Annotated in this window: 44 protein-coding genes; 25 read left to right on the top strand and 19 right to left on the bottom strand. The window is 64.5% G+C overall.

The features are described from left to right. Nucleotides 1-308: 308 nt before the first annotated feature. The 5 genes from FS320_RS09860 to FS320_RS09840 all read left to right on the top strand — a co-directional run bounded on the left by FS320_RS09860 (nucleotide 309) and on the right by FS320_RS09840 (nucleotide 5873). A complete protein-coding gene (locus tag FS320_RS09860; RefSeq protein ID WP_152711271.1) occupies nucleotides 309-614 on the top strand; it encodes a hypothetical protein in 306 nt (101 codons plus the stop codon). A 126-nt stretch (nucleotides 615-740) separates the two neighbouring features. Further along, nucleotides 741-1052, top strand: a complete 312-nt coding sequence (locus FS320_RS09855) for a polyhydroxyalkanoic acid system family protein (RefSeq protein ID WP_152711270.1) — start codon at nucleotides 741-743, stop codon at nucleotides 1050-1052. A 193-nt stretch (nucleotides 1053-1245) separates the two neighbouring features. Further along, the gene (locus FS320_RS09850; protein WP_152711268.1) at nucleotides 1246-2466 is read left to right on the top strand and encodes a glycosyltransferase; all 1221 of its coding nucleotides are present in this window, start codon (nucleotides 1246-1248) and stop codon (nucleotides 2464-2466) included. 6 nt (nucleotides 2467-2472) lie between these two features. Then, entirely contained in the window at nucleotides 2473-3627 is a 1155-nt protein-coding gene (gene glf / locus FS320_RS09845; protein WP_152711266.1) for a UDP-galactopyranose mutase, read from the top strand. Between the two features lie 71 nt (nucleotides 3628-3698). Beyond that, a complete protein-coding gene (locus FS320_RS09840) occupies nucleotides 3699-5873 on the top strand; it encodes a family 1 glycosylhydrolase (protein WP_244627059.1) in 2175 nt (724 codons plus the stop codon). Nucleotides 5874-5992: 119 nt separating this feature from the next. On the opposite strand, the gene FS320_RS09835 is transcribed toward FS320_RS09840, so the two are convergent. Further along, nucleotides 5993-8743, bottom strand: coding sequence for a glycoside hydrolase family 2 protein (locus FS320_RS09835; protein WP_152711264.1), 2751 nt, complete (start codon nucleotides 8741-8743; stop codon nucleotides 5993-5995). A 329-nt stretch (nucleotides 8744-9072) separates the two neighbouring features. Between FS320_RS09835 and FS320_RS09830 the strand changes: the two genes are divergently transcribed. From FS320_RS09830 to FS320_RS09805, 6 genes are all read left to right on the top strand, one after another. Next, the gene (locus FS320_RS09830; RefSeq protein ID WP_152711262.1) at nucleotides 9073-9363 is read left to right on the top strand and encodes a hypothetical protein; all 291 of its coding nucleotides are present in this window, start codon (nucleotides 9073-9075) and stop codon (nucleotides 9361-9363) included. 250 nt (nucleotides 9364-9613) lie between these two features. Then, nucleotides 9614-12178, top strand: a complete 2565-nt coding sequence (locus tag FS320_RS09825) for a DUF3772 domain-containing protein (RefSeq protein ID WP_244627058.1) — start codon at nucleotides 9614-9616, stop codon at nucleotides 12176-12178. Then, nucleotides 12175-12672: a CAP domain-containing protein gene (locus tag FS320_RS09820; protein WP_152711260.1), complete on the top strand. Its 498-nt coding sequence runs from the start codon at nucleotides 12175-12177 to the stop codon at nucleotides 12670-12672. Before FS320_RS09825 ends, FS320_RS09820 begins: the two co-directional genes overlap by 4 nt. A gap of 105 nt (nucleotides 12673-12777) precedes the next feature. Beyond that, the gene (locus FS320_RS09815) at nucleotides 12778-14760 is read left to right on the top strand and encodes an ABC transporter ATP-binding protein/permease (RefSeq protein WP_152711258.1); all 1983 of its coding nucleotides are present in this window, start codon (nucleotides 12778-12780) and stop codon (nucleotides 14758-14760) included. Nucleotides 14761-14870: 110 nt separating this feature from the next. Then, nucleotides 14871-16664: a glucan ABC transporter ATP-binding protein/ permease gene (locus FS320_RS09810; RefSeq protein ID WP_152711256.1), complete on the top strand. Its 1794-nt coding sequence runs from the start codon at nucleotides 14871-14873 to the stop codon at nucleotides 16662-16664. Next, on the top strand, nucleotides 16661-17530 hold the full coding sequence (locus FS320_RS09805; protein ID WP_152711254.1) for an alpha/beta fold hydrolase: 870 nt from the start codon (nucleotides 16661-16663) through the stop codon (nucleotides 17528-17530). The genes FS320_RS09810 and FS320_RS09805 overlap by 4 nt, the downstream gene beginning before the upstream one ends. Nucleotides 17531-17718: 188 nt before the next feature. On the opposite strand, the gene FS320_RS09800 is transcribed toward FS320_RS09805, so the two are convergent. The 3 genes from FS320_RS09800 to FS320_RS09790 are packed head-to-tail and all read right to left on the bottom strand — an operon-like array spanning nucleotide 17719 to nucleotide 20791. Beyond that, nucleotides 17719-19017, bottom strand: a complete 1299-nt coding sequence (locus FS320_RS09800) for an HlyC/CorC family transporter (RefSeq protein ID WP_152711253.1) — start codon at nucleotides 19015-19017, stop codon at nucleotides 17719-17721. Beyond that, a complete protein-coding gene (aroB, locus tag FS320_RS09795; protein WP_244627057.1) occupies nucleotides 19014-20162 on the bottom strand; it encodes a 3-dehydroquinate synthase in 1149 nt (382 codons plus the stop codon). Before aroB ends, FS320_RS09800 begins: the two co-directional genes overlap by 4 nt. Next, nucleotides 20159-20791, bottom strand: coding sequence for a shikimate kinase (locus FS320_RS09790; RefSeq protein WP_152711251.1), 633 nt, complete (start codon nucleotides 20789-20791; stop codon nucleotides 20159-20161). Before FS320_RS09790 ends, aroB begins: the two co-directional genes overlap by 4 nt. 137 nt (nucleotides 20792-20928) lie before the next feature. On the opposite strand from FS320_RS09790, the gene FS320_RS09785 reads away from it, so the two are divergent. Next, nucleotides 20929-21078, top strand: coding sequence for a histidine kinase (locus FS320_RS09785; RefSeq protein WP_162002912.1), 150 nt, complete (start codon nucleotides 20929-20931; stop codon nucleotides 21076-21078). Continuing rightward, complete coding sequence (gene xerD / locus FS320_RS09780; protein WP_152711248.1) at nucleotides 21075-22007, top strand: site-specific tyrosine recombinase XerD; 933 nt, start codon at nucleotides 21075-21077, stop codon at nucleotides 22005-22007. Before FS320_RS09785 ends, xerD begins: the two co-directional genes overlap by 4 nt. 244 nt (nucleotides 22008-22251) lie before the next feature. Here the strand turns inward: xerD and metW are convergent, their stop codons facing one another. Both metW and metX read right to left on the bottom strand, forming a co-directional pair. Continuing rightward, on the bottom strand, nucleotides 22252-22893 hold the full coding sequence (metW, locus tag FS320_RS09775) for a methionine biosynthesis protein MetW (protein ID WP_152711246.1): 642 nt from the start codon (nucleotides 22891-22893) through the stop codon (nucleotides 22252-22254). Continuing rightward, nucleotides 22890-24059 carry a homoserine O-acetyltransferase MetX gene (gene metX, locus FS320_RS09770; RefSeq protein WP_152711244.1) on the bottom strand — a complete coding sequence of 390 codons (1170 nt, stop codon included), beginning with the start codon at nucleotides 24057-24059 and terminating at the stop codon, nucleotides 22890-22892. The genes metW and metX overlap by 4 nt, the downstream gene beginning before the upstream one ends. A gap of 1077 nt (nucleotides 24060-25136) precedes the next feature. Here metX and FS320_RS09765 point away from each other — a divergent pair. From FS320_RS09765 to FS320_RS09755, 3 genes are read left to right on the top strand one after another with little or no spacing between them, the layout of a single operon-like run. After that, entirely contained in the window at nucleotides 25137-25976 is an 840-nt protein-coding gene (locus FS320_RS09765; protein WP_152711242.1) for a chorismate mutase, read from the top strand. A 52-nt stretch (nucleotides 25977-26028) separates the two neighbouring features. Further along, the gene (gene hisC / locus FS320_RS09760) at nucleotides 26029-27129 is read left to right on the top strand and encodes a histidinol-phosphate transaminase (protein WP_152711240.1); all 1101 of its coding nucleotides are present in this window, start codon (nucleotides 26029-26031) and stop codon (nucleotides 27127-27129) included. Beyond that, nucleotides 27122-28072, top strand: coding sequence for a prephenate/arogenate dehydrogenase family protein (locus tag FS320_RS09755; RefSeq protein WP_152711238.1), 951 nt, complete (start codon nucleotides 27122-27124; stop codon nucleotides 28070-28072). The genes hisC and FS320_RS09755 overlap by 8 nt, the downstream gene beginning before the upstream one ends. Before the next feature lie 401 nt (nucleotides 28073-28473). Here the strand turns inward: FS320_RS09755 and FS320_RS09750 are convergent, their stop codons facing one another. Beyond that, the gene (locus FS320_RS09750) at nucleotides 28474-29526 is read right to left on the bottom strand and encodes a DUF2125 domain-containing protein (protein WP_152711236.1); all 1053 of its coding nucleotides are present in this window, start codon (nucleotides 29524-29526) and stop codon (nucleotides 28474-28476) included. Between the two features lie 185 nt (nucleotides 29527-29711). Between FS320_RS09750 and FS320_RS09745 the strand changes: the two genes are divergently transcribed. Continuing rightward, nucleotides 29712-30248: a gamma-glutamylcyclotransferase gene (locus FS320_RS09745; protein WP_152711235.1), complete on the top strand. Its 537-nt coding sequence runs from the start codon at nucleotides 29712-29714 to the stop codon at nucleotides 30246-30248. On the opposite strand, the gene FS320_RS09740 is transcribed toward FS320_RS09745, so the two are convergent. The 5 genes from FS320_RS09740 to FS320_RS09720 form a co-directional block, all read right to left on the bottom strand. Continuing rightward, nucleotides 30236-30634, bottom strand: coding sequence for a hypothetical protein (locus tag FS320_RS09740; protein WP_192926267.1), 399 nt, complete (start codon nucleotides 30632-30634; stop codon nucleotides 30236-30238). The genes FS320_RS09745 and FS320_RS09740 overlap by 13 nt on opposite strands. 235 nt (nucleotides 30635-30869) lie before the next feature. Further along, nucleotides 30870-31640, bottom strand: a complete 771-nt coding sequence (locus tag FS320_RS09735; protein WP_152711231.1) for a lysophospholipid acyltransferase family protein — start codon at nucleotides 31638-31640, stop codon at nucleotides 30870-30872. A 97-nt stretch (nucleotides 31641-31737) separates the two neighbouring features. After that, nucleotides 31738-32442 (bottom strand): YdcF family protein, encoded by a 705-nt coding sequence (locus tag FS320_RS09730; protein WP_244627056.1) that lies wholly within the window; start codon nucleotides 32440-32442, stop codon nucleotides 31738-31740. 144 nt (nucleotides 32443-32586) lie between these two features. Further along, the gene (locus FS320_RS09725) at nucleotides 32587-33561 is read right to left on the bottom strand and encodes a cell division protein FtsX (protein WP_152711227.1); all 975 of its coding nucleotides are present in this window, start codon (nucleotides 33559-33561) and stop codon (nucleotides 32587-32589) included. 5 nt (nucleotides 33562-33566) lie between these two features. Continuing rightward, nucleotides 33567-34190, bottom strand: coding sequence for a cell division ATP-binding protein FtsE (locus FS320_RS09720; RefSeq protein WP_152711275.1), 624 nt, complete (start codon nucleotides 34188-34190; stop codon nucleotides 33567-33569). Nucleotides 34191-34642: 452 nt separating this feature from the next. Between FS320_RS09720 and hpt the strand changes: the two genes are divergently transcribed. Then, complete coding sequence (gene hpt / locus FS320_RS09715) at nucleotides 34643-35212, top strand: hypoxanthine phosphoribosyltransferase (protein ID WP_152711226.1); 570 nt, start codon at nucleotides 34643-34645, stop codon at nucleotides 35210-35212. Nucleotides 35213-35419: 207 nt separating this feature from the next. Here the strand turns inward: hpt and FS320_RS09710 are convergent, their stop codons facing one another. Further along, a complete protein-coding gene (locus FS320_RS09710) occupies nucleotides 35420-35929 on the bottom strand; it encodes a TspO/MBR family protein (protein ID WP_152711224.1) in 510 nt (169 codons plus the stop codon). 73 nt (nucleotides 35930-36002) lie between these two features. Between FS320_RS09710 and FS320_RS09705 the strand changes: the two genes are divergently transcribed. The 4 genes from FS320_RS09705 to FS320_RS45115 all read left to right on the top strand — a co-directional run bounded on the left by FS320_RS09705 (nucleotide 36003) and on the right by FS320_RS45115 (nucleotide 41489). Beyond that, on the top strand, nucleotides 36003-37154 hold the full coding sequence (locus FS320_RS09705; RefSeq protein ID WP_152711222.1) for a trans-sulfuration enzyme family protein: 1152 nt from the start codon (nucleotides 36003-36005) through the stop codon (nucleotides 37152-37154). Nucleotides 37155-37468: 314 nt separating this feature from the next. Beyond that, nucleotides 37469-39412: a bifunctional 2',3'-cyclic-nucleotide 2'-phosphodiesterase/3'-nucleotidase gene (locus FS320_RS09700; RefSeq protein WP_152711221.1), complete on the top strand. Its 1944-nt coding sequence runs from the start codon at nucleotides 37469-37471 to the stop codon at nucleotides 39410-39412. Nucleotides 39413-39728: 316 nt separating this feature from the next. Next, nucleotides 39729-40445, top strand: a complete 717-nt coding sequence (locus tag FS320_RS09695; RefSeq protein ID WP_152711219.1) for a hypothetical protein — start codon at nucleotides 39729-39731, stop codon at nucleotides 40443-40445. An 897-nt stretch (nucleotides 40446-41342) separates the two neighbouring features. Beyond that, the gene (locus FS320_RS45115; RefSeq protein ID WP_153885296.1) at nucleotides 41343-41489 is read left to right on the top strand and encodes a hypothetical protein; all 147 of its coding nucleotides are present in this window, start codon (nucleotides 41343-41345) and stop codon (nucleotides 41487-41489) included. 64 nt (nucleotides 41490-41553) lie between these two features. Here the strand turns inward: FS320_RS45115 and FS320_RS09690 are convergent, their stop codons facing one another. Then, nucleotides 41554-42444 carry a YihY/virulence factor BrkB family protein gene (locus tag FS320_RS09690; RefSeq protein ID WP_152711217.1) on the bottom strand — a complete coding sequence of 297 codons (891 nt, stop codon included), beginning with the start codon at nucleotides 42442-42444 and terminating at the stop codon, nucleotides 41554-41556. 176 nt (nucleotides 42445-42620) lie between these two features. On the opposite strand from FS320_RS09690, the gene FS320_RS09685 reads away from it, so the two are divergent. Next, nucleotides 42621-43487 (top strand): DMT family transporter, encoded by an 867-nt coding sequence (locus FS320_RS09685; RefSeq protein WP_152711273.1) that lies wholly within the window; start codon nucleotides 42621-42623, stop codon nucleotides 43485-43487. Between the two features lie 50 nt (nucleotides 43488-43537). Here FS320_RS09685 and FS320_RS09680 read toward each other — a convergent pair whose 3' ends face one another. The 4 genes from FS320_RS09680 to FS320_RS09665 all read right to left on the bottom strand — a co-directional run bounded on the left by FS320_RS09680 (nucleotide 43538) and on the right by FS320_RS09665 (nucleotide 46773). Then, the gene (locus tag FS320_RS09680) at nucleotides 43538-43720 is read right to left on the bottom strand and encodes a hypothetical protein (protein WP_152711215.1); all 183 of its coding nucleotides are present in this window, start codon (nucleotides 43718-43720) and stop codon (nucleotides 43538-43540) included. A gap of 131 nt (nucleotides 43721-43851) precedes the next feature. Next, entirely contained in the window at nucleotides 43852-44943 is a 1092-nt protein-coding gene (locus tag FS320_RS09675) for a TRAP transporter substrate-binding protein (RefSeq protein ID WP_152711213.1), read from the bottom strand. 248 nt (nucleotides 44944-45191) lie between these two features. Continuing rightward, the gene (locus FS320_RS09670) at nucleotides 45192-45806 is read right to left on the bottom strand and encodes a hypothetical protein (RefSeq protein ID WP_152711211.1); all 615 of its coding nucleotides are present in this window, start codon (nucleotides 45804-45806) and stop codon (nucleotides 45192-45194) included. A 244-nt stretch (nucleotides 45807-46050) separates the two neighbouring features. After that, complete coding sequence (locus FS320_RS09665; RefSeq protein ID WP_152711209.1) at nucleotides 46051-46773, bottom strand: DUF4142 domain-containing protein; 723 nt, start codon at nucleotides 46771-46773, stop codon at nucleotides 46051-46053. Between the two features lie 147 nt (nucleotides 46774-46920). Between FS320_RS09665 and FS320_RS09660 the strand changes: the two genes are divergently transcribed. Together FS320_RS09660 and hpf are read left to right on the top strand one after the other, a co-directional pair. Then, nucleotides 46921-48027, top strand: coding sequence for a S1C family serine protease (locus tag FS320_RS09660; RefSeq protein ID WP_152711207.1), 1107 nt, complete (start codon nucleotides 46921-46923; stop codon nucleotides 48025-48027). A 99-nt stretch (nucleotides 48028-48126) separates the two neighbouring features. Beyond that, complete coding sequence (hpf, locus tag FS320_RS09655) at nucleotides 48127-48567, top strand: ribosome hibernation-promoting factor, HPF/YfiA family (RefSeq protein ID WP_152711205.1); 441 nt, start codon at nucleotides 48127-48129, stop codon at nucleotides 48565-48567. 395 nt (nucleotides 48568-48962) lie between these two features. Here the strand turns inward: hpf and FS320_RS09650 are convergent. Next, nucleotides 48963-50242: AAA family ATPase (locus FS320_RS09650; protein WP_152711203.1), on the bottom strand; the 1280-nt coding region annotated here is incomplete at its 5' end.

Here is a 50242-nt window from a genome sequence, read left to right as displayed (position 1 = left end):
TGTGGGTTGCTTGCCCTTCATCGTGGGGGACTTTCACCTCCTACTCCTTGCCGGTCTCCCGGCGCACTGACGTATCCATCCCGATGCGAATAATCTGGTCCACGGACGGTCTCCTGTGTTTGAGATCAGCAACGACCTCATTCTGGCACAGCGATGCCGTAAGGGGGCCGTCCACCCCCAACACTTGTAGAGGGAGCATCGGCCCCAAAAGTGCATCCCGCTTTTGGGGCCGATGCTCTAGAGGCCTCGCCTTTTTCCTCCCCTGAACTATTTTCCTGCCTCAGCTTATGGCGCCTCAGGGGATGTCGATGCATCTGGTTCAGATTCTGCTCCCGCTCGCCGACAATGCCGGCCGCCGTTTCGACGGTGCAGCCTATGGACGGGTTCGCACGGAATTATCCGAGCGCTTCGGCGGCATTACGAGCTTCACCCGCGCACCGGCACATGGCGTCTGGAAAGAGGGCGGCCATACGTCCCACGACGACATCGTCGTGTTCGAAGTCATGGCCCGAGAACTCGATCATCCCTGGTGGGAGCGCTACCGCGCGGAACTGGAGCGCCGATTCGTGCAGGAAACCATCGTGATTCGCGCCATCAGGGTGGAAATGCTGTAGCGCATCGTGCGGAACCAGAGGTCTCCGTCGGCGAAAAGTGGACTCGGTGTTGCGCTCCCACCGATGGTCTGACGAGGGAACCTGAGCAGCGCCGCTTCGCTTGTCGTTGAAAAGCGGAGCATTCCAATGGCCAAGCCACTGATCATTTCCATCCCCCACGACCTCGGCCAGGCCGAAGCCATGCGCCGGTTGCACGGCGGCATGACAGGTCTGAAATCCCAGTTCGGGGACAAGGTCGCGTCCATCAACGAAACCTGGAACGGGAACCGCATGGATTTTCGCGTCGGAGCCATGGGACAGAACGTCAATGGCCACCTTGAAGTGATGCAAGATCAAGTGCGCGTCGAAGTGCAGTTGCCGTGGATCCTTGCAGTGATTGCAGAGAAGGCGAAGACCTTCATCCAAAAGCAAGGAACACTGATGCTTGAGAAGAAATGATGCTGGCTATAGCCATGAATAGGCGTTCATGAAGATGAACACAGATGGAACCAAACGGCTCCGTCTGCGTTCTGTAATCGATTGCGACCACGACCCTTCGTTGGTGCGCTTCACTTAAGACATCGCTTTATTCACCCCGGGCCGTGTTCTTCCGTCCGACCGCGACAACACACCTGTATTTGAGGATGGCGCTATGCATGAGCGTTTGATGCCGCAGTCCTATGCCCTTCGTTCGCCTATCAAAGCCAGTTCAGAAAAACCGCTCCTCGTCTGTTTCTCCCACCTTCGCTGGGATTTCGTCTGGCAGCGGCCTCAGCATCTCCTCAGTAGGGCCGTCAAGCATTACGACGTACTGATCATCGAAGAGCCCATGTTCAAGGCCGGCGCGAAGCCTCATATGGATGTGAGCGATCGGCCGCAGGGTGTCACCATTGCCGTGCCGGTTCTTCCCGAGGGCCTGTCGCATGAGGATATTCTCGCAGAGCAGCACGATCTGATCGAGGAGCTGATCGGCCGGGAGGCCAAGGGCCCGCGCGTGTTCTGGTACTACACGCCGATGGCCATGGCCTTTACCAGCGATCTCGAATGCGATCTGTGTGTCTACGACAACATGGACGAACTCTCGCTGTTCCGCGGCGCATCGCAGGAGCTGCTCGACCTGGAAAGTGCTCTTTTCTCCCGCTGCGATCTGGTTTTCACGGGCGGCATGAGTCTCTATGAGGCCAAGCGCCATCGCCATCGCAGCGTCCACGGCTTCCCGTCCTCCATCGACTTCCATCACTTCTCCCAGGCGCGCTCGATCGACAAGGATCCCGACGATCAGGCGCAGATCCCGCATATTCGCCTCGGTTTCTTCGGTGTCGTCGACGAACGCATGGATGTCGATCTCCTGGCCAACGTCGCCGATCTGCGCCCCGACTGGCAGTTCGTGATGATCGGCCCTGTGGTGAAGATCGACCCTTCGGCTCTGCCGCAGCGGCCCAACATTCATTGGCTCGGCGGAAAATCCTACAATGAACTGCCGCATTACCTGTCCGGCTGGGATGTCGGCTTCATGAATTTCGCGCTGAACGAGGCGACGAAGTTCATCAGCCCGACTAAGACGCCTGAATTCCTGGCCGCGGGCGTGCCGGTCGTCTCGACGCCGATCACCGACGTGGTGCGGCCTTACGGCGAGAAAGGTCTCGTCGAGATCGCGAAGGACGCGAAGGACGTGGTTGCCAAGGTCGAGGTTATCCTGGCCCGGCCGAAGGACGCGTGGCTCGCCAAGGTCGACCGTCATCTCATGGCCGGATCGTGGGACAAGACCTGGGCTTCCATGCACAAGCTCATGCTGGATGCCGCCGGCGACAGCAGCACGGCCGACCGTCCCGCCTCGTCCCTTCCCGTTTATGCCACCACGCCTGCGGAGTGATCTGGAATGTATGATTGGTTGATTGTCGGCGCCGGCTTTGCGGGCAGCGTTCTGGCGGAACGTCTTGCCACCGAGCGCAACGAGCGCGTCCTTCTCATCGATCGCCGTCCTCATATTGGCGGCAATGCCTATGACCGATACGACGACGACGGCCTGCTCATTCACCAATATGGCCCCCATATCTTCCACACCAATTCGAAGCAGATCTTCGATTATCTGTCCCGCTTCACGGAATGGCGCTTCTATGAGCATCGGGTGCTGGCGGACGTGGATGACATGCTCGTGCCGATTCCGATCAATCTCGATACGGTCAACAAGCTCTATGGGCTGAACCTTACGTCCGAGCAACTGCAGGACTGGTTCGCCGAGCGGGCGGAAAAGATCGGCGAGATCAGGACGTCGGAAGACGTGGTGGTCTCCGTCGTCGGGCGCGAACTCTACGAAAAGTTCTTCCGCGGCTATACGCGCAAGCAATGGGGGCTTGATCCCTCCGAACTCGACAAGTCGGTGACCTCACGCGTGCCGACGCGCACGAACCGGGACGACCGCTACTTTACGGACGAATTCCAGTTCATGCCGAAGAACGGCTACACGCGGATGTTCGAGAAGATGGTCGGCCATCCCAACATCCATGTGATGACGCAGACCGAATATGACGACGTGAAGAACGTCGTTCCCCATCGCCGCGTCATCTATTGCGGGCCGATCGACGAATACTTCAACTTCCAGTTCGGCAAGTTGCCCTATCGCTCGCTGCGCTTCGAGCATGTCACCCTCGACAAGGCCTGGCACCAGCCCGTGGGCGTCGTGAACTATCCGCAGACCCGTGACTATACCCGCGTCACGGAATACAAGCACCTGACGGGTCAGGAGCATACCAAGACGGCGCTGACATACGAGTATCCATCCGCCGAAGGCGACCCCTACTACCCGATCCCGAAGGCGGAGAACCAGGAACTGTTCAAGAAATACGAGCGGCTTGCCCAGGCGACGCCCGACGTGTGGTTCGTAGGCCGTCTGGCCACCTATCGCTATTACAACATGGACCAGATCGTCGGTCAGGCGCTTGCCACCTTCCGGCGCATCAACGAATCCCTGCCCGTTGGAGCCGATACATCGGCCGTCAAAGTCGTATCGCCCTCGGCGGCTTTGGTTTCCTAACCGACAAAGAGCATTGAACATTCCACGCTAAGAATAGTTGTGGAAGAGCTGTTATAATAGCTCGGAGTTGCATGATGAAACGACCACTGGAGCTTTGGGGCGGTCTGGAATGTACCGTCGCGAGAGTTGGCGACGATTACCGCGATCAAAGCTCAGAAACCGGTCATCATGATCGAATCGAGGATCTCGACCGCATTGCCGAACTCGGCATCCGGACGTTGCGTCATCCGGTGCTCTGGGAGAGAATCTCTCCCGAAAGCCCGGACCGCACGGACTTCTCCTGGCACGATCCGCGTCTGAAGCACCTCCAGACGCTTGGCATTCGTGCCATTGCAGGCCTGTGCCATCATGGCAGCGGCCCGCGTTACACCCATATGCTCGATCCGGCCTGGCCCGAGTTATTGGCGCGCCATGCCGCCAACGTTGCGGAGCGTTATCCGCATCTCGATCTCTATACCCCCGTCAACGAGCCGCTCACCACGGCCCGGTTCTCGGGCCTCTACGGCCATTGGTATCCTCATGGCACAAGCTACGAGGCCTTTCTCAAGATCCTCGTGAACGAGTGCAAGGCGACCGTCCTGTCCATGCGCGCCATCCGCAAGGTTCGGCCCGATGCGCAACTGGTGCAGACGGACGACATGGGCAAGACCTTCTCGACGCCCGCGCTCGCCTATCAAGCCGAGCACGAGAACCAGCGGCGCTTCTTGAGCTTCGATCTCCTGTGCGGCATGGTCGATCGGGATCATCCCTGGTGGGATACATTCCTCCACAATGGTGTCGCGCAGGCCGATCTCGAGCTCTTTCTCGAGGCGGATGCCGCACCGGACATCATCGGCATCAATCACTATCTGACGAGCGAGCGCTACCTCGACGAGCGCATGGCGCGCTATCCCGAGCACCATTGGGGCGGCAACGGCCGGCATCGATATGCGGATGCGGAAGCCGTTCGCATGCCCCTGCCATCCGCCGACCTCGGACCTGCGGCCCGGCTTCGGGAGGTGTGGGAACGCTACAGGCGGCCGGTAGCCGTGACCGAGGTGCATCATGGCAGCACCCGTGACGATCAGCTGCGCTGGCTCATGGAGGTGTGGAACGACGTCAACACGCTGCGTGACGAAGGAGCCGACATCCGGGCCGTCACCGTCTGGTCTCTGTATGGCGCTGTCGATTGGAACAGCCTGCTGACCCGCCGCAACGGCTTCTACGAGCCGGGGCCCTTCGACGTGCGGGCTCCGGAGCCGCGGCGCACGGCGCTCGCCCATGCCGCGGAGGCACTCGCCAAGACCGGCACCTTCGATCATCCGGTGCTCGATCGCGCAGGCTGGTGGAAGCGTGACATTCGTTTCTACAAGCCGCCGGCGAAGCAGTCGAAGTCCTGCTGGCTTTCCGACGAGCCGCGAAAGCTTCTGATCACGGGTGCCAGGGGAACCCTTGGCCGCGCCTATTCCCGTCTGTGCGACTTCCGCGGGCTCAACCACGTGCTGCTTTCACGCCAGGACATGGACATCGTCAACCCCAAGAGCGTCGCCAAGGCCCTTGACTACTATCGCCCGTGGGCCGTGATCAACACGGCCGGGTATGTGCGCGTGGCGGAAGCCGAGCATGACAGACAGGCTTGCTTCAGGGAGAACACCACGGGAGCGGAGGTGTTGGCCAAGGCCTGTGCCGATCTCGGTATTCCTCTCGTCACCTTCTCGTCCGACCTCGTCTTCGATGGAACGCTGGACCGGCCTTACGTGGAGAGCGACAAGGTCAATCCCACGACAGTCTATGGCGAAAGCAAAGCCGAGGCAGAGCGCAGGGTTCTGGAGGCGCACGACAAGGCTCTCGTCTTGCGCACGAGCGCTTTCTTCGGCCCCTGGGACCGCTACAACTTCATCTGGTCGATCCTCAACACTTTAAGCAGCGGCGAACGCGTGGAAGCCAGTGTCGATGTTGTGTCTCCCACATATGTGCCCGACCTCGTGAATACCTCGCTCGATCTCCTGATCGACGGCGGCACAGGCATCTGGCACATGGCCAATATCGGCGAGACCTCCTGGCGCGAACTGGCTGCCATGGCGGCCGAGCGTGCAGGCTTCAATCCGGAACTCGTGACGGATGCGGACGATATGCCCGGCCTCAATACGGCCCTGTCCACGGAACGTGGCATTCTGATGCCGCGACTCGAAAGCGCCCTCGACCGGTTCTTCATCGATAGTGAAGTGGAGTGGTCGGACGAAGTGATGAAGACGGCTGCCGAGTAAAACCTTCCTGGTCGGGCATTCCAGGCATGGCTGACCTTATGCCCGACATGCTTCTTGAGAGTGAATGAAAAGGCGGCCAGAACGATCTGGCCGCCTTTTGATGTTCGCGACGGGAAGCCTTACGCGGCTGCCTCCGCGGCTCGAACGGCTTCCTCCAAGCGAGCTGCCCGAGACTCGATGGCCAGCTCCACCAGAGCGTCCATCAGGATCGTGGCGGTCGGATCGGCCAGAGGCTCGTCGCGGAACAGGCGCAGGGTCGAAGCGACGAGACGCCCGCGGCCGTAGGACCGTTCGACGCCGAGCGCCACCGGCTTGTGGATCCAGCCGACCACGAGACCAGCAAACACGCGCGCCTGGAAGTCGAGCAGGTTGCAGTTCGCGATCACATAATCCGGCAGCACCCGGTCCATGGTCTCGTCGAGCAGCGGACCTGAGGGGAAGCGGGCGAAATGACCCGAGCGCCGCAGCCAGCCGAACGACGACGCCCAGTCGCCGGACCAAAGCGTGCCGGCACGGGCCTGCACCTTCACCGCCTGCCAGTGCGGGAAGAACGGATAGAGGGTCATATCCTCTTCCGGCAGGAGCAGAAGCTTGGCACCCGCGCGCACATGATCCGCAATGGCCTTGTTGTGCGTGCGGGAGACGATCAGGGTCGATTCCTCGAAGGCCCGGGCGAGATTGTAGCCAAGAGCCCGGAAGCGCTCCCGGATATCCTCATCCGGCGACCACACCAGTTCGCGCGCATGAACCGGCCGCGTGCGCTTGGGATGAATCGCGATGTCGTGATGGTTGTGCGCGATGACCCGGCCGTCTGCGGTGCGCAGGTCGAAGCCGATGCGCCGCAGCGAGGGCTCGTCCATCTCGGGCAGGCGAACCTCGATGCGACCAATATCGAGCACGTTCGGGGCCTCAAGACGGGGCAGGGACAGTGTCTGGGTCTCGCCGGAGACGGAGATCTCCAGCGTGCAGTCTTCCAGAACCGGCCCGGCGCCATGGGCAATCGCCAGGTCGAGGGCGACCGTCTCGCCGGACCAGTAGGCGGCACGCTCCCATTTCGGCACGATCACCGTGTCCGAATTGATGATGTGGAAGAGCTCGTGAAACACGCGCGGGTTGCGGCGCATGTCGAGAAGGCCGTTGGATTCCCAGTGGCAGTCATGCAGCTCGGTGATCACGTAGCCGGCGAGATTCGGCTTCCGGCGCATGGACTCGATCTCGTATTTCAAGGCGCGGAACTGCTGCCACTGAGCCGCAATGACGAAGCGGCGCAGATCGCCGAAAACCCGGTCCAGGCTCCAGTCCGAGAAGCGGTTCTCGACGCCGTGGGCGTACATCACGCCCTCGCCCCAGTCGTGCCCGGTCTCGAACCACCAGGGCTCCTCGCCCTTGGCGTCGCGCAGGTCCTTCGGATAAGGCAGGCCCCAATTGCCGAACTCGGAGCACATCAGCGGCTCGCGCCCCGTGATCACCGCGTCGCCATGGGGCGAGTAGAGCCAGGAGGCGCGGCTCGACAATTCGTCGACGAACTGGTCCCACTGGTCCCGGTGATCGGGATAGGCGGCGTAGAAGTGATAATCCGCGATGTCGGATTCCACGTGGAAGCTCGGTGCGAGCGGCGAATTGTCGACCACGAGGCGCGTCGGATCGTAGGCCTTGAGCCAGGCGAAGGTGCGCTTGAGCCAATCGCGGTGATCGGCATCGTTGACGAGATCGACGCCCCAGTTCTCGTTGATGATCGTCCAGATGATGATCGAAGGATGATTGCCGTCGCGGTCGACGATGCCCTTCAGCAGCTTTTCCTTGCGCCCGCGCGAGCGGTCGGTGGCCATGCCGCCATTGGGAAGCTCGGTCCAGATGAGGATCCCCATCCGGTCCGCCACCTCGTAATAGCGCGGATCGGCCGCCTTGATGTGGCAGCGCAGGCAATTGAGGCCCAGCTCCTTGGCCTTGCGGAACTGATCTTCGAGAAACTCCACCGACGGAACGGTGCAGATCGTATCTGGATAGTAGTCCTGGTCGAGAGCGGAGCGCAGGTAGAGCGGCTCACCGTTGAGATAGAACTTGCCGTTGCGCGTCTCGATGGAGCGGAAGCCGAAATGGTCCGCGATCTCGTCCTTCACCTCGCCATTGCGGATGAGTTCGAGACGGATGCGGTACAAGTTGGGGTGGTCCGGCGACCAGGCGCGTACATCGTCGAGCGTGAACTCGAACGGCATGGAGGTGACGCCCACCTGCGTCTCGTGCATCTCGTCGAGCACGATATCGCCCGAAGGGTCCGTGACCTCGATACGGATCTGTGTCGCGTCCGTGAGCGGGCGCGCGAAGAACACTCCCGAGGTCACCCGTCCCGTCGTCAGATTGGGAACGAGGCGGACACGGGTCATGTGATCGGAGATGCGGCGCTCGAGATAGACTGGCTGCCAGATGCCGGACAGAGGGCCATACCAGCTCTGCTTGCCGAACGGGATTTCGGCGAAGGGCGAATCCGGAAACTCGGCCGGGTTGTCGGTCGGGCTGTCGACCCGGACCTTGATCTCGTTCGCGCCCGGCTTGAGATGGGAGGTCACATCGAACGAGAAAGGCAGGAATCCACCCTCGTTATGGCCCACTGCCTCGCCGTTGATGAAGACCTTGGTGTTGTGGAAGACCGCGCCGAGGCGGATCCAGATGCCGTCATGCAGCCAAGCTTCGTCGATCTCAACAGTCCTGCGATAGATGCCGATGCCGGCCCGCATGCGGAGATCCGAGAACTGGGCCTGCCATGGACTTGGCACCGTGATCTGGCGAACCTCCGCCGGGCCCGACAGACGGTCGTCGGCCACGTGCAAAAATTCCCAAGTCCCGTCCAGATTGATGCGATTGTCCTGCATGACCTCTCCTTGAATCAGAGATTACCCAAGGGTTTCGAAAGCGGCGAAAACATGGCTGAAGGCGAGCGGAGCGGGAAGGCATCCCGCCTGCGACATCGCGTGTCACTGAAGCGCGTTCGAACCATTGGCCCCTCGTCTCTGACCGTAATTAGTGACCCGTTTCGAACAACGGAGAAACGCTTCTTTTGATCCCGGGGTGGGACGGGCCGGAGCCTCCGTCCGGCCGGGAGGCAGACTGTCCAGGAACCGGCTCTTCCATCTCGCGTTGCCCTGATGAGACCGAGCCTTGCTGCTCGCCCGACAAACCGCATTCTTCAAAGAGGCTACAGATGGCTCAACAGATTCCCGACGATCGGGCCCGACAGGGAGCATCCGGACGCCCCGTTCTGGGCGTTCTGATCGGGTCGCTTCTGCTCCTCGCCGTTGCCGTTTCCGGTTACATGATCTGGGCTGGCTCGACATCTCCCGACGATCCGGGCACCGATGCGGCCCGCGCCAACGTGACGGGTTCCACGACCGGCTCGTCCGATGCCAACCCCACCAACCGGATCACTCCCGCCAATCCGGCCTATCCTGCGCCCGGCGCCCAGCCTTCGGCCAACGAACCGCCGAAACAATAACGGGTTTTCCCTTAGGGAAGCCGGGAGAGGCGTTCGCCTCTCCCGGCTTTTTTGTTGCGCTTCGTCCGTCGGGCGGCGACTTTTCGCCGTAATGATTCGCAAATAACCGGCCCGCTGGCGCATCGTGCTGCAAAAGCGAAGCGGGTCTTTCGCTGACGCGGACCTCCGGTTCGCAGGGAACGATGCGCTCTTCGAAAAGAGGAGCATCGGGTCGATCCGGTGCTCCAGGGAATGCGATAGGGTAGACTGAATGACGAGTATTGGCATGAAGCGGCTCCTGCGGGCCGCTGCGATCGCGTTGAGCATTGCAGCGAGCGGTACGTCCTATGCGCAGCAGGCACAGACCTCGCCCAATACCCAGCCTCAGGCTCAAGCCCCGGCCTCGGCTCAGCCCCAGGCGGCCCCCCAGGCCGCGCCGGCTCCTGCAGCGGCGGCACCGGCCACCTCGATTTCGGCCGAGACCAAGGCGGTCCGCGCCAAGCTCGACGGCTTCAAAGCCGATCTCGACCAGAAGGAAGCCGCGATCCAGGGCCGGACCATGTCCGACGCGGATCTGCAGAACATTCGTGTGCAGATCGAACCGATCATCGCCGAGATCCGCACCGTCGTCGACGAGCTGACCCCGAAGCTCGAGGCGAGCAAGCAGCGCCTGACCCAGCTCGGGCCTAAGCCGGACAAGGGCCAGCCCGAGGAGAGTGCCGATGTCGCTCGGGATCGCGCCGAGCGCGAGGCGGCCGTGGCGGAACTCGACGAGACCCAGCGGCTCGGACGCGCCCTGCTCGTCCAGGCCGAGCAGCTGAATACCCAGATCGGCGACCTGCGTCGGGCGGGCTTCACCCGTGCCCTGTTCGAGCAGAGCGACGGCGTCTTCAGCCCCAACCTGTGGATGAACGTGGTGCAGGCCGTTCCGCGGGAGCTGCGGGCGCTGGGAATCGTCCTGGGCGATGCCCTGGAACAGCTCCGGCGCAGCACGTCGCTTGGCGTCCTGCTCCTCCTCGGCCTGTCAATCGGTGCGGCGATCGCCCTTTACGTCGGGCGGCGTTCCATTGCCCCGCGTCTCGTCAGGCGCGATCCGGCTGTCACGGATCCCTCGCGCCGCAGCCGCCTTCTGGCAGCGTTGGGCGTCCTCATTCTGGGGGCGGCCCCGGCCATTGCCGGCAGCTGGATCGTGTGGGTCGCCTTCGATTCCGCCGATATCGTCCCGCCTCGACTGGAGCAGATCGTCAGGGCACTCCTGAGCGGTCTGGCCTTCATTGCCTTCGTGCGTGCCCTGATCGACGCGATCCTGGCGCCGGATCATACCTCCTGGCGGCTGATTCCGGTTCGGGACGCCTCCGCCGTGCGGATCATGAGCTTCTCCGTGACCCTGGCGACCGTCATGGTCGCCGGCAAGGTGATCGAGGCATTCAACACGGCCATTGCCGCCGCCTTGCCCGTCACCGTCATGACCCGGGCGATCTTCGCCTTGGCGGAGGCCTTCGTGTTTGCCGAACTCCTGCGGCGCTTCGCGGCCCGCGAAACGCAGGATGAAGCCTGCCTCGGGCCCTATGTCGCGCAGGACGTGGACATCGGCGGGCCCCTGCGCAGTCTCGGCTGGTTCCTCGTTGCCCTCGTCGTCGGCAGCGCGATCGGCGGTTACGTGGCGCTGGCCTCCTTCGTGATCGACCAAGCGGTCTGGATCTCCATCGTCGTCGCGCTGCTGGTCCTGTGCATCGCGCTTGCCGACGAGTTCATCGGCGGCTCCCTGCGCGGCCAGACCCGGCTTGCCACGGCGCTGCAGGCCAATACGGGCTTGCGCCGCCGCTCCCTTGAGCAGATCGGCGTTCTGGGCAGCGGCGTCGCGCGGCTGGCTCTCATCATCGTCGGTATCCTGCTGGTGCTGGCCCCCTGGGGCATCGAATCCACCGATGTGACGGGCTCCCTGCGGGCCGTGTTCTTCGGGTTCAACGTCGGCGACGTTACGATCTCCCTGTCGTCGATCCTCCTTGCGGCCCTGCTGTTCGCCGCGGGCTTCGCCGTCACGCGCCTCATCCAGCGCTGGCTCAACAACACCTTCCTGCCGGCGACCGATCTCGATGCGGGCCTGCGCAACTCGATCAGCACGGCGGCGGGCTATGTCGGCATCATCACCGCGGGCGTGATCGCCTTCACCTATCTCGGCCTCAGCCTGGAGCGGGTGACCATCGTGGCCGGTGCACTTTCGGTCGGTATCGGTTTCGGCCTGCAATCCATCGTCAACAATTTCATCTCCGGCCTGATCCTGCTCTGGGAGCGCCCGATCCGCGTCGGCGATCTCGTGGTCGTCGGCGACGGCGAGGGCTATGTGCGCCGGATCAATGTGCGCTCGACGGAAATCCAGGCCTTCGACCGTTCGACGCTCATCGTGCCGAACTCGAACCTGATCTCCGGCATCGTGCGCAACCGCGTGCGCAACGATCGCGTGGGGCGCGTGCTCGTCTCGGTCCCGGTCCCGCGGGCGTCTGACCCGGATCAGGTCGCCGAGATCATGCGCAAGGCGGCGCTCGCCCACCGCGAGGTGATGAGCGAGCCTGCGCCCCGGGTGCTGTTCAAGAAGGTGACGGAAAACACCATCGATTTCGATCTCATCTCCTTCGTGGACGATATCGATGCGGCCGGCCGGGTTTCGAGCGACATCTATTTCGAGATCTTCCGCGGCCTGCGGAAGGCCGGCATCGGCGTTCCCGCGCCGGCACCGGCTCCCGAACCGGACGAAGAGCCGCAGGACAAGGCTCCGAAGGCGGAGGAGAAAGAGGACGAAACCTTAACCCTTCTCAAGGATAAGACGCCTGCATGAAGCGTCTCATCCCCTTGATCCTTCCCGCCCTCGCTCTTGCCGCCTGCCAGAGCGAGAAGCCCGTCCAGCGCAGCCAGACCCCGAGCTTTTACGTCTCCATGGCGAGGGCCGGTGCCGAGGTGGATTCCGCCATGGCGCGCGACATGATCGGCGCCTATCGCGGCAACAACGGCTTGCGGCCCCTGACCCTCGATCCGGATCTGCAGGCTGCGGCCCAGGCGGAAGCCGAGGCCATGGCCAGGGCCGACAAGCCGAGTTCGGCCGAGGCCTTCAAGGCCCGGCTGGCCTCGACGGGCTTTGCCGCACCGGCGGCAAATCTCTCGGCCGGCTACCATACCCTGGCCGAGGCCTTCTCCGGCTGGCGGGAGAGTCCGCAGCACAACCGCGTTCTCCTGGATGCCAGGGCGACCCGGATCGGCATCGCCACGGCCTACGCGCCGAATTCCAAATACAAGGTCTATTGGGTACTTGCCGTCGCAGCCGACAAGCGCTGATCGGTAGAGCATCGGACCCATAAGCGGCGATCTGCACCGGAACCATTCCGGAACTTAACCTATGTGAACAGGCTTTAGCTTGAGGAACTCTCAAGCTGAACGAGTATGCGTCACGAACCGATGCCGGACTTTGATCCCAAACTGGGCAGACAACTGCCTCCGCCCCCTGCGACTGGAAGCGAACAGGAAGTCGGTCCCGGTCAAGGCAATACGCTGGCCAAGGAGGCGGCCACCGCCGCAGCCCATCATCCGGAACCGCCGCACCCCCATGAGATACCCCCGAGCATCCTGCGGGAGCTGTTCCAGCTCTTTCGTGACATGCTCCGCAACGGCAAGGGCTGGCCCATGCTGCGGCTGGGCGCTGCCATTCTCGTCATCCTCGTCGGCAACATGTTCGGCCAGGTGCGGCTCAACCAATGGAACGGCGCCTTCTTCGACGCGGTCGAGAGGCGGGATGCCTCCGCGTTCTTCCACCAGCTCCTGATCTTTCTCGTCATCGTGGTCGTGCTCCTGGCCCTCGTGGTGGCGCAGACCTGGCTGCAGGAGCGTCTCAAGATCCGGTTGCGGCAGCGCCTGACGCAGGTGCTCCTCGACATCTGGCTCAAGCCGAACCGCGCCTACCAGATGGGCTTCATGGGCGAGAACAGCGCTCAGCCGGACCAGCGCATGCAGGAGGATTGCCGCCTCTTTTCCGAGCTCTCGACGGAGCTCGGAGTCGGCATGCTGCAGGCCTTCCTCCTCCTCGTGAGCTTCATCGGCGTCCTGTGGGCGCTGTCAGGGCCCGTGAGCTTCAATCTCGGCGGTCGCGAGATCACGATCACCGGCTACATGGTCTGGGTCGCGGTCGGCTATGCCGGGATCGGCTCCGGGCTCACCTGGCTCGTCGGACGGCCGATGATCCGCCTCAATACGCTCCGCTATGCCCGCGAGGCCGAGCTGCGCTTCGCCCTCGTGCGCGTGAACGAGAGCGCCGAGAGCGTCGCCCTCTACAACGGAGAGCCGGACGAGCGCCGCAACCTCGATGAATTCGTCGATGCGGTTCTCAAGGCCTCGCGGCGTCTGTCCGGCGGTCTCGCCCGGCTGACCTGGATCACCTCGGGCTATGGCTGGCTTGCCATCGTGGTGCCGATTCTCGCGGCCGCACCGGATTATTTCAGCGGCCGCCTGTCGTTCGGCGAAATGATGATGGTGGTCGGCGCCTTCAACCAGGTGCAGGCGGCCCTGCGGTATTTCGTAGACAACTTCCCGAAGATCGCCGATTGGCGCTCCGCCGTCCTGCGCGTCGCCACGTTCCGGCAGGCCGCCATCGATCTCGACGAGGTCACGGCCGAGAGCCGCAAGATCGAAACCGGTCCTCATCCCAAGGGGTGGCTCAGCTTCGAGGGCGTCTCGATCGCGCTCAACGACGGCAGCATCCTCATCGAGGATGCGACGGCGGAGATCCGGCCCGGCGAGCGGGTGCTGATCATGGGCGAGTCCGGCGCCGGCAAGAGCACGCTGTTTCGGGCCATTTCGGGCCTCTGGCCCTGGGGATCGGGCCGGATCCGCATCCCCAAGCCGGAGGAGATGATGTTCCTGCCGCAGCGGCCCTATCTTCCTTTGGGAACCCTGCGGGCCGCCATCAGCTATCCGGCCTCGCCCGAGACCTTCGACGATGCCCGGGTACGCCAGGCGCTCGAGCGCGTTGGCTTGGGCGAATTCATCGAGATGCTCGACAGGCACGAGCGCTGGGACAGGAGCCTGTCCCTCGGCCAGCAGCAGCGGGTGGCCTTTGCCCGTGTTCTCCTGCACAAGCCCAAATGGGTGTTCATGGACGAGGCGACCTCCGCGCTCGACGAGGAGAATCAGGCCTCCATGCTGGCGCTGTTCGAGAACGAGCTGAAAGGTGCGAGCGTCCTGTCGATCGGACACCGGCCCGGCCTCGAGGAGTTCCACACCCGCACGCTTCACATCCGCAAGACCAGGGAAGGAGCCATTCTCCTGGCCCGGTCCCGGTCGCGGCGGAACGGGCACTCTCAATCGAAGCTCGGGCCGAAATGGATCGGGCGCTTTCGCCGGAGCCTGAAGCCGGCCCGGAGCAGGGCATGAAAAGATACGGTCCGGAAAGTCCCGGCTTTTCAAGCGGCATGAAGTGCGCAAATCTCGACCGGAGGCGCAGTGTCCTTCGCGGAGTTCGTCACGTTCGCAGGTAGATCCCCATGCGGCTGATCAGGCTATATATCCGTGTTCTGGGCCAGCTCGGGTCCGATATGAGGATCGGGGCCTTGCTGGCCCTGGCCAATATCGCCCTTGCCATATCGGCTTTCGCGGAGCCCATCCTGTTCGGGCGCATCATCGACGTGCTCACCCGCGCCCAGATGCCAAACTCATCGCCTGTAACGTTCGGCGTTCTCATGCCGCTCATTCTCGCCTGGGTGGCTTTCGGACTGTTCTCCATCGGAGCGGGCGCGCTCGTGGCACTGCATGCAGACCGCCTTGCGCATCGCCGTCGGCTGGCCGTGGTGGCGAATTACTTCGAGCATGTACTCGAGCTGCCGCTCGCCTTCCACACCTCGACTCATTCGGGCCGTGTGTTGAAGGTCATGCTGGAAGGCTCGGGCGCCATGTCCTGGCTCTGGCTCGGCTTCTTCCGCGAGCATCTCTCGGCGATCATCGCGCTCGTCGTCCTCCTGCCGCTGACCGTGTTCCTGAACTGGCGCCTCGGCCTGCTCCTCGTGGCGCTCGTGGCGGTGTTCGCGCTTCTCACCGCCATCGTGCTGCGCAAGACGGAAACCCTGCAGGGGACAGTTGAGCGCTATCATTCGAGCCTCGCCGAGCACGCCTCCGACGCGCTCGGCAACGTGCCGGTCATCCAGTCCTTCACCCGCGTCGAGGCCGAGAGCCGCTCGCTGCGGACCATCATCCAGCAACTGCTCCAGGCGCAGAACCCGGTGCTGTCCTGGTGGGCTTTGGCATCCGTCGCCTCCCGGGCCTCGGCCACGATCACGGTCACGGCGGTCTTTCTCCTCGGCACCTGGCTGCATCTGAACGGGTTGGCCACCATCGGCGAGATCGTCATGTTCATGAGCATGGCCACCATGCTGATCGGTCGGCTGGAGCAGGCGGTGAGCTTCATCAACCAGCTCTTCATGCAGGCGCCGAAACTGCAGGAATTCTTCGAGATCCTGGACACGGCGCCCGTCGTTCACGACCGCGCCAATGCCAGGAACGTGGAACGCTACCAGGGCGACGTCGTCTTCGACAATGTGAGCTTCTCCTATGACGGGAAGCGCTCCGCCGTGCAGGATCTGACCTTTAGCGTTCAAGCGGGCGAAAACGTGGCGCTGGTGGGCGCCACCGGTTCCGGCAAGTCGACCACCCTGGGGCTTCTACACCGGGCCTTCGATCCGCAATCGGGCAGCATCCGCATCGATGGTCTCGACATCCGCGACGTCACGCTCTCGTCCCTGCGGCGCAACATCGGCGTGGTGTTCCAGGAGCCGATGCTGTTTGCCCGCACCATACGCGAGAACCTGCAGGTCGGGCGGCCCGATGCCACCGACGCGGAGATGATCGAGGCATTGGAGCGGGCGCAGGCCATCGAGTTCATCTCGCGCCAGACGGAGGGGCTCGACACGGTCATCGGCGAGCGCGGGCGCTCCCTCTCCGGCGGCGAGCGCCAGCGCCTGTCGATCGCCCGCGCGTTGTTGAAGAATCCGCCGATCCTGATCCTCGACGAGGCGACGAGCGCGCTCGATGCTGCAACGGAGCAGAAGCTGCAAAGGGCTTTGGACGAGGTGATGAAGGGACGTACGACCTTCGTCATCGCCCATCGCCTTGCCACCATCCGCAACGCCAACCGCATTCTCGTCTTCGATCAGGGACGCGTGATCGAGACCGGGACCTTCGAGGAGCTCGTGGCGAAGGGCGGCCGCTTCGCGGAGCTCGCGAAGGCGCAGTTCATGGCTGTCGAAGAGCCTCCGAAGCGCGTGAAGGTGTCGGCCCACGCATGATCCAGACCTTCGATCCTCAAACGGCGGGCGTCCGCCATCGGGTCAACGGCGTGACGCTTCATGCCGTCGAGGCGGGGCCGGCGGACGGGCCGCTCGTGATCCTGCTCCACGGCTTTCCCGAATTCTGGTGGGGATGGCGCTATCAGATCGGTCCGTTGACGGATGCCGGCTTTCGGGTGCTCGTGCCGGATCAGCGCGGCTACCATCTCAGCGACAAGCCCGAAGGCCGACGCGCCTACGACCTCGACACGCTGGCGAAGGACGTCGTCGGACTGGCCGATGCGCTCGGGCGCGGGACGTTTTCCGTCATCGGCCACGATTGGGGCGGGCTCGTCGCCTGGTGGACGGCCTCCCGCTATCCGGATCGCGTCGCAAAGCTTGTTGTTCTCAATGCGCCTCATCCGAGCGTTGCCGGATCGTATATGCGCTCACATCCGAGCCAGATGCTGAGAAGCCTATATGTCGGGTTTTTCCAGATCCCGCGTCTGCCCGAGGCCATGCTCTCGGCCAATGGTTATCGCAGCCTCAAGGATGCCCTTGTGCGCACGAGCCGCCGCGGCACGTTTTCGGACGGGGATGTCGCTCGATACGAGAAAGCTTGGTCGCAGCCCGGCGCGCTCACCGCCATGCTGAACTGGTATCGGGCTCTGCCCTTGAAACCCGGCATGCCGGATTCCACCGTCCGTTCGCCGACGCTCGTCATCTGGGGAACACGCGACCGATTTCTGGAGAAGGGATTGGCGGAGGCGAGTCTTTCCCTTTGTGAGACCGGGGACGTTCGCTGGATCGAGAACGCCACCCACTGGGTCCAGCACGAGGAGCCTGACGCTGTCAACGCGGCGCTGGTGGGGTTTCTGAAAACCTGATTCAGCGATCTCTGCCCTCATCCCGAGAGTCCGACCGGCGATCCGGGGACGTCATTTTTGTGTCATGGCCGGGCTTGTCGCGGCCATCTCGATTGGAAAGGTGCGGCGTCTCTCGCATCGGGATCACCGGCACAAGGCCGGTGATGACGTCGGAAATGAATGTCGGTCACACCTTAAAGCAGCGAGGATCACTCAGCCTTGGCGCGCACGTGTGTGAGCGGCGTAATCCTCACCGCCATGATCCGGTTGCGCGACTTGCGCAGCACCTGGAAGCGGAAGCCGTGGAAGGTGAAGATCTGGCCCGTGTCGGGAATGGTCTGCGCCTCATGGATGACGAGACCCGCGATGGTGGTCGCCTCTTCGTCCGGCAGGTTCCAGTCCATGGCGCGGTTGAGGTCGCGGATCGGCACGGAGCCGTCGACGTTCACCGAGCCGTTGGGCTGGGGCCGCACGCCCTGAACCGAGAGATCGTGCTCGTCCTTGATGTCGCCGACGATCTCTTCGAGGATGTCCTCGAGCGTCACCAGACCCATCACCTCGCCGTATTCGTCCACCACGAGAGCGAAGTGGGTCTTCTTGGCGAGAAAGGCCTTTAGCTGATCGCGCAGGGAGGTGGTGTCCGGCACGAACCAGGTCTCGAGCGCAATTGCCTCGACCTTGAGCTTGCTCGCGTCGCCGCCGACTGCATCGAGCGCCCGCAGCAGATCCTTGGCGTGGAGCACGCCGACGATGTTCTCCTGGCTGTCGCGCCAGAGCGGCATGCGGGTATAGGGCGAGGAGAGCACCTCACGGACGATCTCCTCCGAGGTGAGATCCGCGTTGATGGTGCGCATCTTGGTGCGGTGAACCATGACCTCCGAAACGGTCAGGTCTTCGAGATCGAGGAGGCCGCCCAGCATGTCGCGCTCTACCTTGGCGACGCCACCTTCCTTGTGCAGCAAAGCGACCTGACCGCGGATCTCCTCGCTGGCCGAGAGGATGGGCGTGTTCTCCCCGATCCGAATGCCGAAGGGCAGCAGCATGAGCCGCACGATCCGCTCGATGGCGATGGCGAGCGGTCCCAGCAGCGCTACGGCCCAGGACATGGGCCGCGAGAGGAAGAGCGACACGGTCTCGGGAGACGAGATCGCAAGGGTCTTCGGCAGAACCTCGGCGAAGACGATCACCAGGATCGACATGATGACGGTGGCGTAGATCGCGCCCTCGTCGCCGAAGATCGCGACGAGCACACTGGTGGCAAAGGCCGAGACGCCGATATTGACGATGTTGTTGCCGATCAGCACCGTGCCGATGAAGCGCTCGCGAATTTCGAGCAGGCGGTTGACCAGCTTGGCGCGCCGGTCGCCGCTCCTCTCCAGGACCAGCATGCGGGACCGCAATGCGCCCGTGAAGGCCGTCTCGCCGGCCGAGAAGAAGGCCGAGAGCAGAAGGCAGAAGATGACGACCAGGGCGGCAAACCAGAGATCGCCGGAGGATTCTTCGATCATGACCGTGACGGGTTGAGTTCGCTTTCCAGGAAGGTGCGGACCTTGTCGGCCTCGATGCCGGGAGCGATGAAGCTCTGCCCGATGCGTCGGGCCAGGATGAAGGTCAGGGCGCCGCCTTTCACCTTCTTGTCCTGGGCCATGGCGTCGAGCAGCTCGTCGGCCGTGCCGCAGCCACCGGGAACATGGGAGAGGCGCGTGGGAAGTCCAGCGGCCGATAGATGGGCTTCGACGCGCTGCGCATCGGCCGCCGGGCACAACCCGAGCGAGGCGGAGAAGCGGAAGGCGAGGGCCAGGCCGATCGCGACGCCTTCGCCATGGACGAGGCGCGCGGAATCGTAACGCGTGATCCGCTCGAGCGCATGGCCGAAGGTGTGGCCGAGATTGAGCAGCGCACGATCACCGTTCTCGTGCTCGTCGCGCACCACCACGTCGGCCTTGGCGCGGCAGCTCTGCGCCACGGCCTCGTCCCGCTCGGGCCCACCGGTGAAGACGCCCTGCCAATTGGCTTCGCACCAGGCGAAGAAGCGCTCGTCGTCGATGAGGCCGTACTTCGCCACCTCCGCGTAGCCTGCGCGCATTTCGCGGATCGGCAGAGTGTCGAGGAGGGCGGTGTCGGCAAGGACCAGGCTCGGCTGATGGAAGGCGCCGACGAGATTCTTGCCGTGGCGCGAATTGATGCCGGTCTTGCCGCCGACGGAGGAATCGACCTGGGAGAGCAGGCTGGTCGGCACCTGGACGAAACGCACGCCCCGGCGCACCACCGCGGCCGCAAAACCCGCGAGATCTCCGATCACGCCGCCGCCGAGCGCCACCACGAGATCCCCGCGCTCGATCCGGGCAGCCAGCACCGCATCGCAGACCTGTTCCAGGCTCGCATAGGATTTGGTGGCCTCACCGGGCGGAAGCGTAGTCACCGAGGTGCGCAGGCCCTGGTCGTTCAAGGATCTTGCAAGGGCCTCGGCGTAGAGCGGCCCCACGTGCTCGTCCGTCACGATGGCGGCGGCGCGCGCACCGAGCGCTGCAATCCGCGAGCCGGCCGTCGCGATCAGGCCGCGCCCGACCAGGATGTCATAGGCCCTGTCGCCGAGCGGGACCGGAACCGTGATGAAGGATGGGCTCTCCATCCCGGCGGCTGCGCTCGTCATGGCTCGGCGCTCCCTTGCTTTTCGCGTGCGAACCACTCGGCGAGAGCCTTGATGGCGTCGGCGACCACCCGGTCATGCGGTGCCTCGTGGGAATCGATGGTGATGTCCGCCGTGGCATAGACCGGATGGCGCAGCTCCATCAGGCGGCGCATGGTTCCTTCCGGGTCGGGATTCTGCAGAAGGGGGCGGGTCGATCGCTTGCGGACACGACGCATGAGAATGTCGAGATCCGCCTTGAGCCAGAGCGAGATGCCATGCTCGGCGATGCGCCGACGGGTCTCCTCGTTCATGAAGGCGCCGCCGCCGGTGGCGAGCACGATCGGTCCCTCCTGCAGGAGGCGGGCGATCACGCGGCGCTCGCCGTCGCGGAAATGATCTTCGCCGTGAATGGCGAAGATCTCGGGGATCGTCATGCCGGCCGCGGCCTCGATCTCGTGATCGGCGTCACGGAAAGGCAGCTTGAGCGTCTGTGCGAGCCTGCGGCCCACGGTGCTCTTTCCGGCGCCCATGAGCCCGACGAGCACAAGCGATCGCGTGCCGAGCTGGCGGCTGATGGGATGGCCGCGCTGGCTTGCCTGGTCTTGCCCGCCGACTTCATCGAGCGAATTGAAGCGGCTGATATTGTTCATGGGTCAGTCCTAGCACGGGCGCGGCGCCCTGTCACAAGGGCGTTATCCCCCTATTCCTCTCAAACTTAACCGAAGAGAAGGACTTGCCTTCGCCGTTCGGGCATGGTTCTAGCGTTTCAACGCTTCAAGAGGCTCACGTGCCCACCCTGTTCCGGTTTCTCCTCATCGTCGCCATTCTCGCGGGCCTTGGCTTTGCCGCCATGTTCGCCCTGGCGACCTTCGTCAAGCCCGATCCGCGCGAGATCACGGTTCCGGTTCCCACCAGCCGCACGCCTTCGTCTTCATGAGCGGCGCGCGCCATGCCAACCTCTTTCTCGACATGCTGGCCGCGGAGCGCGGCGCCTCCAAGAACACGCTCGATGCCTACCGGCGCGATCTCGACGATTATCTCGCTTACCTAAAGGAAGCAGGCTGTCAGCCCGACAATGCGACTTCCGCCACCGTCCGGGGCTTCATGGCGAGCCTGGAGGAGCGGGGCCTGAAGGCCTCCTCTGCCGCCCGCAGGCTCTCGGCCGTGCGCCAGTTCCACAAGTTCCTTTACGTGGAAGGCTATGCCCCCGCCAACCCGACGGCTGCCGTCTCGGCGCCGAAGCGGGGAAGGGCGCTGCCGAAGGTCTTGTCCGTCGCGGAAGTCGACCGTCTCCTGCAGGTGGCTTACGAGGGCGTCCAGCACCCGGAAGCCGCGCCCGCCGAGCGCCTGCGGGCCGCCCGCATGGCCTGCCTGCTGGAACTGCTCTACGCCACGGGCCTGCGCGTCTCGGAACTGATCGCCCTGCCGCGCAGCGCCGCCAAGACCCGCGACCGGTTCCTCGTGGTGCGCGGCAAGGGGGCGAAGGAGCGGCTCGTTCCGCTCACCGATGCGGCGCAGGACGCGGCCCGCGCCTATCTCGCTCTGCTGGAGGAGCGGACAAAGGCCGTTGGCCCTTGGCTGTTTCCAGCCGACAGCGAGAGCGGCCATCTCACCCGCCAGGCCTTTGCCCGCGACCTGAAGGTGGTGGCCGGGGCAGCCGGCCTGAGAGCCGATAAGATCAGCCCCCACGTGCTCCGCCACGCCTTCGCCAGCCATCTGCTCCAGAATGGAGCCGACCTACGCGTGGTGCAGGAACTGCTGGGTCATTCCGACATTTCGACGACGCAGATCTATACCCACGTGCTCGACGAGCGCCTGAAGAGCATGGTGCGCGATCTGCACCCGCTGGCGGAGACGGAGGGGTAATCGCGCGTTCACGTCATCGCCGGCCTTGTGCCGGTGATCTCGATTGCATGAAGCGCCGAGCCTTACCGTATCGGGATGGCCGGGACTGATCCCCGGATCAAGTCCGGGGACGGTCATGACGTGGAGAGTGTCATCCCCGGCGAGCCGAAGGCGCGGGAAGGGGATCCACTCCCCTTCTGAGCCGATGGGTTCCCTTCCCCTGCGATGGCTTCGCCATCTCCGGCCGGGAATGACAGAAAGTGAATTACCGCCGCTTGAGCAAAAATACGGCCTGGTCGCCGAGCAGGTTCCACACCCACCAGGGCAGGGTCACGCGCATGGGCTGACCGCCGGCATTGAGCGCGACTGCCTTTTCCATCTGCGCGCCGACCTCGCGGCACAGTTCCACGAAATCGCGGATGGTGCAGAAGTGGATGTTGGGCGTGTCGTACCAGGAATAGGGCATGTTCTCGGTCACCGGCATCCGGCCGCGAATCCCGAGGTCGAAGCGCACGCGCCAATGGCCGAAATTGGGGAAAGACACGATGGCCCGGCGGCCGATGCGCAGGAGATGCTCCAGCACCACCCTGGGCTGGCGCGTCGCCTGGATCGTCTGCGAGAGGATCACATAATCGAAGGCATCGTCCGGGTAATCGGCAAGGTCCGTGTCCGCATCGCCCTGAATCACCGGCAGGCCCTTGGCGAGGCAGGCATTCACGCCCTCGCGCGAGATCTCGATGCCGCGCCCGTCGACGCCCTTGCAGTCGCGCAGGATCGCCAGCAGCGAGCCGTCGCCGCAGCCGATGTCGAGCACGCGGGAGCCCGGCTCGACCATGTCGGCCACGAGAAGGAAGTCGAGGCGGTGACCGGTCTCGAGATCGGTTGCGGGAAGGGTGGCGAACGTCATGCGATGCCCCGCACCCGTGCCGCCGCGTCGATGAAGCCGGCTGCTGCCGCGAACATCTCGGGCTCTTCGAGCAGGAAGGCGTCGTGACCCTTGTCGCTCTCCACCTCGACGAAGCCGACGGAGGCCGCGGCCGCATTCAGGGCGTGGACGATGGCCCGCGAGTCGGAGGTGGGGAACAGCCAGTCGGAGGTGAACGAAATCACGCAGAAGCGCGTGGTCGATCCCTTGAAGGCCTTGGCGAGCGAGCCGCCATGCTCCGCCGCGATGTCGAAGTAATCCATCGCCCGCGTGACATAGAGGTAGGAATTGGCGTCGAACCGCTCGACGAAGGCGATGCCCTGGTAGCGCAGGTAGCTCTCGATCTGGAAATCGGCGTCGAACGAGAAGGTCGGCGCGCTGCGGTCCTGGAAGTTGCGCCCGAATTTCCGGTGCAGGGCCATCTCGGAGAGATAGGTGATGTGCGCGCCCATCCGCGCGACGGCGAGGCCCTTGGAGGGACGCGTGCCCTCGGTCAAGTAGCGCCCGCTGCGCCACTCCGGATCGGCCATCACCGCCTGGCGGCCAACCTCGTGGAAGGCGATGTTCTGGGCGGAATGGCGGGCGGCTGTCGCGATGGGAAGGGCGGAAAAGACCCGGTTGGAGTAGCTCACGGCCCATTGCAGCACCTGCATGCCGCCCATGGAGCCGCCGACGACGCAGAACAGGCTCTCGATGCCGAGCCGGTCGATGAGGGCGGCCTGCGCCCGCACCATGTCGCGAACGGTCACGACCGGAAAGTCGAGCGCGTAGGGCTCGCCCGTGGCCGGATTGATCGAGGCGGGGCCCGTGGTGCCCATGCAGCCGCCGATCACGTTGGCGCAGATCACGAAGAAGCGATTCGTGTCCACCGGCCTGCCGGGGCCGACCATGGGAAGCCACCAGCCGGGCTTGCCCGTGACCGGGTTCTCGTTCGCCACGTGCTGATCGCCGGTGAGCGCGTGGCAGATCAGGACTGCATTGGACTTGTCGGCATTGAGCGTGCCGTAGGTCTGATAGGCGATCTGCCAGGGCGCGAGCGCGATGCCTGCATCCATCATCAGGGGCTCGTCCGCGCCAAAGCGCATGACCAGGCTCGACGGGTCGTCGACCTGGCTTCGCGGTTCGGAGGACAGGGGCGCAAATGACATGGTTTAATGGAAATGTTCGTTCTTTCGAACAACCGGTACTGCGGAGCGCCTGCCGCGTCAACGAGCATAACGCCCGGCAACGGGCTTAGGGTGTCATCCCCGGCGGCCGAAGGCCGGGAAGGGGATCCATGGCGCTGAGGTGAGAGTGGATTCCCTTCCCCTGCGCTTTCGCTCCGGCCGGGAATGACACTCCCGCAGCCCTCACGCTCCTCCAGCGCCGGCACCCGCCGCGTCATCCTCGGGCTCGTCCCGGGATCCACGTCTTCGTCAGCCACGCTTCCTCAGGATGAGGGCAGAGGCAGACGTGCCGGGCAGGGCGTGGGTATGTTCGTGTTTTGTTCTTGACAATTGTCCTAACCTTGGCTATGGATGGGAGGTCCGGTCTCACGAGGGACGCGCCCGAGGCGTCGGTGACGGAGACCGGATACGGTTCTGACAGGGCGGGGGAGTCGCACCCTCCGGCGGTCAGGGTCCTGAGCGGAGGCGGCGCGACGATCGACCTGTTCGGGCAGGCGGTGGCCGCCCCCTCCCAAGCCTCGCCGGCACCGGTGTAATCTCCGGGGCCGCGCAATCAAGCGCCGTAAAGCGCCTCTGAGGGTGTCGTCCCTGAGGCGGGGAGTGCGGGGCTCAGGATGAAAAAAGCCGTGCGCGGGAGGCGGGTTGAGCTTCCCGTCCGGGCGGATCTCCCGTCCCGAACCCCTTCGCGCTCCGCTGGAGCGGCGAAGCACACCTCAGTCCCGCGCTTCCCTCGATCTCCGAGACAAGCCAGGACCGGCCGGAAGCCGCCAGCCCCACCAGGGGAGGGAGCGTTCCCTCATGGGCAGGCCTGCTCCACGAGCCGTCGTGCAATCGGTGATGACAAGCAGGGCCAAAACCGCCAAAGAAGAGGGCGCCCGACCTAAGAGGCTGGCTCATCAATCTCTCCCTCATCCTGAGGAGCCTATACGGCAGGCGTCTCGAAGGAGGATCCAGTGCTCGCTGGAGACGTCCCGCTCCTTCGAGACGAACCTTGCGGTCCTCCTCAGGATGAGGGCTAGGTGTGCGCCAGTGACGAGCCAGACTTTAAGGATCCCGACCATGTCCGCCGAACAGCCCGCTCCCTCCCTTGCCGATCTGCGCCAGGAGATCGACCGGATCGACGAGGCGATGCACCGGCTGCTCATGGAGCGCGGCACCATCATCGACCGCCTGATCGCTTCCAAGAAAGCCTCCCAGGCGGGCCTGAGCTCCGCCTTCCGGCCCGGACGCGAGGCCTCGATGATGAAGGCCTTGGCCGAGCGCCATCAGGGCCTGCTGCCGCTCGACACGGTGGAGGGCATCTGGCGGGTGATCATCGGCACCTTCACCTATGTCCAGTCCCATTATTCCGTTCACGCCGATGTCTCGGCGGGCGACGCGCCCATGCGCGACACGGCCCGGTTCCATTTCGGCTTCACCGTGCCGCACATCACTCATCCGAGCGCAGCCGCGGTGATCGAGGCTGTCGCTTCCTCGCGCGGCGATCTCGGCATCTTCCGGCTCGATCAGGGCGCGACGAGCGGCGCCTGGTGGCGCACGCTGGCCGACAAGCGCCGCCCGAAGATCATCGCGCGCCTGCCCTTCATCGAGCGGCCCGACCATCCGGCCGGCACCCCGGTCTTCGTCATCTCGAAGCCCCTGACCGATGCGGCCGTGCGCGACGTGGTGCTCTATGCCGCCCAGTTCGAGCGCTGGCACAAGGGTGCCAATGAGGCCCTGATCCAGCTCGGCGGCGAAGTGGTGGCGAGCGCGGCCGACACCAACGGCCTCTCCGAGCTCATCGCCGTGCCCGGCACGGTCGAGCCCACCCAGCTGCGCCAGACCCTGACCAAGGCGGGCGCAAGCCTTGCCCAGCTGGTCGAGATCGGCAGCCATGCCGAACGTTTCCGCGTGAAATGAAATCCGACCTGCGCTAGAGCCTCTCCCATTGGTTGATTGCTAGGAAGTCAAGATGTCCGCTCGTCCCCAGCCCCGTCCCGGCGTGATGCAGATCGACGCCTATGTGCCCGGCAAGAGCAAGGCCGCAGGGGTTGCCAAGGTCTACAAGCTCTCCTCGAACGAGACCCCGCTCGGCCCCTCGCCGACGGCCGCGGAGGCGATCCGCACCTTCGATCATCTCGAGCTCTATCCGGACGGTGCGGCCACCAGGCTGCGGGAGGCGATCGCCGCGAGATACGGGCTCGATCCGAACCGGATCATCTGCGGCGCGGGCTCGGACGAGCTTCTGGCTCTGATCACCCATGCCTATGTGGGTCCGGGCGACGAGGGCATCTTCACCGAGCACGGCTTCCTGGTCTATCGCATCGCCATCCTGGCCGCCGGCGGCACGCCCGTCGTGGCGCCGGAGAAGGATCTCCGCACGGATGTGGATGCGATTCTGAGCCGTGTGACGGACAAGACCCGGATCGTCTTCCTCGCCAACCCCAACAACCCGACCGGCACCTACATCCCGTTCGACGAGGTGAAGCGCCTGCATGCGGGGCTGCCGCCCCATGTGGTGCTGGTGCTCGATGCAGCCTATGCGGAATATGTCCGCCGCAACGACTACGAGTCGGGCCTCGAGCTCGTCGCCACGTCCGAGAATGTGGTGATGACCCGCACCTTCTCGAAGATCTACGGCCTCGCGAACCTGCGCCTCGGCTGGATGGTGGCGCCGGCTCATATCACTGACGCGGTCAATCGCATTCGTGGCCCGTTCAACGTCAGCGGCCCGGCCATGGCGGCCGGCATCGCGGCGATCCAGGACGAGGCTCATCTCGCGAAGGCGGTCGAGCACAACGAGAGATGGCTCGCCTGGCTCACCCGCGAAATCGCGGCTTTGGGCCTGAAGGTCACGCCGAGCGTCGGCAATTTCCTGCTGATCCACTTCCCTCAGGAAGAGGGCCTGACCGCGAAGGACGCCGATGCGTTCCTCTCCAGCCGCGGGCTCATCCTGCGCCGGATCGATGCTTACGGCCTGCCTCACGCGCTGCGCCTGACCGTGGGCGACGAGGAGGCGAATGGTCTCGTGGTGGCGGCTTTGCGTGATTTCATGGGCGGGAAAAATGCCTGAGCGTCTCGGTCCTCCTCGCGAAACGCCGCTCTTCGAGCGCGTCGCCCTCGTCGGCCTCGGCCTGATTGGCTCGTCGATCGCCCGCGCGACCCGGCATCTCAATCTCGCGCGCTCCATCGTCGCCGTCGATGCGAGCGAGGCTGTCGTTGAGCGGGTGCGGGAGATCGGGATCGCCGACGAGGCGACCACCGATGTGGCTGCAGGCGTGAGGGATGCGGATCTCGTGATCCTGTGCGTGCCGGTCGGCGTCTGCGGAACGGTGGCCGAGGCCATGAGACCGGGCTTGAAGCCTGGCTGCATCGTGTCGGATGTGGGCTCGGTGAAGGCCTCCGTCATCGGTCAGGTGCAGCCGCATCTGCCTGACGGCGTATCGTTCGTGCCGGCTCATCCGGTGGCGGGCACGGAGCATTCGGGGCCGGATGCCGGCTTTGCGACGCTCTTCCACAATCGCTGGTGCATTCTCACGCCCCCGGAGGGCATGGACGAGACGGCCATCGAGAGCGTACGCGCCTTCTGGGAGGCCATGGGCTCCAATGTGGAAGTGATGACCGCGCAGCATCATGACCTGGTGCTCGCCATCACCAGCCATGTGCCGCACCTGATCGCCTACAACATCGTCGGAACGGCGGCGGATCTGGAGACCGTCACGCAGGGCGAAGTCATCAAGTTCTCCGCCGGCGGCTTCCGCGATTTCACCCGCATCGCGGCGTCCGACCCGACCATGTGGCGCGACGTCTTCCTGCACAACCGGGAAGCCGTGCTGGAGATGCTCGGCCGCCTCAACGAGGACATCGCGCTTCTGGCCCGCGCCATCCGCTGGGGCGAGGGCGACAAGCTCTTCGATCTCTTCACCCGCACCCGCGCCATCCGCCGCGGCATCATCTCGTCGGGCCAGGAAACGCCGGAGCCGGATTTCGGCCGCCGGAGGGAAGACAAGACCTAGATCCTTAGCACAGTGATTTTGACGGTTTGACACCGCCAAGCTCGTGCTGCGGACTTCGCATCTGGTACCGAGGCCCCGTCCAATGGGGATCAATCCACTTGCAGATCCCGCACCGCTTCGAAGTGCCGTCACAAGAGACGGCAGGCCAACCGGTCAAAATCACTGTGTCGAGGATCTAGTTGGAACGCTTGTCATCCCCGGCGGTCCGCAGGACCGGGAAGGGGATCCACGATCAGGCGCTCAGTTGATGGATTCCCTTCCCCTCCGCTGACGCTCCGGCCGGGAATGACATCCGCCCTCGTCATGGCCGGGCCTGTCCCGGCCATCCCGATTGGATAAGCACCGCACTTCTCGCATCGAGATCACCGGCACGAGGCCGGTGATGACAAGGGGGAGGGCCATCAATAGAGCGGCTGCAGCCTCACGTTCGGGATCACGAAAGGTCCCATGGCGAGAAAGCCGTTGTCGAGCCGGAGCGGGGGCAGGGACGCGAGCTGAGGCTTCGCATTGGGCTGAGGCGCATTGGCCCGCGGGTTCTGCCCGAGCAGCATGCCCAGAAGGTTGCCGCTGGCCCGCCCGCCGGTGAGGTTGCCCAGAAGACCGTCGAGGCCTGCGGCCGCGATGGTGAGTTGGCCCGCGGGCCGATGCTGCTCGTCGAGGCGCAGTTCGCCCTTGGTCTCGATCTGGCGGGAGCCCTTGGTGGCCGAGAGCATCAGGATCTCGAGCTTGCCGTTCGCCTTGCGCCAGAGCTCCAGCTCCTCGGCGATGGTGCCGCCCTTGAAGCCGTCGGCCTGGGTCACCGTGACATCCATGTTCAGGTTGGTGGCCTCCGCGCCGCCAACCAGGGCATCGAGGATGGGAATGCGCGCCTCCGTCACCGAGGCCGCCACGTCGCCCGCGAATTCGGCCCGCCTCGAGGGGTTGGGCCGCACATGAAGCTCCAGGTGCTTGCCCGATCCGGCGATCTCGCCGCCGCCAAGGCCCGTGATCGTCACCTTGGGGGCATTGGCGGCCAGCGACAGGCGCTGCAGCCCGCTCTGCGAGACATGGATGCTGGTCTGCAGGAGATCCCAGGTCCCATCGACCGTCACGGTCCCGTCCGTCACGTGCAAGGGGCCGGCCACCTCCGTGATGATGCGACGGGGCTGATAGACTTGAGCGACCGCCTCGGTGCGCCCGAAGGAGGCGGACACGGCCCCTCGCTTCACGTCGAGGGTCGTGCAGATCACCTCGATACGGAACGGATAGCCGACGATGGTGCGGTCGCCGCAGGTCCATTGCCGTCCGCTTCTCGCCTCCGCGGCGATCCAGCCGTCGAGCGCTTCGGCCGTGCGGCCGCGGATCACGAACCAGGCGATGCTCCAGGCGATGGCGAGCAGCAGCAGCAGAACGAATGGCGTGTAGAGCCAGAAACGGCTGCGGCGAACATTCCCCGTCGGGGCGGCCTGATCCATGCGCGATCTCCTGTTGTGCTGGCGCCTGGTTACTGCTTAGCGCCTCGTGCGGAAAAGGGGGACCCCACTTTTCCGCGAGAACGATGCGCTCCTCGAACAAAGCATCGAATCGCTCCCAAAAGTGGTTCCTCCTTACGGGTTCGATGCTATAGGCCCGAAGCAGGCAAGGTTCGGGCGGGGGCGGCATGAAGGACCTCACGGAGGATTTATGGGTTTTCGGCTACGGCTCGCTCATGTGGCGGCCGGGCTTTCCCTTTGTCGAACGGGTCCACGCCCATCTCTACGGGTACCACCGGTCTTTGTGTGTCTTCTCTCACGTTCATCGCGGAACGCCGGAGCATCCGGGTCTGGTCATGGGTCTCGACCGGGGTGGACGCTGCCACGGAGTGGCCTTCCGAGTCGCGCCCGAGGAAGCCGAGGCCACGATCCAGTATTTGCGCGAGCGCGAGCAGATCACATCGGTTTATCTGGAAAGGCACCTGCCCGTGCGGCTGGCCGATGCGCGCCGGGTTCGCGCGCTCGCCTATGTGGTCGACCGCAACCATGGGCAATATGCGGGCAGGCTTTCCTATGAGGAGGTCTTGAGGCTCGTGCGCCAGGGCCAGGGCGTATCGGGCCGCAATCCCGATTACGTGCGCTCGACCTACGAGCATCTCATCGGCATGCACGTGGTCGATCCCCTGCTGCACAGGATCGTCGACGCACTCGATCAGGAATCCTGAGTCTCGTTCTCGCGCAGGTCCTCGAAGATCGCGCGGCGGTCGTCTTCCGTTGCGGCGAGTCGGTGGATGTGGAGTTCGGTTGCGCCCAGGCCCTGAACCTTGGCGAGCCAGCGCATCCGGGTCTGCTCGCTCGGATCCGATGCCGCCATGGCGGCATCGACGACGATGCCGTTGCCGGTCCGGTCCCGCTTCACGGCAAGGATGACGGCGTCGGTGACCTCGAGAAGCTCCGCCTCGTTCAGCGGATGCACGCCGACGATGTAGCGGCGTCCCGAGCGGCCGCGCCAGGAACTCAAGGTGGAAGAGGAGCGAAGCCCAGCGGTCGCCCGTAGCCTTTCCTCGCGCACGCCAGCCCTCCGCATTCGGTCGTTGCGGAGATCCCGCATGGCCGCATTCCAGGATATGGTTCGTTTGTTCGCCATATGTTCTTATATGTAGGAACAGCCGGGTGAGTCGTCAAGGCAGTTGAAAGCTTGGCTGTGCTTGGGTTTGCGGATTTTTTGACGTCTTTGTCCTCCCCGGCGGCCGCAGGCCGGGAAGGGAATCCACGGATACGCGCTGCGCTAGGGATTCCCGTCCCCTCGGTTGACGCTTGGGCCGGGAACGACACTGCCTCTGCTCTTAAGAGACCTTGGACAGCGAAGCCTCTGACGATGACGCAGGGGCGAGGCCGAGCTCCTTCCGGCCCTCGTCCAGCAGCCGATTGGAGGCGACCTCGATCCGCTCCTGCACCAGCTTGAAGAACTCTTCGCGCGGCAGTCCTGGAGCGATGGAATCCTGAACCTCGATCCTCACCGTGCCGGGGCGGCGGATGAACCGGCGGCGCGGCCAGTAGAGGCCCGAATTCATGGCGACCGGAATGCAGGGAAAGCCGAGATTCTGATAGAGATGCGCCACGCCGTACTTGTAGGTCGGGGGCGCGCCCGGCGGACGGCGGGTGCCTTCGGGAAAGATGATGATCTGGCGGCCGTGCTCGGCCTCGTCCTTGGCCCGCGCGGTCATCTGCACCAGCGCCATCGACCCCGCCTTGCGGTTGACCGGCACGCAGCGCGCCTTCGCCAGATACCAGCCGAAGAAGGGGATCCACATCAGCTCCCGCTTGAGGATGTAGGTCGGGTCGTCGAAGATCGTCACTAGGGCGAAGGTCTCCAGGAAGGACTGATGCTTGGCCGCCACCAGCGCTCCGCCCGGCGGGATCTTGTCCCGACCCGTGATCTCGACATGCGTGCCGGCGATGACCCGCAGAAGCCAGAGGGAGGTGCGGCCCCAGAGCTTGACCATGCCGATGAAAACCCGGCGCGGCACCAGGAAGCCCGGGATCAGGATGATCAGCCACAGGATCAGGTTGGCGTAGAAGGCGACGTTGAACAGCAGGGAGCGGACGATCAGCATGGCTTCTTGAAAAACGAAAGGCGGAGCATGACGCTCCGCGGGCGCGGCACCTTAGCGCATCGTGCGGAAAAGTGGACCCGGTTTTCCGCCGGTTTCTCTAGCGCCAGAGCGGCTCGGCGATGACCTGCGCCTTGATGGGAGCCCCGCCGCTGATGATGTTCGCCACCGAGGAGCGTTCGGGGTCGCCCTCGAAGCGGGTCCGGACCCAGACGGCCAGGAACTTCAGGTATTCGGTGAAGATCACCCGGGCCACGGCCGGATTGTGCCACCAATCGTGCGGATCGATGGTGGCCGCGACCGGATAGGGGATCTTCTGGAGGTTCGGCAGGGCGTGGTCGAGCTCCACCAGGGTGCGCGGCATGTGGTAGTTCGAGGTCACCACGATGATGGCGTCGAACCCGTTCGCTTCAGCCCAGCGCCTGGTCTCGATAGCGTTGCCGATGGTGTTGCGGGCCCGATAATCCAGGTCCACGCAGCAATCGAACAGCCGCCGCTGCCCCGGATTGAGATTGGCGATCTGATCCCGGCTCGTCTTCTCGTTGACCCCGGATATCAGGAGCCTCTTGGCATAGCCCTTGGCGAGAAGGTCGATGGCGTCGCCGATCCGCTGCGCGCCTCCCGTCATGGCAACGATGCCGTCCGCCCGGGTCTCGGGAGCCTGTTCGAACCGGTCGAGGTGATAGACGAAGCCGAGGAAGCCGAGGAAACCGACGACGAGGGTCGCGATGCAGCTCCAGAAGCCGAGGGCCAGCAGGCGGCTCAGCAGAGACCGCCGGACAGGGTGCCTAGTCGATTCCGACATCGTCCAGCCCCAGCCTACGGCCTCTGTGGAATCCATGGCGCCCGTCGCACCCCAACTCTGTGTTCGCGAGGTCATCTTGGATGACAATAATGGAGAATGCGGCAACGGAGAGGCAACCCGCTTTTTCCCGGTTAACTATCACCATCAACCATTTTCGTTAAGAAAGCGTCTCACGGTCAGGCGCGAGACGATGCCGGTGATGAGCGCGACGAGCAGCGCGATGAGGATCACCACCGCGTAGCCGGTCCAGCTGATGGTGAAGGCGCCGAAAAGCGCCTCGAGCTGGTCGCCCGTGGGGCTTGCCCGCCAGGAGCGGGTCACGAAGCCCAGGATCAGGGTGAGGACCAGGGCCGCGGCCGCCCCGATGGCGCTGCCGCGCAGGCCCAAGCGGAAGAAGCGGCGCTGGAATTCCTTGGCGATGAAATCGTCGTTCGCGCCGACGAAATGGAGCACCTCCACCACCTCCCGGTTGCCGGCCATGGCGCCTCTTGTCGCAAAGATCACCGCAAGGCCGGCGGCCACGAGCACCAGGGCCACCAGAAATACCCCGACGCCGATGATCGTGTTGGCCATGGTCGAGAGCCGGGACACCCAGAGCGCATGATCGTCGAGGGTCGCGCCGGGGACGTCGCGCTGCAGGGATTGCCGCAACGGAGTGAAATCGGGCTTCGCGTCCTCCTTGATCTTGATCACGATCAGGCGGGGAACCGGCAGATCCTTGAAATCGAGGCCGGTGCCGAGCCAGGGCTCGAGCAGGCGCTCGGATTCTTCCCTAGAAAAGGCCTGGGCCTGCTCCACGCCCGGCGCCTGCCGGGCCAGCGCCACGGCGCGTTCCACATCCTGGTCGATGGAGCGCTGGGGATTGGGGCGGATCTGGATGGTGACTTCCCGGGCGATCTCGGAGCGCCATTGGGCGGAGGAGGCCGAGACCAGTTCGGCGCCGCCGGCGCAGAGCGCGGCAAGGAACGTCAGGATGGCGATGACCGCGGCGAGCGCCTGTCCGCCCGCCGAATCCACCGGGACGAGCGGGGCGTTCCGGCTCAAGGACGCAGGCAGGGAGCGCTTCTGCCCGTCGGAAGCGGCAGCCTTCCTCAGGCGGGGTTGGGACGCGGCGCTCATCCGGCTCACTCGTCGATATGCAGCCGGCCGTCGCCGAGCACGAGGCGGCGCACGTCGAGCTGATCCATGAGGCTGAAATCGTGGGTCGCGATGACCACCGAGGTTCCGAGCCGGTTGAGTTCGATGAAGAGGCGCAGCAGACGGCGGGCGAGCGACGGGTCCACGTTGCCGGTGGGTTCGTCCGCGAGCAGCAGGTCGGGGCGCACGATCAGCGCACGGGCGATGGCGGCGCGCTGCTTCTCGCCGCCGGAGAGCACGGGCGGCAGCATGTGCATGCGGTCGCCAAGGCCCACCCAGCGCAGAAGCTCGACCACCTCGGACCGGTAGCTCGACTCGTCCTTCCCCTGTGCCCTGAGAGGCAGGGCCACGTTCTCGTAGGTGGTGAGATGGTCGAGGAGGCGGAAATCCTGGAAGACCACGCCCATGCGGCGGCGGACCCCGGTCAGCTCGTCCTTGGAGATCCGCGACACGCCTTCGCCGAACAGGGAGATCAGGCCGCGGGTCGGCTTCACCGAGAGCAGGATGAGACGCAGGAGCGTCGTCTTGCCGGCGCCGGACGGGCCGGTGAGGAACTGGAAGGAATTGGGCTCGATGGAAAAGGTCAGGTCGCGCAGGACCTCGGGCCCCATGCCGTAACGCACGCCCACATTCTCGAAGTGCACGGACGGAGCCGCGCCCTCATCGTAGTCCTCGTCGTAAAGCGCCTTCACGCGTGCTCAAGCCATCCTTGGAGGTGTCGGTTCTTGTGGCGGATGAAGACCGCGATTCGCTTTCTTATCGCCCCTGCATAGTTAGCAAGCCATAAACTTGCCGGGTGGCGACGGGAAGCGAGCGTTTCGCGGGACATTGCCGCAGGAGCGGCGTGCCGTGTCATCCCCGGCGAGCCGCCGGCGAGGGAAGGGGATCCATAGCGCTGAGCGTGAATGGATTCCCTTCCCCTCCGCTGTGCTCCGGCCGGGAACGACACCCGAGTGCTTCTATTCGCCCGAAAAGACATCAAGTCCGTTTGACATCCTTAGCCAAGCATGGTCGTGAAGAGAGAAGCCTCGAAGGCCTTTCATAAACTTTCTGGATGATGACGATGACCGCTGCCCCCCGCATCCGGGTTCTGTTCGACGAAGACACGATTGCCAAGCGCAACGAGGCGCTGGCCCAGGAGATCGCGGCTGCCAAGCCGGAGAACCTGCTCGTCGTCGCGGTGCTCAAGGGCAGCTTCATGTTCGCCGCGGACCTGATCCGCGCCCTGCACCGCAGCGGGTTGGCGCCGCAGGTCGAGTTCGTGCACCTGTCGAGCTATCTCGACGGCACGATCTCCACCGGCAACGTCACGATCCTGCGCGACGTGGAAAGCGACGTGCGCGGACGCGACGTGCTGCTCGTGGACGACATTCTGGAATCCGGCCGCACGGTCACCTTCGCCAAGGACCTCCTCATGGCGCGCGGAGCCAAGAGCGTGAAGACTGCCGTGCTGCTGGAAAAGCCCGGCAAGCGCGCCGTGCAGATCCATCCGGATTACGTGGGCTTCACCTGCCCCGACGTCTTCGTCGTCGGCTATGGCATGGACGTGGCCCATTCCTATCGCCAGCTTCCCTTCGTCGGCGTGGTCGACCATCTCGACAACAGCCCGGACCTGTTCGACAAGCCGGAATAGGGCGCATTTCCCAAAGCACGCCTCCCATTTTGAGAGCTTGGTCCATCACTCTCTGACCTCATCCTGAGGAGGTCGCGACGCGACCGCCTCGAAGGAGGATCCAGTGTGCACTGGAGACGCCCTCTCCTCCGAGACGCAGACTTCGTCTGCTCCTCAGGATGAGGGCTAGGGAAGAGCCGAACGATAAGCCGGACTCTCAGGGTGAGGCTAACCGTTGAGCTGCCAGATCGTCCCGTTGAGCACGGTCGCATAGGCCACCCAGGCGAGATAGGGCACGAGCAGGAGGCCGGCGGCGCGGTCGAGCCTCCAGAAGGCGCGGATCGTAGCAATGATCGCCACGATCAGGGCTGCGATGACGACGAGGCCCGCGAGCGGGCTCTTGCCGCCGAAGAAGGCGAAGGACCAGAGCCCGTTCAGCGCGAGCTGCACGAAGAACGCCACGATGGCCGTCGAGCGTCCGGGCCGGTTCTCCGGCAGGCTCAGGATGCGCCATAGTGCATAGGCCATCATGGCGTAGAGCAGCGTCCAGGCGAACGGGAACGCCCAGTTCGGCGGGGTGAAGCCGGGCTTCTGAAGGCCCGCATACCAGGTCGGGATGCTCGGCTGCGTGACGAGGCTCGCAGACACGGCCACCGCGACCACGGGCAGCACGGCCACCAGGAACCGCGGCAGCCGCGGCATTGCATGGCTGCCCGGCGCAGTTTCGTCTGTATGCATGCTCGAAATCCCTTTATGAGATGCGCATCGTTATCCCTGTGACGCAACCTGTCACGCTTGCGGAGGTTCCCCCATGTCGTCATCGCGTTCCCCGTGGTCGAAGCGCAGCCTGACCGCTCAGGCCATGGGCCATGTGGATCCGATCACCAAGGCGGTCGTGCCGCCGATCCATGTGGCGACCACCTATATCCGCGACGAGGACAACGCCTATTCGTCCGGCTTCGTCTATGGCCGGCCCGACAACGCCACCATCCGCGAGGCGGAAGAGGTTCTGGCCATGCTGGAGGAGGCAGGCGCCGGCGCGCTGCTGTTCTCGTCCGGCATGGCGGCGGCGACCGCCGTGTTCCAGGCGCTCGATCCCGGCGATCACATCGTGGCCTCGAAGGTCATGTACTGGGCCCTGCGCAGCTGGCTCATGACGGAGGCCGTGCGCTGGGGGCTCAAGGTCGATTTCGTGGAGACCGACAATCTCGATTCCTTAAGGGCCGCCGTGAAGCCCGGTGAAACCAAGCTGGTCTGGGTCGAGACGCCCTCGAACCCGCTCTGGACCATCACCGACATCGCGGCCGCGGCCGAGATCGCCCACGCGGCCGGCGCGCAACTCGCCGTCGATTCCACCACCGCCTCGCCGATCCACACGAGGCCGCTTAACCTCGGCGCCGATATCGTCATGCACGCGGCGACCAAGGTGCTGAACGGCCATTCCGACGTGGTGGCGGGCGCGCTCGCGGGCGCGAAGGCCGATGCGTTCTGGACGCGGATCGCCTCCATCCGCAAGATGCAGGGCGCGATCCTCGGCCCCTTCGAGGCCTATCTCCTCATGCGCGGCATGCGCACGCTCCACGTCAGGACTGCGGCTCAGGCGAAAAGCGCGCTCGATCTCGCGCAGCGCTTCTCCGCTCACCCGAAAGTGGCCCGCGTGCTCTATCCCGGCCTGCCGCAGCATCCGGGCCATGACATCGCCGCCCGGCAGATGGAGAACGGCTTCGGCTACATGCTCTCGATCCAGGTCTCGGACGGCGAGGCCGCGGCGATCCGCACCGCCGCGCGGGTCGGCCTGTGGAAGCGGGCGACCTCCCTCGGCGGCGTCGAGAGCCTGATCGAGCACCGGGCCTCCATCGAGGGTCCGGGCACCCCGTGCCCGCCGGACCTCCTGCGCCTCTCCACCGGCATCGAGGACGTGGAGGACCTTTATCGGGATCTCGATACGGCGCTGCGGGGCTGACGCCCTCCTTGTCATGCCCATCCTTCTCCAATCCTACGTCCTCATCCTGAGGAGGTCGCGAAGCGACCGTCTCGAAGGAGGATCCAGTGCTCTCCGGACCCTCCTTCGAGACGCAAACTTTGTTTGCTCCTCAGGATGAGGTGAGAGGGTGTTGAGAGCGGGATCACCGGCACAAGGCCGGTGATGACGGCTGAGTTAGAGGGCGGTGGATTGTGGGCGCGGTTAGCCAGCTATCTTGATCCTGTCACAAAACCTGTGCTTCTCTCGGCTACAGGCGAGCGCTGTTTCGCAAAAAGACAAGCCAAGGGAAGACCATGACACAATCCATCACCCGCCGCCGCGTCCTGCAGACCGGCGTGTCCGCTGCCGCCATTGCCGGAATGCCCCGGTTCGCCTGGGCGGCCGGTCCGGTCGTGAAGCTCCGCATCCTGGAGACCACCGACCTTCACGTGAACATCTTCCCGTACGACTATTATCGCGATGCCGCCGACGACACGGTGGGGCTGGCGCGCACCGCGACTCTCGTGAAGGGGGCCCGGGCCGAGGCCAAGAACAGCCTGCTCTTCGACAACGGCGACCTGATCCAGGGCTCGCCGCTCGGCGATTTCGTCGCCTACCGCCAGGGTATGAAGAAGGGCGACGTGCATCCCATGGTCGCCGCCATGAACGAGCTCAACTACGATTGCGGCACGCTCGGCAATCACGAGTTCAACTACGGACTCGAGTTCCTGCAGAACTCGCTCGGCGCTGCGAAATTTCCGCTGGTCTGCGCCAACGTCATCAAGGCGAACGGCGAGACGCTGCTCAAGCCCTGGCTCGTTCTCGACCGGGAGTTCGTTGATGAGAGCGGCGCGAAGCAGACGATCAAGGTCGGCGTGATCGGTTTCGTGCCGCCGCAGATCGTGCAGTGGGACAAGGCGCATCTCGACGGCAAAGCCACCACCATCGACATCGTCGATGCCGCGAACAAGCACGTGCCCGACCTGAAGAAGGCCGGCGCCGACATCGTCGTGGCGCTCTGCCATTCCGGCATCGCCGGCAGCGAGCGCAAGGGCGGCGAGGAGAACGCGGCGCTGCATCTCGCGAAGGTCGAGGGCATCGACGTGATCCTCACCGGCCACCAGCATTTCACGTTCCCGGGCGGCAAGGAATTCAACAACATTCCGGGCGTCGACGTAAAGGCCGGCACCCTGCACGGCAAGCCCGCCGTCATGGCCGGCTTCTGGGGCAGCCATCTCGGCCTCATCGATCTCGAACTGACCAAGGACGGCAATGCCTGGAAGGTCGCGAACTTCCGCACCGAGGCGCGTCCGATCTACGACCGCGTCGACCGCAAGGTCGTGGCGAAGGTCGATTCCGACACGGCCGTGATGGCGGCAGCGCAGGCCGGTCATGACGCGACGCTGAAATACGTGCGCGAGCCCGTCGGCACGACGGCGGTGCCGATCCACTCCTATTACTCGCTCGTGGCGGACGACGCCTCCGTGAAGCTGGTGGCCGAAGCGCAGGCCTGGTACGTGGCGGATCAGCTCAAGGCCTCGCCCTTCAAGGACCTGCCGATCCTCTCGGCGGCGGCGCCCTTCAAGGCCGGCGGACGCGGCGGTCCGAACTACTTCACCGAGATCAAGCCCGGCCCGCTCGCCATCAAGGACATGGCAGACATCTACATCTATCCGAACACGATCCGCGTGGTGAAGATCACCGGCGCGCAGGTGCGCGAGTGGCTCGAGCGCTCGGCCGGCATCTACAACCAGATCGATGTGGCCAAGGGCGGCGAGCAGGAGCTCATCAACCAGAAATTCCCGGCCTACAACTTCGATGTGATCGCCGGCGTGCAGTACAAGATCGATCCCAGCCAGGCCTCCCGCTACGACGACAACGGCAAGGTCGTGAATGCCGATGCCCATCGCATCAAGGACCTGACCTATAACGGCAAGCCCGTGACGGACGATCAGCCCTTCATCGTCGTGACCAACAACTATCGCGCGGGCGGCGGCGGCAATTTCCCCGGCGCGGACGGCAGCACCATCGTGTTCGAGGCGCCCGACCTGACCCGCGATGCGATCATGCGCTACATCGTCGAGAAGAAGGAAGTGGCGCCGAAGGCGGACGGGTCCTGGTCGCTCGTCGCGCCTGCCGGCGTCACCATGACCTTCACCACCGGCCCGAACGCCGCTCATTATCAGCCGGCCGGCATCAAGATCGAGAAGATGGGCGATGCTCCGGAAGGCTTCGTGAAGTACCGCATCGTGAGCTGATCGCTTCTCTCATCGACACGCGGGGCGGCCGGGTTCATGCCCGGCCGCTTTGCTTTGGCGGCTCAGCCGATATGAAGGCCATCACATTTAAATGATCGCACGATGCGTCCTTTCGGCTCATGCCGGGAAGGAAGCATCCGCTCGTGCCATGCGACTGTTCCTGAAGGCAAAATCGCCTGCCTGTTTTTCGATGATGCCTTGGCTCATGAATCGCCACCTCTGACGGTTGAAGCGAGGGTAACTCCGCGTTAACCAGCGACAGTTCGAATGACGGCATTGCTGCTTCTTTGATTACGAACTCATTCTGGTTTTCTCGATGATTTTTCTTTTTCGCAGATGGGTGAGCCTTCTGCTCGCATTCATGGCGATGCCCGCTGCAGCCGTCGCCGACGAGGTGGAGATCTGGAGCGAAAGCATCACCTCCGCGTGGCTGGACAACCATGTGGCTGCACGGCGTTCCATCCGTCCGCGTCCGCCGGCGCGCTTGAGTCGAACCCAGGTCTGGGCGAGCAACATCGCTCGCTCCGATATGCAGGCCTTCATGCCGACGGATTTCGATCGCGCGGTCGGGGCCAAGATGCAGCCTTTTCAGGATTACAATTTCCTGGTCGGGACCGAACTGATCCATGGCGGCGAGTCGCGCTTTCTGTCGTCGAAAGCGAGCTGGGAGGCCTTCCTGAAGCGGGATTGGGAGCGCCTCGGAATGACGCTCGGTCTATCGACGGCAGGCTTCGTCGACAGCGTGGCGAACGGCTATTCGCAATCCGTCATCGGCACCATGGATATTCCGCTCGACTTGTCCCTTCACACGTGGAGCACGGGGCTGCGTCTGTCCCCCAGCATGAACCTGGACGGCCTGAAGGGGGACATCAGCACCGGCCTTTTGTCGGAGATCGTTGGCCAGACCCAGCTGACCTCTCCCGCTGACCGCTTTCGGTCCGAACTCAATGTCAGATTGGGCTATGGTCTCGCGCCCAATGCCCGGCCCGTCGCTTCCGCGAGACTCGAACTGAGAATCGCGCCGAATCTCTGAAGCGGAGCCGACGCAGCGGCACGGCGGTCACATCGCTCCCAATGGGCTTGCGACCCTGCCGGGCACCTGCCCGTTGATGATGGTGCTCGTGGCCGGAGAGAAACGTAGGACAGCTGACTGTCGATGGACCTGGGCCGTGCGATCTGTCCGATGCAGCCCATGCCGATGCGCCAAAGGACCGCGACGGGTTCATGCACTCAAGCTGCCGGCGGACGTCGGAGAATGCTTGGATTCCGGTCCGGATTCATGTGAGCGATGATAAGGTCGGCAAACTCGTCCGCCAGATCGGAGACGCCCGCATGCGATCGGACGGCTCGGCGATCATCGAAGCGCCGATGTTCTCCGTCCGTCTCATCTCCCTCGCCAATCTCCCTCGCCAAGCGCTTCGGGACGATAGCCATCATTCCGATAGGTTACCTCTCAAAAGCCGTATTGTCGGTCTAGGTCCACGGCATCGGCAGCCCATGACTTCGGCTGCTGCTCTTTCAGGCGCGATTCTGCCCTCGAAGCACTTTTAATTTCGAGGTGACCCATGAACAGACAAGCGTATGCGATAGCCGGTTATCAGGCTCTTGTGATCAATCGATCGACAGGCGACTTTGCGACCCATCATCTGAACAGCGAAGACCATGAGCTTGCCAATGAATGGGCCCGTTGTCTGGCGCAGTCGTGCAGGGTGGAACTGTGGCATAATGCCCAGCTTGTCGGATCATTCCCGCCCTTGTCGAACCGGGCGGCAAAGCAGTTCAGCTAGTGCCCTCGCCATTTGGTCCTGCGCGCACTTACAAATGACCCGGTGGGGCTGTATGCTCGTTCGATCGGCGGTTCCCCAGTCGGCCGCTGCCCTTTTGGGCGCATGAGGCGTCTCGAAGCTTCCTGGGCTTTGGAGAATGACGCATGCCAGTCGATTTGCCCCCGAACAAGAAACCTGCTCTGTCCGCCGAAGCGACCTTCAACATGCTGCTGGACCGGTCCTTGAACTGGCTTGCGGTCGTCGTTGTGATCGGCTTGCTTCTGTGGGTTTACAAGCTGGGTCTTGTGTAGGGTATCGAACTCATCGGTGAAGTCTGCCGGTCTGCCCGTTATGTCGGCGCAGAAAGCCAATTGCCTAAGGCAACGGAATCAGATCGCTCATGCTTTCCGGTTTCGGCTCCTCGCCGAGGCGCTTGCGCTTGGCGAGGAGGATGGTGCCGTTGAGTTCCCCGCCGAAGAGGAAGATGGCGCCGAGCGTGTAGAGAAAGATCAGGGCCACCATGGCGGTGGCGAGGCCCCCATAGGTCGAGGCATAGGCGCCGGGATAGAATTCGAGATACCAGCTGAAGGCGAAGCCGCCGAGAAGCCACAGAGCCAGCGTCACGCCCACCCCCGGCAGCACCGTGCGGAAGCGGCGGCGTCCCGCGGGCACGAGCTTGTGGGCGAGGAGCAGCCCGGCCACGATCACGATCGTCGCCACGCCGATCCGCAGGAAGGCGATCAGCCCATCGAAGGGTTTCAGCGCCGGCACCCAGGAGAGTACACCGCGCCAGATGAATGGGCCGAGCACGACGAGAAAGGCCAGGGCGAGAAGCATGAAGGCGCCGGCGATCACGAAGGCGATGGATTCGAGCCGCGTCAGCCACCAGGCACGGGTTTCGCGCACGCCATAGGCGCGGTTGAGGCCGACCCGGAGGCTCTCCACCCCGCTCGAGGCGAAATAGAGCGCGAGCACGAGGCCTAGGGTGAGCACGTCGCTGCGCCGGCCGGTGAGGATGCTGTGCACCTCTCCCGCAATCGGTCCCGCAATTTCCTGCGGCCAGGCCTCCAGAATGATGTCCGCCACCTCGTCCGCGAGCGAGCCCGTCCCGAACAGGCTCGCCAGAGCCGTGACCAGGATCAGAAACGGAAACAGCGACGTCAGCACCGACAGGGCGATGTGGCTCGCAATGGCCCAGGCATCGTGCAGCACGAAGCGGGTGGAGGCGATGGCCACGAGTTCCAGCGAGAGGCGAAGGCGATTCAAAAGAAGGGTCTCCAGGCTGCTGGAGATGGTGCGCCGAGAGCCGAGGGCAAGGAACCGGCGCCTGTCTCCTGCTCCATCCTATCGACGTTTGGACTAAGGCTTCGTAATCGACAAAGGCCGAGGTTAAGGCCTACAAGCCAGTGACCCATTTCCGCCTCCATCCTGCTCCCGATGCCATGAACCCGACCCTCTTCGCTCGCCTTGCGCCGCCCCTCTTCGTGCTCATCTGGGCGACGGGGTTCATCGTAGCCCGGTTCGTGGCGCCCTATGCCGAGCCGCTGACCTTTCTGCTCGTCCGCTACGTGCTGGCAACGCTCGTCCTCGTTGCGATCGTCACCGTGGCCCGGGTGTCCTGGCCGCGCAACTGGCACGATTGGCGCAACAGCCTGATCGCCGGAATCCTCCTGCACGGGCTCTATCTGGGCGGCGTGTTCTGGTCGGTGAAGCATGGGCTGCCTGCCGGGATCTCCGCCCTGGTGGCCGGGCTTCAGCCGCTTGCGACCGGACTTCTGGCCGGGCCTCTCCTGGGGGAGCGGGTCTCGCGTGGGCGCTGGATCGGAATCGGGATCGGCTTCTTAGGAGCCGCGCTCGTCGTGGCGCCGAAGCTTGGGGCCGGCGGCGTGCCGGCTCTGGCGCTCGGCATTTGCCTGCTCGGGATGCTCTCCATCACCTTCGGGACGATTTGGCAGAAGCGGACCGGCAGCGCCCTCGATCTGCGCGTCAATGCGGCCATCCAGTATATCGGCGCGGCCGCCGTGACCCTGCCCCTCGTGCTCCTGACGGAGGAAGGGCACATGGACCTGACCCTGCCGCTTCTCGGTGCCATGGCCTGGGCCGTGCTGGGGCTGTCCATCGGCGCCATCGGCCTGCTGCTCTTTCTCATTCGCCAGGGCGCGGTCGTGGGCGTGGCGACGCTGCTTTATCTGGTGCCGCCGGTCGCGGCGCTGATGGCCTTCGCGCTGTTCGGCGAGACCTTGAGCCCGATCCAGCTCGCCGGCATGGCGCTCGCCGCCTTAGGGGTCGCCGTGGCAAGCCGGAACTGACACGCAAACAGCCCCGGAACTCGGCTCCGGGGCCTCGCCCGACACTGGATTCACTTCGATATTTTTACGGAAACCGGATCGCTCGCCGGGAAGGTTTCCTCGACGCCCTCGTCGAGCAGATCCTCCTGGTGCTTCCGGTTGTTCTCCGATTGCTTCTCGTCCTTGCGGTCGCGCGTATCCTTAGGATCGTCCTTGCCGTGCGGAGTGTCCTGATCGCGGTTCATGTTCGTCATGACCTGTCTCCCGTGTTGGATTGCAAACTCCCGTTGAGACGACAACGCATCAGGCCAAGCTTCGATCCGCTCTCCGAATCCCCAAACGAAAACGGCGCCTTTCGGCGCCGCTTGTGTCGGTTTCGGTCTCGTTAGCGGGGCTGGCCCTGCTGCTGGTTGACGAAATAGTCGAACGGCAGCTCGGCGATGCGGAACCAGGTCAGCTCCTTCTCGCGGAAGGCGTTCCAGGAATCGTACACCTTCTTGAACTTGGCGTTGGAGGCAGCGATCTCGCCGTAGAGCTTGTAGGCCTCCTTGTAGCTCTGCTCCATCACGTCGCGCGGGAAGGGACGCAGCTGCACGCCCTGGCCGACGAGGCGGCGGATCGCATCGGCGTTCTGCGCATCGTATTTGGCCACGCACATGGCATTGGCTTCGGCGCAGGCCGCTTCGAGGATGGCCTTGTAGTTGGAAGGCAATTCGTTCCACTTGTTCATGTTCACGTAGAGCGAGGGCTGCGCGCCGCCTTCCCAGAAGCCCGGGTAGTAGTAGTACTGGGCGACCTTCACGAAGCCGAGCTTCTCGTCGTCGTGCGGACCCGAGAACTCGACCGCATCGAGGGTGCCGCGCTCCAGCGCCGGATAGATGTCGCCGGCGCCCAGCACCTGCGGCACCACGCCGAGTTTCTGCATGATCTGGCCGCCCATGCCGGCGATGCGCATCTTGAGGCCCTGCAGGTCGGCGATGGATTTGATCTCCTTGCGGAACCAGCCGCCCATCTGCGCGCCCGTCTGACCGGCCGGGATCGGGAACACGTTGTAGTCCTTCATGAACTCGCGCATCAGTTCAAGGCCGCCGCCATAGAACATCCAGGCATTGTGCTGGCGCACGTTCATGCCCCACGGCACCGAGGTGTCGAACATGAAGGTCGGATCCTTGCCGATGAAGAAGCTCGACAGGGTGTAGGAGCATTCGACCGTGCCGTTCTGCGTGGCATCGAGGGTCTGGAGGGCGCCGACGATCTCGCCTGCCGCGAAGGGCTGAAGCTGGAACTTGTTGTCGGTCGCTTGAGCCACGCGCTTGGCGATCATCTCGCCCGCGCCGAAGAGTGTATCGAGGCTCTTCGGATAGGCCGAGGCCATGCGCCAGCGGATTTCGGGCTGCACCTGCGCAATGGCCGGGGACGCAACGGCGCCTGCCGCGGCGGCCAAGCCCGCGCCTTTGAGAACTTTTCTTCTATCCATGAGCATTTCCTCGACCGATTTATGTCGTCACTGCCGGTTTGGCTGAACATTCCATAAAGCGGGAGGAGGGCCGCTGTCACTCCGCCTTCCGTAGAGGCAGATATGCGGCGGGGTCGCCGAAGCTATGCAGTGGCGTCATCCCCGGCGGCCGCAGGCCGGGAAGGGGATCCATCCACCCGCTCAGCGCCGATGGATTCCCTTCCCCTCCGCTACGCTCCTACGCTCCGGTCGGGAACGACACGGAGCTGTCACCGCTCCTCGTTGCCGCCCTTGGACAACGGGCGCTGCTGCTGGCCGCTATGGGCACGGGCGGAGCGCTTCGGCGGCTTCTCGTCGCCGGTGGAGGACGTCGAGCGTCCGCCGGTCTGGCTCGCCGTGGGATGGCCGCGCACCAGGGTGCCCTTGGGCACGTCCACCGCATTGCCGGGCGCCGGGACCCGGGCGCGGGAGGTCGCGCCGCCGCTCATGCCGGTCGGACCCGTCGTGCCTTCGGTCTGCGCGGCGTGCGGCGCCGGGCTCTTGGCGGCGGTCGTGTTCACACCCTCGGCGATCTCCTCGTTCGACATCTGGAAGCCGGCGTCGTCGTCTTCCTCCTCCGGCACTTCCTTGAAGGAGTGGATGCCGGCCTTCGAGCCGCTCGTCGGCCGATTGTCGTCCACGTGGTCGATGTCGAGATCCGGGTCGAGCTTCTTCGAAGCACCCATGATGCCGGTGGCTTTCGCGGCCGCGCGCTTGGTGTTGCCGACATCGTTGCGCTGGGTCGGGCCCGCAACGAAATCGTCGCCGGTCTCTTCCTGGGTGACTTCGTTCAGCACCTCGTCGACAGGTGGCTCCGGGGGGCGGCCACGTTTGTCTTGCGCCATGGGTTATTCCTCTTCTTGGGTTTCAAGCAGGTCCTTCGACCTGCGCCTCCGAGCATCGGACCCGAAAGCGGGGTCCACTTTCGGGATCGATCCGATGCTCATCGTTCACTTGCGCATCGTGCCGAAAACCGGATCATCTTTTCGCTGATGCGGCCCTCTGGGTCCGCACGATGCGCAAAGGCAACGTCCTTTCGAGGACGGGTGTTCCGGCCCCGCAGCCGTGAAAAAGCGGGGCCGGCTTTCCTTACTTGCCAAGCTCTTTCTGCATGTCCTGCAGCAGCGCGAGATGTTCCTTGATCTGTCCGCGCGCGAGCTTGGCAAGGTTCCCCATCTCGCGGTTGCCGGAAGCCTGCTGCAGATGGCTCTCCTGGAGCGTCAGCAATTGCTGGTGCCCCTCGATCTGCAGGGCGACATAGTCCTTGTCGAAGGCCGCGCCCGGCTGCGCTTTCGACAGGCGCTCCATGGCCTGGGCGTCCTTCTGCGGCAGTTCGGGCGCCGTCGCGGCGGATTGCTGCGCGCCCTGCGTGGTGGAGGCCGTCGCGTTCGGATCGGCGAAGGAATGCATGATGTCGGTGAGCAGGTTCTGCTCGGCGATCTCGAATTCCGCGAACTGCTTCACGCGCGGATTCTGAGCCTTGCTGTGCGCGAAGTTCGATTGCTGCAGCGACACGGTGCTGAGCGCCAGCATCTGCTGGATGTACTGCCGGTCGGCCTGCGATTGCTGCTGGCCCATGGCGGCCGGCGTGCTGGCTTGGCCCTGGCGCGCGGGCGTCTGCGTATCCTGCGGCGCGCCGCCCTGTTGCGTCCGCTGCTGGCGCTGCTGCGCGTTCTGGCCGAGCGCCGGATCGGTCTGCGTTTCGGCTGGCTGCGGCGTGGTGGACTGGGGAATGGCCTGGTTCTGCTGCTGGGCGAGGGCGGGAAGGCTGATAGCGGCCATGAGGCCGGCAATCACGAGGCGGCGTGACATCAAGTTTCTCCTGCGAACGAGTTGTGAGGGCGAACGTTTGCGGGACAATTTGGTTCGAGACGTCTCTGTCTCCACCTTCAGCTTCGTCGGGTCGAACTTCGGCCAAGCGCGTCCGTTGTGAGACAGAGCGCGAACGACGGAGGCGAGATGCGGGATCGGGCGGCAAGGGTGTTGATGCTGGTGATCGCGGTGCTGCTCGCGCTCGTCGTGCTCCAGCCTTACGTGAACACCTATCTCTTCTCGGCCCGGGAGCCGCGGCCGGTCGCGGCGCGCGGAGACCTTTCCGAATACGAGCGTTCGACGATCCGAGTCTTCGAGACGGTGGCGCCTTCCGTCGTGCAGGTGGTCGGGTTGTCGGGGCGCGGGCCTGCGGGCGGCGAGCCGACCGGCTCGGGCACGGGCTTCCTCTGGGACGCGGCAGGCCATGTGGTGACGAACCACCACGTGGTCGAGAACGGCGCCTCGTTCGTGGTCCGGCTGGCCTCCGGAGAGGTGCTTCCGGCCGAGGTCGTCGGACGCGCACCGAACTACGATCTCGCCGTGCTGCGGGTCCAGCGCCAGGGCGGATTGCCCGCGCCGGTCGCGGTGGGAAGCTCGGCCGATCTCAAGGTGGGCCAGACGGCCTACGCCATCGGCAATCCGTTCGGTCTCGACCAGTCGCTCACCACCGGCATCATCAGCGCCCTCAAGCGCCGCCTGCCCACCAGCGGCGGGCGCGAAGTCGCCGACGTGATCCAGACCGACGCGGCGATCAACCCGGGCAATTCCGGCGGCCCGCTGCTCGATTCCGCCGGGCGGCTCATCGGCGTCAACACGGCGATCTTCTCGCCCTCCGGCACCAACGCGGGCATCGGCTTCGCCATCCCGGTCGACGTGGTCAACCGGGTCGTGCCGGAGCTGATCCGCAGCGGTCGCGTGCCGACGCCAGGCATCGGGATCCTGGCGGGCGACGAGACGCTCGCGGCTCAGCTTGGCGTGAATGGAGTGATCGTGGCAGGCGTCGTGCCGGGCTCGCCGGCGGATCAGGCTGGATTGCGCGGCGTCGATCCGCGCGCGGGCATCATCGGCGACGTCATCATCGGTGTCGAGGATGCTCCCGTGCGGCACCTGTCGGACCTGACGGACAGGCTCGAGCAGACAGGCGTCGGCAACACCATCGCCCTGAAGGTGCTGCGGGACAACCGATCGCGAACGATCGATGTGCGCATCGTCGATGTGGGAGAGCAGGTGTCGCCGAATAACCGCAGGCCCTGAACCCCGTACAACCTTGCCAAGGTCGGTTTTGTTTCCTGACGTCGAAACTTTCTCGGAGTGCCGCCGTTAGCCATCGAACCTTCCCCAACGGAGGAACGAATGACACCTGATAGCACCGAACCCAACATCCTGGTGCAAAGCTCGGCAGTCGATCTGGGCGATATGTTTCCCGACTATGCGAAAACCAACATCCGTCAGGTCGCCGGAAAATATTTCGGCCATCTGAGCTCGGCGTCCGTGCACGTCACGCGCGAGGGCATCACCTATCGCTGCACGGTGAACATGCAGATGGGCGCGCTCAAGATGATGAGCGGCGAGGCCAAGAACAAGGACCTCTATGCCGCCTTCCGCGCCGCGCTGCAGAAGACGGCCAAGCAGCTTCGCCGGACGAAGCGCGAGCTGCGCGAGGACAAGGCCGAGCGCATCGACAAGGACATGCTCCTGCGTGAAGCGACGGCGCCAAGCCGCAGGGAGCGGAACAACGAAGGCGCCCTCCCGGCAGCCAATGACGAGGGCGACTACCGCGTCGCCGCTGAATAATCCGACACTGTCGTTTCTCGTCGTTCCCGGCGGTTCGCAGAACCGGGAAGGGGATCCGTAGCGCTGAGGGCGTGGCGCTTTCCGTCCGCTTCGCGTCCTGTCGGGAATGACACCCTCTCACGTCATCACCGGCCTCGCGCCGGTGATCTCGATGTGAAAGGCGCATTACTTCTCCGTATCGGGATGGCCGGCACAGGGCCGGCCATGACCAGGCGGGTGTCATCCCCGGCGAGCCGTAGGCGAGGGAAGGGGATCTACTCGCATGCTCAGCGCTTGATGGATTTCCTTCCCCTCCGCTGCGCTACGGCCGGAAACGACACGGGAGATACTGTGAAAAACAAAAATGGCCGGGCTTTGTGCCCGGCCATTGTCATGAGTCCTTCCGTGCGTGCGGCTCAGTTCAGCCGCACGCCTTCCGGCGGACGCTCCGTGCCGCTCACCGTGACGTCGCCGATCATCAGGCCCATGGGGCCCGCATGCACCGGCACGGTCTCGCCGTCCCTGATCTCGCCGGCGAGAATCAGTTCCGCCAGCGGATCCTGCACGTGCTTCTGGATCACGCGCTTCAAGGGACGTGCGCCGTAAGCCGGGTCGTAGCCCTTGTCGGCGAGCCAGTTGCGCGCCTCCTCGTCGAGCTGCAGCACGATCTTGCGATCCTCCAGCAGCTTCTGCAGGCGGCGCATCTGGATGTCCACGATGGCGCCCATCTCGCTCCGCTTCAGCCGGTGGAACAGGATGATCTCGTCCACGCGGTTGAGGAACTCGGGCCGGAAATGCGAGCGCACCACGCCCATGACTTCTTCCCGCACCGCATCGGTATCCTGGCCCTCGGGCTGGTTCACCAGATATTCGGCGCCGAGATTCGACGTCATGATGATGAGCGTGTTGCGGAAGTCCACGGTGCGGCCTTGGCCGTCCGTGAGGCGTCCGTCGTCGAGCACCTGCAGCAGGACGTTGAACACGTCCGGATGCGCCTTCTCGATTTCGTCGAACAGGACCACCTGGTACGGCCTGCGGCGGACCGCTTCGGTGAGCGCGCCGCCCTCCTCGTAGCCGACATAGCCCGGAGGCGCGCCGATGAGGCGGGCGACCGAGTGCTTCTCCATGTATTCCGACATGTCGATGCGCACGAGCGCCGTCTCGTCGTCGAACAGGAAGCTTGCCAGCGCCTTCGTCAGCTCGGTCTTGCCGACGCCCGTGGGGCCGAGGAACATGAACGACCCGATGGGCCGGTTCGGGTCCTGCAGGCCGGCGCGGGCGCGGCGCACGGCGGTCGAGACAGCCGAGACGGCCTCGGCCTGGCCGACGACGCGCTTGGCCAGATCCTGCTCCATGTGCAAGAGCTTCTCGCGCTCGCCTTCGAGCATCTTGTCGACGGGCACGCCGGTCCAGCGCGAGACGACGCCCGCCACGTGATCGGGCGTCACCGCCTCTTCCATCAGGCCGCCGCCATCAGCTTTGGCCTCGACGTCGGAGAGCTGCTTCTCGAGTCCCGGAATGACCCCGTAGGAGAGTTCGCCCGCCTTCGCCCAATCGCCGTTGCGCTGCGCCTGGCTGAGCTGGTTGCGCATCTCCTCGAGCTTCTTCTTGAGATCGGCCGCGGTGCCGAGCTTGTCCTTCTCGGCCTTCCAGCGCGCCGTGATGGAAGCCGACTGCTCCTCCAGGTCCGCGAGCT

Source organism: Microvirga tunisiensis, assembly GCF_009296175.1.
Lineage (GTDB): Bacteria > Pseudomonadota > Alphaproteobacteria > Rhizobiales > Beijerinckiaceae > Microvirga > Microvirga tunisiensis.
The sequence above is the reverse complement of the archived record's forward strand: the minus strand, read 5'-3'. Positions and strand labels throughout refer to the sequence as shown.

Excerpts from the sequence above, each read along its gene's own strand:
- FS320_RS09860 (WP_152711271.1), top strand. The coding sequence starts at position 309 with ATGCATCTGGTTCAGATTCTGCTCCCGCTCGCCGACAATGCCGGCCGC.
- FS320_RS09855 (WP_152711270.1), top strand. The coding sequence starts at position 741 with ATGGCCAAGCCACTGATCATTTCCATCCCCCACGACCTCGGCCAGGCC.
- FS320_RS09850 (WP_152711268.1), top strand. The coding sequence starts at position 1,246 with ATGCATGAGCGTTTGATGCCGCAGTCCTATGCCCTTCGTTCGCCTATC.
- glf (WP_152711266.1), top strand. The coding sequence starts at position 2,473 with ATGTATGATTGGTTGATTGTCGGCGCCGGCTTTGCGGGCAGCGTTCTG.
- FS320_RS09840 (WP_244627059.1), top strand. The coding sequence starts at position 3,699 with ATGATGAAACGACCACTGGAGCTTTGGGGCGGTCTGGAATGTACCGTC.
- FS320_RS09835 (WP_152711264.1), bottom strand. The coding sequence starts at position 8,743 with ATGCAGGACAATCGCATCAATCTGGACGGGACTTGGGAATTTTTGCAC.
- FS320_RS09830 (WP_152711262.1), top strand. The coding sequence starts at position 9,073 with ATGGCTCAACAGATTCCCGACGATCGGGCCCGACAGGGAGCATCCGGA.
- FS320_RS09825 (WP_244627058.1), top strand. The coding sequence starts at position 9,614 with ATGACGAGTATTGGCATGAAGCGGCTCCTGCGGGCCGCTGCGATCGCG.
- FS320_RS09820 (WP_152711260.1), top strand. The coding sequence starts at position 12,175 with ATGAAGCGTCTCATCCCCTTGATCCTTCCCGCCCTCGCTCTTGCCGCC.
- FS320_RS09815 (WP_152711258.1), top strand. The coding sequence starts at position 12,778 with ATGCGTCACGAACCGATGCCGGACTTTGATCCCAAACTGGGCAGACAA.
- FS320_RS09810 (WP_152711256.1), top strand. The coding sequence starts at position 14,871 with ATGCGGCTGATCAGGCTATATATCCGTGTTCTGGGCCAGCTCGGGTCC.
- FS320_RS09805 (WP_152711254.1), top strand. The coding sequence starts at position 16,661 with ATGATCCAGACCTTCGATCCTCAAACGGCGGGCGTCCGCCATCGGGTC.
- FS320_RS09800 (WP_152711253.1), bottom strand. The coding sequence starts at position 19,017 with ATGATCGAAGAATCCTCCGGCGATCTCTGGTTTGCCGCCCTGGTCGTC.
- aroB (WP_244627057.1), bottom strand. The coding sequence starts at position 20,162 with ATGACGAGCGCAGCCGCCGGGATGGAGAGCCCATCCTTCATCACGGTT.
- FS320_RS09790 (WP_152711251.1), bottom strand. The coding sequence starts at position 20,791 with ATGAACAATATCAGCCGCTTCAATTCGCTCGATGAAGTCGGCGGGCAA.
- xerD (WP_152711248.1), top strand. The coding sequence starts at position 21,075 with ATGAGCGGCGCGCGCCATGCCAACCTCTTTCTCGACATGCTGGCCGCG.
- metW (WP_152711246.1), bottom strand. The coding sequence starts at position 22,893 with ATGACGTTCGCCACCCTTCCCGCAACCGATCTCGAGACCGGTCACCGC.
- metX (WP_152711244.1), bottom strand. The coding sequence starts at position 24,059 with ATGTCATTTGCGCCCCTGTCCTCCGAACCGCGAAGCCAGGTCGACGAC.
- FS320_RS09765 (WP_152711242.1), top strand. The coding sequence starts at position 25,137 with ATGTCCGCCGAACAGCCCGCTCCCTCCCTTGCCGATCTGCGCCAGGAG.
- hisC (WP_152711240.1), top strand. The coding sequence starts at position 26,029 with ATGTCCGCTCGTCCCCAGCCCCGTCCCGGCGTGATGCAGATCGACGCC.
- FS320_RS09755 (WP_152711238.1), top strand. The coding sequence starts at position 27,122 with ATGCCTGAGCGTCTCGGTCCTCCTCGCGAAACGCCGCTCTTCGAGCGC.
- FS320_RS09750 (WP_152711236.1), bottom strand. The coding sequence starts at position 29,526 with ATGGATCAGGCCGCCCCGACGGGGAATGTTCGCCGCAGCCGTTTCTGG.
- FS320_RS09745 (WP_152711235.1), top strand. The coding sequence starts at position 29,712 with ATGAAGGACCTCACGGAGGATTTATGGGTTTTCGGCTACGGCTCGCTC.
- FS320_RS09740 (WP_192926267.1), bottom strand. The coding sequence starts at position 30,634 with ATGCGGGATCTCCGCAACGACCGAATGCGGAGGGCTGGCGTGCGCGAG.
- FS320_RS09735 (WP_152711231.1), bottom strand. The coding sequence starts at position 31,640 with ATGCTGATCGTCCGCTCCCTGCTGTTCAACGTCGCCTTCTACGCCAAC.
- FS320_RS09730 (WP_244627056.1), bottom strand. The coding sequence starts at position 32,442 with ATGTCGGAATCGACTAGGCACCCTGTCCGGCGGTCTCTGCTGAGCCGC.
- FS320_RS09725 (WP_152711227.1), bottom strand. The coding sequence starts at position 33,561 with ATGAGCGCCGCGTCCCAACCCCGCCTGAGGAAGGCTGCCGCTTCCGAC.
- FS320_RS09720 (WP_152711275.1), bottom strand. The coding sequence starts at position 34,190 with ATGGGGCCCGAGGTCCTGCGCGACCTGACCTTTTCCATCGAGCCCAAT.
- hpt (WP_152711226.1), top strand. The coding sequence starts at position 34,643 with ATGACCGCTGCCCCCCGCATCCGGGTTCTGTTCGACGAAGACACGATT.
- FS320_RS09710 (WP_152711224.1), bottom strand. The coding sequence starts at position 35,929 with ATGCATACAGACGAAACTGCGCCGGGCAGCCATGCAATGCCGCGGCTG.
- FS320_RS09705 (WP_152711222.1), top strand. The coding sequence starts at position 36,003 with ATGTCGTCATCGCGTTCCCCGTGGTCGAAGCGCAGCCTGACCGCTCAG.
- FS320_RS09700 (WP_152711221.1), top strand. The coding sequence starts at position 37,469 with ATGACACAATCCATCACCCGCCGCCGCGTCCTGCAGACCGGCGTGTCC.
- FS320_RS09695 (WP_152711219.1), top strand. The coding sequence starts at position 39,729 with ATGATTTTTCTTTTTCGCAGATGGGTGAGCCTTCTGCTCGCATTCATG.
- FS320_RS45115 (WP_153885296.1), top strand. The coding sequence starts at position 41,343 with ATGCCAGTCGATTTGCCCCCGAACAAGAAACCTGCTCTGTCCGCCGAA.
- FS320_RS09685 (WP_152711273.1), top strand. The coding sequence starts at position 42,621 with ATGAACCCGACCCTCTTCGCTCGCCTTGCGCCGCCCCTCTTCGTGCTC.
- FS320_RS09680 (WP_152711215.1), bottom strand. The coding sequence starts at position 43,720 with ATGACGAACATGAACCGCGATCAGGACACTCCGCACGGCAAGGACGAT.
- FS320_RS09675 (WP_152711213.1), bottom strand. The coding sequence starts at position 44,943 with ATGGATAGAAGAAAAGTTCTCAAAGGCGCGGGCTTGGCCGCCGCGGCA.
- FS320_RS09670 (WP_152711211.1), bottom strand. The coding sequence starts at position 45,806 with ATGGCGCAAGACAAACGTGGCCGCCCCCCGGAGCCACCTGTCGACGAG.
- FS320_RS09665 (WP_152711209.1), bottom strand. The coding sequence starts at position 46,773 with ATGTCACGCCGCCTCGTGATTGCCGGCCTCATGGCCGCTATCAGCCTT.
- FS320_RS09660 (WP_152711207.1), top strand. The coding sequence starts at position 46,921 with ATGCGGGATCGGGCGGCAAGGGTGTTGATGCTGGTGATCGCGGTGCTG.
- hpf (WP_152711205.1), top strand. The coding sequence starts at position 48,127 with ATGACACCTGATAGCACCGAACCCAACATCCTGGTGCAAAGCTCGGCA.